The 55,313-nt window shown below is 61.0% G+C and carries 56 protein-coding genes (2 of these 56 only partly in view); 36 read left to right on the top strand and 20 right to left on the bottom strand.

Annotated features, from left to right (window positions below; genetic code table 11):
* The 3 genes from BG455_RS10220 to BG455_RS10210 all read right to left on the bottom strand — a co-directional run.
* Positions 1-591 carry the 5' portion of a competence/damage-inducible protein A gene (locus tag BG455_RS10220; RefSeq protein ID WP_071469881.1) on the bottom strand. Its footprint begins 141 nt before the window's first position, so 591 of the gene's 732 nt are visible here — the first part of the coding sequence; its start codon is at positions 589-591; the stop codon falls past the left edge of the window.
* Positions 592-684: 93 nt separating this feature from the next.
* Complete coding sequence (locus BG455_RS10215; RefSeq protein ID WP_071469880.1) at positions 685-1,467, bottom strand: DUF2189 domain-containing protein; 783 nt, start codon at positions 1,465-1,467, stop codon at positions 685-687.
* A 121-nt stretch (positions 1,468-1,588) separates the two neighbouring features.
* A complete protein-coding gene (locus BG455_RS10210; RefSeq protein WP_071469954.1) occupies positions 1,589-2,134 on the bottom strand; it encodes an NADPH-dependent FMN reductase in 546 nt (181 codons plus the stop codon).
* Between the two features lie 122 nt (positions 2,135-2,256).
* On the opposite strand from BG455_RS10210, the gene BG455_RS10205 reads away from it, so the two are divergent.
* On the top strand, positions 2,257-3,912 hold the full coding sequence (locus BG455_RS10205; RefSeq protein WP_071469879.1) for a thiamine pyrophosphate-binding protein: 1,656 nt from the start codon (positions 2,257-2,259) through the stop codon (positions 3,910-3,912).
* Between the two features lie 62 nt (positions 3,913-3,974).
* Here BG455_RS10205 and BG455_RS10200 read toward each other — a convergent pair whose 3' ends face one another.
* The 3 genes from BG455_RS10200 to BG455_RS10190 are packed head-to-tail and all read right to left on the bottom strand — an operon-like array spanning position 3,975 to position 6,387.
* Entirely contained in the window at positions 3,975-4,622 is a 648-nt protein-coding gene (locus BG455_RS10200) for an HAD family hydrolase (RefSeq protein WP_071469878.1), read from the bottom strand.
* Complete coding sequence (rsmD, locus tag BG455_RS10195) at positions 4,619-5,188, bottom strand: 16S rRNA (guanine(966)-N(2))-methyltransferase RsmD (RefSeq protein WP_071469877.1); 570 nt, start codon at positions 5,186-5,188, stop codon at positions 4,619-4,621. Before rsmD ends, BG455_RS10200 begins: the two co-directional genes overlap by 4 nt.
* Positions 5,185-6,387: an NAD(P)/FAD-dependent oxidoreductase gene (locus BG455_RS10190; RefSeq protein WP_071469876.1), complete on the bottom strand. Its 1,203-nt coding sequence runs from the start codon at positions 6,385-6,387 to the stop codon at positions 5,185-5,187. Before BG455_RS10190 ends, rsmD begins: the two co-directional genes overlap by 4 nt.
* An 83-nt stretch (positions 6,388-6,470) precedes the next feature.
* Here BG455_RS10190 and BG455_RS10185 point away from each other — a divergent pair, with 83 nt between their 5' ends.
* From BG455_RS10185 to BG455_RS10170, 4 genes are read left to right on the top strand one after another with little or no spacing between them, the layout of a single operon-like run.
* Positions 6,471-6,959 carry a peroxiredoxin gene (locus BG455_RS10185; protein WP_071469875.1) on the top strand — a complete coding sequence of 163 codons (489 nt, stop codon included), beginning with the start codon at positions 6,471-6,473 and terminating at the stop codon, positions 6,957-6,959.
* Positions 6,960-8,141, top strand: a complete 1,182-nt coding sequence (locus BG455_RS10180) for a GNAT family N-acetyltransferase (RefSeq protein WP_071469874.1) — start codon at positions 6,960-6,962, stop codon at positions 8,139-8,141.
* A complete protein-coding gene (locus tag BG455_RS10175; RefSeq protein WP_071469953.1) occupies positions 8,134-8,427 on the top strand; it encodes a 4a-hydroxytetrahydrobiopterin dehydratase in 294 nt (97 codons plus the stop codon). Before BG455_RS10180 ends, BG455_RS10175 begins: the two co-directional genes overlap by 8 nt.
* A 57-nt stretch (positions 8,428-8,484) precedes the next feature.
* Positions 8,485-9,588, top strand: coding sequence for a THUMP domain-containing class I SAM-dependent RNA methyltransferase (locus BG455_RS10170; RefSeq protein ID WP_071469952.1), 1,104 nt, complete (start codon positions 8,485-8,487; stop codon positions 9,586-9,588).
* Between the two features lie 321 nt (positions 9,589-9,909).
* On the opposite strand, the gene BG455_RS10165 is transcribed toward BG455_RS10170, so the two are convergent.
* Positions 9,910-10,137, bottom strand: a complete 228-nt coding sequence (locus tag BG455_RS10165) for a DUF2842 domain-containing protein (RefSeq protein WP_071469873.1) — start codon at positions 10,135-10,137, stop codon at positions 9,910-9,912.
* A complete protein-coding gene (locus tag BG455_RS10160) occupies positions 10,137-11,429 on the bottom strand; it encodes an adenylosuccinate synthase (RefSeq protein ID WP_071469872.1) in 1,293 nt (430 codons plus the stop codon). The genes BG455_RS10165 and BG455_RS10160 overlap by 1 nt, the downstream gene beginning before the upstream one ends.
* 169 nt (positions 11,430-11,598) lie before the next feature.
* Between BG455_RS10160 and secG the strand changes: the two genes are divergently transcribed.
* The 4 genes from secG to BG455_RS10140 all read left to right on the top strand — a co-directional run bounded on the left by secG (position 11,599) and on the right by BG455_RS10140 (position 15,063).
* Positions 11,599-11,961 carry a preprotein translocase subunit SecG gene (secG, locus tag BG455_RS10155; RefSeq protein WP_071469871.1) on the top strand — a complete coding sequence of 121 codons (363 nt, stop codon included), beginning with the start codon at positions 11,599-11,601 and terminating at the stop codon, positions 11,959-11,961.
* Positions 11,962-12,127: 166 nt separating this feature from the next.
* Positions 12,128-13,771 carry a CTP synthase gene (locus BG455_RS10150; RefSeq protein ID WP_071469870.1) on the top strand — a complete coding sequence of 548 codons (1,644 nt, stop codon included), beginning with the start codon at positions 12,128-12,130 and terminating at the stop codon, positions 13,769-13,771.
* A gap of 77 nt (positions 13,772-13,848) precedes the next feature.
* Entirely contained in the window at positions 13,849-14,532 is a 684-nt protein-coding gene (locus BG455_RS10145; RefSeq protein ID WP_071469869.1) for a dimethylsulfonioproprionate lyase family protein, read from the top strand.
* Between the two features lie 66 nt (positions 14,533-14,598).
* The gene (locus BG455_RS10140) at positions 14,599-15,063 is read left to right on the top strand and encodes a RidA family protein (protein WP_071469868.1); all 465 of its coding nucleotides are present in this window, start codon (positions 14,599-14,601) and stop codon (positions 15,061-15,063) included.
* 86 nt (positions 15,064-15,149) lie between these two features.
* Here BG455_RS10140 and BG455_RS10135 read toward each other — a convergent pair whose 3' ends face one another.
* Positions 15,150-15,764: a TetR/AcrR family transcriptional regulator gene (locus tag BG455_RS10135; protein WP_071469867.1), complete on the bottom strand. Its 615-nt coding sequence runs from the start codon at positions 15,762-15,764 to the stop codon at positions 15,150-15,152.
* Positions 15,765-15,862: 98 nt separating this feature from the next.
* On the opposite strand from BG455_RS10135, the gene BG455_RS10130 reads away from it, so the two are divergent.
* From BG455_RS10130 to BG455_RS10120, 3 genes are read left to right on the top strand one after another with little or no spacing between them, the layout of a single operon-like run.
* Positions 15,863-16,792, top strand: coding sequence for an AEC family transporter (locus BG455_RS10130; protein WP_071469866.1), 930 nt, complete (start codon positions 15,863-15,865; stop codon positions 16,790-16,792).
* 29 nt (positions 16,793-16,821) lie between these two features.
* The gene (gene fghA, locus BG455_RS10125) at positions 16,822-17,652 is read left to right on the top strand and encodes an S-formylglutathione hydrolase (RefSeq protein WP_071469951.1); all 831 of its coding nucleotides are present in this window, start codon (positions 16,822-16,824) and stop codon (positions 17,650-17,652) included.
* The gene (locus BG455_RS10120; RefSeq protein WP_071469865.1) at positions 17,649-18,572 is read left to right on the top strand and encodes an ornithine cyclodeaminase family protein; all 924 of its coding nucleotides are present in this window, start codon (positions 17,649-17,651) and stop codon (positions 18,570-18,572) included. Before fghA ends, BG455_RS10120 begins: the two co-directional genes overlap by 4 nt.
* Before the next feature lie 249 nt (positions 18,573-18,821).
* Here the strand turns inward: BG455_RS10120 and BG455_RS10115 are convergent, their stop codons facing one another.
* Entirely contained in the window at positions 18,822-20,201 is a 1,380-nt protein-coding gene (locus tag BG455_RS10115) for a GntP family permease (RefSeq protein ID WP_071469864.1), read from the bottom strand.
* Positions 20,202-20,360: 159 nt separating this feature from the next.
* Here BG455_RS10115 and murD point away from each other — a divergent pair, with 159 nt between their 5' ends.
* From murD to BG455_RS10090, 5 genes are all read left to right on the top strand, one after another.
* The gene (gene murD, locus BG455_RS10110) at positions 20,361-21,764 is read left to right on the top strand and encodes a UDP-N-acetylmuramoyl-L-alanine--D-glutamate ligase (RefSeq protein WP_071469863.1); all 1,404 of its coding nucleotides are present in this window, start codon (positions 20,361-20,363) and stop codon (positions 21,762-21,764) included.
* A complete protein-coding gene (gene rarD, locus BG455_RS10105; protein ID WP_071469862.1) occupies positions 21,757-22,674 on the top strand; it encodes an EamA family transporter RarD in 918 nt (305 codons plus the stop codon). The genes murD and rarD overlap by 8 nt, the downstream gene beginning before the upstream one ends.
* A 338-nt stretch (positions 22,675-23,012) precedes the next feature.
* A complete protein-coding gene (locus BG455_RS10100) occupies positions 23,013-23,459 on the top strand; it encodes a gamma-glutamylcyclotransferase family protein (protein WP_071469861.1) in 447 nt (148 codons plus the stop codon).
* 26 nt (positions 23,460-23,485) lie between these two features.
* Positions 23,486-24,478, top strand: a complete 993-nt coding sequence (locus BG455_RS10095) for an amidoligase family protein (protein WP_084386238.1) — start codon at positions 23,486-23,488, stop codon at positions 24,476-24,478.
* A 49-nt stretch (positions 24,479-24,527) separates the two neighbouring features.
* Positions 24,528-26,204 (top strand): cation:proton antiporter, encoded by a 1,677-nt coding sequence (locus BG455_RS10090; protein ID WP_071469860.1) that lies wholly within the window; start codon positions 24,528-24,530, stop codon positions 26,202-26,204.
* A 281-nt stretch (positions 26,205-26,485) separates the two neighbouring features.
* On the opposite strand, the gene BG455_RS10085 is transcribed toward BG455_RS10090, so the two are convergent.
* Positions 26,486-27,109 (bottom strand): helix-turn-helix domain-containing protein, encoded by a 624-nt coding sequence (locus BG455_RS10085; protein ID WP_071469859.1) that lies wholly within the window; start codon positions 27,107-27,109, stop codon positions 26,486-26,488.
* A gap of 66 nt (positions 27,110-27,175) precedes the next feature.
* Here BG455_RS10085 and BG455_RS10080 point away from each other — a divergent pair, with 66 nt between their 5' ends.
* The 5 genes from BG455_RS10080 (at position 27,176) to BG455_RS10060 (ending at position 31,802) form a co-directional block, all read left to right on the top strand.
* The gene (locus tag BG455_RS10080; RefSeq protein WP_071469949.1) at positions 27,176-28,687 is read left to right on the top strand and encodes a class I adenylate-forming enzyme family protein; all 1,512 of its coding nucleotides are present in this window, start codon (positions 27,176-27,178) and stop codon (positions 28,685-28,687) included.
* Entirely contained in the window at positions 28,684-29,319 is a 636-nt protein-coding gene (locus tag BG455_RS10075; RefSeq protein WP_071469858.1) for a DsbA family oxidoreductase, read from the top strand. The genes BG455_RS10080 and BG455_RS10075 overlap by 4 nt, the downstream gene beginning before the upstream one ends.
* Entirely contained in the window at positions 29,316-30,542 is a 1,227-nt protein-coding gene (locus tag BG455_RS10070) for a multidrug effflux MFS transporter (protein WP_071469857.1), read from the top strand. The genes BG455_RS10075 and BG455_RS10070 overlap by 4 nt, the downstream gene beginning before the upstream one ends.
* Before the next feature lie 66 nt (positions 30,543-30,608).
* Positions 30,609-31,463, top strand: coding sequence for an SPFH domain-containing protein (locus tag BG455_RS10065; protein ID WP_071469856.1), 855 nt, complete (start codon positions 30,609-30,611; stop codon positions 31,461-31,463).
* A gap of 3 nt (positions 31,464-31,466) precedes the next feature.
* Positions 31,467-31,802, top strand: coding sequence for an NfeD family protein (locus tag BG455_RS10060; protein WP_071469855.1), 336 nt, complete (start codon positions 31,467-31,469; stop codon positions 31,800-31,802).
* Between the two features lie 140 nt (positions 31,803-31,942).
* Here BG455_RS10060 and BG455_RS10055 read toward each other — a convergent pair whose 3' ends face one another.
* A complete protein-coding gene (locus BG455_RS10055) occupies positions 31,943-32,959 on the bottom strand; it encodes a ribose-phosphate pyrophosphokinase (RefSeq protein ID WP_071469854.1) in 1,017 nt (338 codons plus the stop codon).
* 90 nt (positions 32,960-33,049) lie between these two features.
* Between BG455_RS10055 and BG455_RS10050 the strand changes: the two genes are divergently transcribed.
* Positions 33,050-33,646, top strand: coding sequence for a 2-hydroxychromene-2-carboxylate isomerase (locus tag BG455_RS10050; protein ID WP_071469853.1), 597 nt, complete (start codon positions 33,050-33,052; stop codon positions 33,644-33,646).
* A 94-nt stretch (positions 33,647-33,740) separates the two neighbouring features.
* Here the strand turns inward: BG455_RS10050 and BG455_RS10045 are convergent, their stop codons facing one another.
* Positions 33,741-34,067 carry a DUF6280 family protein gene (locus BG455_RS10045; RefSeq protein WP_071469852.1) on the bottom strand — a complete coding sequence of 109 codons (327 nt, stop codon included), beginning with the start codon at positions 34,065-34,067 and terminating at the stop codon, positions 33,741-33,743.
* 208 nt (positions 34,068-34,275) lie between these two features.
* On the opposite strand from BG455_RS10045, the gene efp reads away from it, so the two are divergent.
* Together efp and BG455_RS10035 are read left to right on the top strand one after the other, a co-directional pair.
* Positions 34,276-34,839 (top strand): elongation factor P, encoded by a 564-nt coding sequence (efp, locus tag BG455_RS10040; RefSeq protein WP_071469851.1) that lies wholly within the window; start codon positions 34,276-34,278, stop codon positions 34,837-34,839.
* Between the two features lie 84 nt (positions 34,840-34,923).
* Positions 34,924-36,129: an META domain-containing protein gene (locus BG455_RS10035; RefSeq protein ID WP_071469850.1), complete on the top strand. Its 1,206-nt coding sequence runs from the start codon at positions 34,924-34,926 to the stop codon at positions 36,127-36,129.
* 17 nt (positions 36,130-36,146) lie between these two features.
* Here the strand turns inward: BG455_RS10035 and BG455_RS10030 are convergent, their stop codons facing one another.
* Entirely contained in the window at positions 36,147-36,617 is a 471-nt protein-coding gene (locus BG455_RS10030; protein WP_071469849.1) for an Lrp/AsnC family transcriptional regulator, read from the bottom strand.
* A 115-nt stretch (positions 36,618-36,732) separates the two neighbouring features.
* On the opposite strand from BG455_RS10030, the gene putA reads away from it, so the two are divergent.
* Positions 36,733-40,197, top strand: coding sequence for a bifunctional proline dehydrogenase/L-glutamate gamma-semialdehyde dehydrogenase PutA (gene putA, locus BG455_RS10025; protein WP_071469848.1), 3,465 nt, complete (start codon positions 36,733-36,735; stop codon positions 40,195-40,197).
* Between the two features lie 78 nt (positions 40,198-40,275).
* Here putA and ispG read toward each other — a convergent pair whose 3' ends face one another.
* The 4 genes from ispG to BG455_RS10005 all read right to left on the bottom strand — a co-directional run bounded on the left by ispG (position 40,276) and on the right by BG455_RS10005 (position 44,724).
* Positions 40,276-41,400: a flavodoxin-dependent (E)-4-hydroxy-3-methylbut-2-enyl-diphosphate synthase gene (ispG, locus tag BG455_RS10020; protein WP_071469847.1), complete on the bottom strand. Its 1,125-nt coding sequence runs from the start codon at positions 41,398-41,400 to the stop codon at positions 40,276-40,278.
* 166 nt (positions 41,401-41,566) lie between these two features.
* Complete coding sequence (locus BG455_RS10015) at positions 41,567-42,691, bottom strand: helix-turn-helix domain-containing protein (RefSeq protein WP_245735520.1); 1,125 nt, start codon at positions 42,689-42,691, stop codon at positions 41,567-41,569.
* Between the two features lie 228 nt (positions 42,692-42,919).
* On the bottom strand, positions 42,920-44,143 hold the full coding sequence (gene hemA, locus BG455_RS10010) for a 5-aminolevulinate synthase (RefSeq protein ID WP_071469846.1): 1,224 nt from the start codon (positions 44,141-44,143) through the stop codon (positions 42,920-42,922).
* A 179-nt stretch (positions 44,144-44,322) separates the two neighbouring features.
* On the bottom strand, positions 44,323-44,724 hold the full coding sequence (locus BG455_RS10005) for a hypothetical protein (protein WP_143079910.1): 402 nt from the start codon (positions 44,722-44,724) through the stop codon (positions 44,323-44,325).
* 122 nt (positions 44,725-44,846) lie between these two features.
* On the opposite strand from BG455_RS10005, the gene BG455_RS10000 reads away from it, so the two are divergent.
* From BG455_RS10000 to BG455_RS09985, 4 genes are all read left to right on the top strand, one after another.
* Positions 44,847-46,232 (top strand): dipeptidase, encoded by a 1,386-nt coding sequence (locus BG455_RS10000; RefSeq protein ID WP_071469844.1) that lies wholly within the window; start codon positions 44,847-44,849, stop codon positions 46,230-46,232.
* A 5-nt stretch (positions 46,233-46,237) separates the two neighbouring features.
* Positions 46,238-47,419 (top strand): cytochrome P450, encoded by a 1,182-nt coding sequence (locus BG455_RS09995; protein ID WP_071469843.1) that lies wholly within the window; start codon positions 46,238-46,240, stop codon positions 47,417-47,419.
* A gap of 96 nt (positions 47,420-47,515) precedes the next feature.
* On the top strand, positions 47,516-48,487 hold the full coding sequence (gene cobS / locus BG455_RS09990) for a cobaltochelatase subunit CobS (RefSeq protein WP_071469842.1): 972 nt from the start codon (positions 47,516-47,518) through the stop codon (positions 48,485-48,487).
* Between the two features lie 148 nt (positions 48,488-48,635).
* Positions 48,636-48,770 (top strand): entericidin A/B family lipoprotein, encoded by a 135-nt coding sequence (locus BG455_RS09985; protein WP_071469841.1) that lies wholly within the window; start codon positions 48,636-48,638, stop codon positions 48,768-48,770.
* Positions 48,771-48,853: 83 nt separating this feature from the next.
* Here the strand turns inward: BG455_RS09985 and BG455_RS09980 are convergent, their stop codons facing one another.
* On the bottom strand, positions 48,854-49,441 hold the full coding sequence (locus tag BG455_RS09980; RefSeq protein WP_071469840.1) for an NADPH-dependent FMN reductase: 588 nt from the start codon (positions 49,439-49,441) through the stop codon (positions 48,854-48,856).
* A 212-nt stretch (positions 49,442-49,653) separates the two neighbouring features.
* Between BG455_RS09980 and cobO the strand changes: the two genes are divergently transcribed.
* The 5 genes from cobO (at position 49,654) to kdsA (ending at position 54,012) form a co-directional block, all read left to right on the top strand.
* Positions 49,654-50,268 (top strand): cob(I)yrinic acid a,c-diamide adenosyltransferase, encoded by a 615-nt coding sequence (cobO, locus tag BG455_RS09975; RefSeq protein WP_071469947.1) that lies wholly within the window; start codon positions 49,654-49,656, stop codon positions 50,266-50,268.
* 91 nt (positions 50,269-50,359) lie between these two features.
* Complete coding sequence (locus BG455_RS09970; RefSeq protein ID WP_071469839.1) at positions 50,360-51,304, top strand: hypothetical protein; 945 nt, start codon at positions 50,360-50,362, stop codon at positions 51,302-51,304.
* 101 nt (positions 51,305-51,405) lie between these two features.
* Positions 51,406-52,386, top strand: coding sequence for a KpsF/GutQ family sugar-phosphate isomerase (locus tag BG455_RS09965; RefSeq protein ID WP_245735519.1), 981 nt, complete (start codon positions 51,406-51,408; stop codon positions 52,384-52,386).
* A 1-nt stretch (position 52,387) separates the two neighbouring features.
* Complete coding sequence (locus BG455_RS09960) at positions 52,388-53,188, top strand: 3-deoxy-manno-octulosonate cytidylyltransferase (RefSeq protein WP_071469838.1); 801 nt, start codon at positions 52,388-52,390, stop codon at positions 53,186-53,188.
* A complete protein-coding gene (kdsA, locus tag BG455_RS09955) occupies positions 53,185-54,012 on the top strand; it encodes a 3-deoxy-8-phosphooctulonate synthase (RefSeq protein ID WP_071469837.1) in 828 nt (275 codons plus the stop codon). The genes BG455_RS09960 and kdsA overlap by 4 nt, the downstream gene beginning before the upstream one ends.
* A 432-nt stretch (positions 54,013-54,444) precedes the next feature.
* On the opposite strand, the gene BG455_RS09950 is transcribed toward kdsA, so the two are convergent.
* Positions 54,445-54,627 carry a hypothetical protein gene (locus BG455_RS09950; protein WP_071469836.1) on the bottom strand — a complete coding sequence of 61 codons (183 nt, stop codon included), beginning with the start codon at positions 54,625-54,627 and terminating at the stop codon, positions 54,445-54,447.
* Positions 54,628-54,761: 134 nt separating this feature from the next.
* Between BG455_RS09950 and leuB the strand changes: the two genes are divergently transcribed.
* Positions 54,762-55,313, top strand: partial view of a 3-isopropylmalate dehydrogenase gene (leuB, locus tag BG455_RS09945; protein ID WP_071469835.1) — the 5' portion only. Its footprint extends 552 nt past the window's final position; 552 of the gene's 1,104 nt are visible here — the first part of the coding sequence; the start codon lies at positions 54,762-54,764; the stop codon falls past the right edge of the window.

Genomic DNA, 55,313 nt, shown 5'->3' with positions numbered 1-55,313 from the left:
AAACGCTTCTGACAGGGCGCGCAGATCGGCGGCAATCTCGCCCTCGCCGCGCGGGATGGTCAGGTTCTGGCTATAAAGCGCCGCCCCTGCAGCAAGGCCGGGCAGAACAGCGGCCACCATGGCCTGAAACACCGCCGGCACGCCCGCCATGACATGCACATTGCCAAGCGAAAACCCCGGCGCGCTGGATACGGGATTGTCGATCAGGCTGGCCCCGTCTGGAATGCGCGCCATGCGCAGGCGTGCCGCGTTCAACTCCAGCCCTGTGCGGGCATAATGTTCGGCCAGAATGGCGCGGGCATCCGCGCGAATGTCCAGCCCCACACCGAACGCGGCCGCAACCGCATCGGCAGTGATATCGTCATGTGTCGGACCAATCCCGCCAGATGTGAAAACATGGTCATGTGTCGCCCGCAGCGCATTCAGCGCGCCCACGATCCGGTCATGCTGGTCGGTGACGATGCGCACTTCGCACAGATCGATCCCGCGCGGGGCCAGTTGCCCTGCCAGGTAATACATATTCGCATCGCGCGTGCGGCCTGACAGGATTTCATCACCAATGACAAGCATTGCGGCGGTTGGGTTTGGCATTGGCCTTCTCCGGGAAAACGCATCTCGCAATGGTATAGGAGGGCGCGCGTCGGGTTCCAACCCCTGTCGCGCGCCCGCCCCCCCTCGCATCGCCTAGGCGGCAGGCGCACCGACCGCGCGGCGGTAGATATGCCATGTCGCGTGGCCCAGCACAGGCAGGGCGATGAACAGGCCCAGAAACAGCGGCAGCATGGCCACAAACAGGGTTGCCGCGATAATGGCCGCCCATTTCAGCATCACCTGCGGGTTTGCGCGCACGGATTCCAGACTGACGATCATCGCTGTCATGAAATCCACATCACGCTCCAGCAACATGGGCAGGCTGACCACGGTGATGGCAAACAGCGCTATCGCCACCAGCGCGCCCGCGACAGAGCCTACCAGCAGCATCAGGATACCCGGGGCAGAGGCCAGCAGCGCAAGCGATTCGGTGCCAATACCCGATTGCGCCATGAAAATTGCAAAAATGCCGCGTGCAAGGATAACCCAGAACCCGAAGATGATCAGCACGACCACCCCCATGACCAGCAACTGTTCATCCCCACGCCCGCGCATGGCCCCCAGAATCGCGCCCCAATCCATGGGCGCGCCCATTTCGCGGCGGCGGCTGACCTCATACAGGCCCACAGCCGCGAAAGGGGCAAATAGCGGGAAACCAGCGGCAATGGGGATAAACCACGCCGCCTCTCCGCGTGCGAAAAGGCCGAAATACAGCGCAATTCCGCCCGCCACATAGAAGGCCGCGAAAAACAGCCCGAAAGCCGGATATGCCTTGAAGTCACTCCACCCCGCCGCGAGTGCCGCGCGCAGGTCTTTCTCTGAAAGATCGCGCGCCATGTCGATGGGCGCGATTTGTGCGTGTTCGCTTATGCTCATCAGAAACCCTCCCTGAAAATCAGAAAGGTATGGTGCCGAAAATTCCCCTTTCGATCAAGTTTTTCGGGGGGTGGGCCGGACACGACGGGGTGATTCGTCCGTTATGCCCGGCGCATGGGCATCATCCCGCACGGGCCATGGCGGCGCGGCGCAAATCCTGCATCAATTCGTTCAGCAGTTTTGCCGCCATTTCGTCTGTCAGATTGCCGTCATCGTCAAACGCTTTGGCAGGGCTGGACAGCAGCATTTCCGGCCCCTGCAACAGATGGGGGCGAAAGGCGACCATCATCAGGCGCAGGGCAAATTGCGTCCGCTCGCCGCCCGCGCGCCCTGCGGCGGCAGAGACAATCGCCACAGGCTTGTCCTTCCACGGCGCGCCCCCGCGGCTAAGCCAGTCAAGCGCGTTTTTCAGCACACCGGGCGGGGCTTTGTTATATTCGGGGCAGGCGATGACCACGGCATCAGCCGTGGCGATCTGGTCTTTCAGGGCGGTCACCTCGGCGGGCATGCCTTGCGCTTCGAGATCTTCATCAAACAGCGGCAGACGCAGGCTGCCTTCGACAAATTCCGCCGGACCAAAGGCATCTTTTGCAGCATGCATCAATTTGCGGTTCCAAGAGTCCTTGCGCAGTGATCCGCACAGCCCCACCAGTTTCAACCCAGACATCATATCTCCTTAATTTGCTTTGTTTCCTTAGCTATGACTTGACGAACAAAAGGCAATCCTTGTGCTTGCGCAGGCGCGGCATATCTCTCACTCTGTATGGTGAACATGTGAAAGAGGGTGATATGACACAGCGACATGGCGGGCAAATTCTGGTGGACCAGCTGAAAGCGCAAGGGGTGACGCGGGTGTTCTCGGTGCCCGGTGAAAGCTTTTTGGCGGCATTGGACGGGCTGTACGAGTCTGGCATCACCAATATTGTCTGCCGCCACGAAGGTGGGGCCTGCATGATGGCCGAAGCCCATGCCAAACTGACAGGCCAGCCGGGGATTGTGTTTGTCACGCGCGGGCCGGGGGCCAGCAATGCCAGTGCCGGTATTCACATCGCACGGCAGGATTCGACGCCGCTGATCATGTTTGTGGGCCAGATCGACAACCGCCACCGCGACCGCGAGGCATTTCAGGAAGTCAATTACCGCGAATTCTTCAAGCCCATCGCCAAATGGGCGGCGGAGGTGGACCATACCGAACGGCTGCCCGAATATATCAGCCGCGCCTTTCATCAGGCGCGCTCTGGCCGCCCCGGCCCTGTGGTGCTGGCGCTGCCTGAAAACATCCTCTCCGCGCATGCGGATGTGGCGGATATTCCGCCAGTCGCGCCCACGCCGCCGTCAGTGTGCTCCGAGCAGTTAGATGCGGTGCAGGACATGCTGTGCCGGGCCAAACGCCCCTTGGTGATTGCGGGCGGGTCGGTCTGGTCGGCGGAAACAGCGCAGGCGCTGGGGCAATTTGCCGAAAACTTCGGCCTGCCTGTCTGTGTGACCTTCCGCCGGATGGACCGGATCGACAACCGCCACCCCAATTACGCGGGCGATCTGGCGGTGGGCATGAACCCGAAACTGGCGCAACGCCTGCGCGATGCCGATTGTCTGCTGGTTCTTGGCTCTCGTATGGGCGATATCGCCACGGGCGGGTATGAACTGGTGGACCCTGCCAAGCCCGGCAAGACCATCATCCACATCCACCCCGACCCCGATGAATTGGGCCGCGTGTTCCGCCCCGATCTGGCGCTGGCGGCACCTGCCGTCGATGTGATTGCGAAACTCAGCCAGCGCGCGGCCCCCGACCACCCCGACTGGGCCGACTGGACCCGCGCAGCGCACGACGATTATCTGGCATGGGTCACCCCTAAGGAAACCCCCGGCGCGGTCAAGCTGGAGCAGGTGATCCACCAACTGTCCGACATGCTGCCTGACACTGCCATTGTGACCAATGGTGCGGGCAATTATGCGGCGTTTCTGCACCGCTACCTGCGCGCGCGCGCCTTTCCGGGCCATCTTGCGCCCACATCGGGGTCGATGGGCTATGGCTTTCCGGCGGCGATTTCAGCCAAGCTGGAACACCCCGACCGCCCTGTGATCTGCTTTGCAGGCGATGGGTGTTTCCAGATGACGTTGAACGAGATGTCGACGGCGCGCCAATACGGGGCCAATATCGTGGTGATCGTGTGTAATAACGGCCAATACGGCACCATCCGCATGCATCAGGAAAAGACCTATCCGGGCCGCGTAAGTGGCACGCAGATGTTCAACCCCGATTACGCAGCCCTTGCGCGCGCTTATGGCGGGCATGGCGAACGGGTCGAGCGGACAGAGGATTTCGCCGCCGCCTATCAGCGCGCAACCGATGCGGGGCTGCCTGCGGTGATCGAACTGGTGCTGGACCCTGACGCGCTGGCACCTGCGCTGACAGTGGCGGGGGCGCGTGCGCTGGCCAAGTGACAGGGCGTGGGGGGGAGGGGCGATGGCGCTGACGCCCTTGGAGTATTTCTGGCAAGAAAATGCTAAAGGCGCAACAAGGCTGGCAGTTGGGTCATGTCTTGAAAGACTTGTGCCCCTTCCGCGCTGAGATGCGCGCCGGTATCATGGGGCGCATAGCCGAAGCAGCGCATGGCGGCGCTGCGTGCGGCGCGCGCGCCTGTTGCGCTGTCTTCGATCACCACGCAATCGGCAGGCGTGGCTCCAAGGGTTTGGGCCGCATACAGGAACAGGTCGGGCGCGGGTTTGGGGGCGGGGACGTGTTCGGCGGAAAACATGCGCCCTTGTACCCGCGCCCATAGCGCAGGGTGCTGGCCCATCGTGACGCGCATCTTGGCCATGCGCCCGTTGGAGGCGATGCAATAGGGGATGGCCGCATCGTCCAGCCGGTCGAGCAGCTGTTCAATTCCTGCAATCAGCGGCGTGTGCTGTGCAAGCTGCTGATATAGCTTTGCATAGAACCCATCCACCCAGTCGGTCGGCAGCGCTGCGCCCATCGCGCGCGCTTTTTGCGCCACGCCCGACATGGTGCCGCCGATGAATTGGGTGGTGACCTGTGCAACTGTCATATCCAGCCCATGCGCGGCCAGATCGTCGCGCAAGACCTGATGCGTCAGCGGCTCGCTGTCTACAATCACGCCGTCACAGTCGAAAATTACAAGCGCGGGTGTCATGGGGTTTCCTTGCGGCGCAACAGGGTGACATGGGTTTCGCCATAGCGGCGCTGGTCGAGGGTTTCAAACCCCGGCGGGGGCAGTTGCGGGCTGGCCTCTTCCCAGACAATCTGCGCATCCGGCGCGATCCAGCCGCCCGTTATGGCCGAGGCCAGTGCGGCCTCGCCCAGGCCCTTGCCATAGGGCGGGTCAAGAAAGACCAGCGTAAAGGCAGGGCCGCGATTTTCGCCCAAGCGGGTGGCGTCGCGGCGAAACACCTTCGTGCAACCCATGGCATGGGCCTTTTCGATATTGGCGCGCAGCAGCGCGCGCGCCGCCGCGCCGTCATCGACAAAGGTGCATTGCGCCGCCCCGCGTGACAGCGCTTCCAGCCCCAGCGCGCCGGTGCCTGCAAACAGGTCCAACACGCGCGCGCCGTCCAAAGGCTGCGCATGGCTGCCGTTGATCAGCAGGTTGAAAATCGCCTCTCGCACCCTGTCCGAGGTGGGGCGCAGATGGGCGTCCATGTCGCCCGCGCCGACATCGGCCAGTTTCAAGCCGCGATATGTGCCGCCGATGATCCTCATGCGCGCAACAGCGATTTAAGGTCGGTTTGCGGGTCTGCAAGGGCCTGCGCATCGGGGCTGCGTCCCATTTCCAGCAACCGCTTGCCCACCATGAAGGCGCGCGCATCCCCCAGCGCATCGACCGCCAGAAACTTCTCGCCTGCGAAATACCAGTGGCTGCGCGCATCCGTCTGCCGGACCACCACACGGTCATAGCCGGTATTCAGCCCCGCAATTTGCAGTTTCATGTCGTATTGATCGGACCAGAACCACGGCACGGGGTCATAGTCCTTGCCTGCGCCCAGCATGTTTTCGGCCACCAGTTCGGCCTGATCTATGGCGTTTTGCACGCTTTCCAGCCGCATGCTTGTGCCCCGATAGGGAAATGCCGCGCAATCGCCCGCCGCCCAGATATGCGCGTCCGAGGTGCGGCCCTGCGCATCGACCTTGATGCCGTTTTCCACCATCAGACCCGCGCGCTCTGCCAGCGCTGTGGCGGGGGTGACCCCAATGCCCGCAATGACGAAATCCGCGTCAAGAAGGGTGCCATCGTCAAGGCGCAGGCCGGTGACATGGGTCTCACCCTCGATGCGGTCTAGCCCTGTGGATACAAGGATTCGCACGCCATGCCCTTCATGCAGGGCATGGATGGCCGCCGATGTCTCGGGGGCGGCGACGCGTTGCAGGATGCGCGGGGCCATTTCCAGCACTGTGACATGCAGGCCCAATTTGGCGGCAACGGCAGCGGCTTCCAGCCCGATATAGCCGCCCCCCACAATGACCACGCGCCGCCCCGCGGTGAAATTCGGGGCCATTGCATCGACATCTGACAGGGTGCGCACAACATGGACGCCAGACAGCGCGCCGCCGATGGTGGCAGGCAGATGGCGCGGGATTGCGCCTGTGGTGAAGGCCAGCGCGTCATAGGCCAAGACTTTGCCACCAACGCGCAGGGTTTGTTCGCCACGGTCAATATGCTCGACCGGCGCGCCAAGCTGCAAGTCGATCTGGTGTTCGGCATAGAAGCTTTCGGGGCGCAGAAACAGCCGCTCTTGCGTCATGTCGCCCAGCAGATAGGCCTTTGACAAAGGCGGGCGCTGGTAGGGGGGCGCGGGTTCCTCGCCGATCAGCGTGATCTGCCCGCCAAAGCCCAGCACCCGCAATTTGGCAACAAGGGAGGCGCCGGCCTGACCGGCCCCAATAACCACTATTCTGTTCATTCTGCTCTCGCCCCTCTGGCCGCTGTGCAACGATACGCTATGTTCCTTGCACAAATAACCTTAACAATGACAGGAGCCAATCCATGACACTCGCAACCGGGGACAAATTGCCAGAGGCCAGCTTCATCCGTATGGGCGAAAACGGGCCAGAGCAGGTAGAGCTTGCCAGCCTGACCAAAGGCCGCAAAGTCGTGATCTTTGCGGTACCCGGCGCATTTACCCCCACCTGCAATTCGGCGCATGTGCCCAGCTTCATCCGCACGAAGGACGGGCTTGCGGCCAAGGGCGTGGATGAAATTCTGTGCCTGTCTGTGAATGACCCTTTCGTGATGAAAGCTTGGGGCGAGTCGACAGGGGCGGCAGAGGCCGGTTTGACATTGCTGGCCGATGGCGCAGGCGGGTTCACCAAGGCGATTGGCATGGATTTCGACGCGCCGCCTGTCGGCCTGATAGGCCGGTCCAAGCGCTATGCGATGGTGGTCGAGGATGGCGTCGTCAGCCTGCTGCATGTCGAGGAAAGCCCCGGCGTGTGTGAAGTCTCGGCCGGTGAGGCGCTTTTGGCGGCGATGTAAATGGATGATTGCGCGCTCTCGGTCACGCTGAACAGTGATCTGGGTCAGATTGACCCCGATCAGTGGGATGCATGTGCCAACCCGCAGGGCGCGCAGCCCCCGCTGGACCCGTTCACAACACACAGGTTTTTGCACGCACTGGAACGGTCCGGGTCTGTGGGCGAGGGCAGCGGCTGGGAGCCGCGCCATATACTGGTGCATCAGGGCGGCGAACTTATTGCCGTGGCCCCGCTTTATGTGAAATCGCATTCACAGGGCGAATATATTTTCGACCATGCTTTCGCACAGGCCTATGCCCGCGCGGGCGGGCGGTATTACCCCAAGCTGCAAGCGGCTGTCCCCTTTACGCCTGCAACGGGCAGGCGGTTTTTGTGTAAGGCAGGGTTCGAGCAACAGGGCATGGCCGCGATCTTGCAGGCAATGGCGCAGATTGCGCGCGACAACCGGCTGTCTTCGGCGCATGTGACCTTTTGCACCGAAGCAGAGGCCGCGCAGGGGGCCGAGCATGGCTTTTTGCACCGCGTGACCGAGCAGTTCCATTGGGAAAATGACGGCTATCAGGATTTCGACGGGTTTCTGGCGGCCCTGTCATCGCGCAAGCGCAAGACGATTCGCAAGGAACGCGCCACCGCGCAAGGCTTTGGTGGCACGATCCGCGCGCTGACCGGCGATGCGCTGGAGCCTGCGCATTGGGACGCGTTCTGGGCGTTTTATCAGGATACAGGCGCGCGCAAATGGGGCACGCCCTATCTGACGCGGGCCTTTTTCGATCTGGTGCAGGACCAGATGCGCGAAGATGTGGTGCTGGTGCTGGCCGAACGCGACGGGGAACCTGTTGCAGGGGCGCTGAATTTCATCGGGCAACAGACCTTGTTCGGGCGCTATTGGGGCTGTGTTGAAGACCACCCCTGCCTGCATTTCGAACTGTGTTATTACCAGGCGATGGATTTTGCGATTGCGCGCGGCATTGCCCGTGTCGAGGCGGGCGCGCAAGGAACCCATAAGCTTGCGCGGGGTTACATGCCCTCAAGGGTGCATTCGCTGCATTACTTCCCCGAAACGGGGTTTCACAAGGCAGTGGCCCGGTATCTCTCGGAAGAAGGGCGCGCGATAGAGTATGAAATGCAAGTGATGGCGGAATATGCGCCGTTTCGTAAAACGGATGGAGGCAGAAATGGTTGAAAAACTGACAGATCGCAGCACGCTGGACCCGCTGATGCAGGCGGGGTGGGCCATGGTGGACGGGCGCGATGCGATTGCCAAAGACTACGTTTTTGCCAATTTCATCGAGGCCTTTGGCTGGATGACACGTGCGGCGATTGTGGCGGAAAAAATGGGCCACCATCCCGAATGGTTCAATGTCTATAAAACGGTTTCGGTCACGCTGAGCACGCATGATGTGGGCGGGCTGTCGGATCTGGATGTGCAGCTGGCCAAGCGCATGGATGCGCTTGTAGGGGAAGGCTGAGGCAAAAGCGCGCTTTTGCGCTGGCGTCATGCGGCATTTCCCCGTATCGGCCCTTGCATGAGTGACCAGAATTTCCAGATATTCCTTTCCTGCCTTCCGGGGTTGGAGCCTGTCTTGGCCGAAGAGGCGCGCGCCTTGGGGCTGGCCGATCCTGTCGCGGTTGCGGGGGGCGTTGAAATCTCGGGCGGGTGGCGCGATGTGTGGCGCGCCAATCTGTGGCTGCGCGGGGCCAGTCGTGTTTTGGTGCGTATTGGCGAATTTCGTGCCATGCATCTGGCGCAGCTGGACAAGCGCGCGCGCAAATTCCCGTGGGGTGATTTTCTGCGTGCCGATGTTGCGATCAAGGTCGAGGCGGTTTGCGCGCGCTCCAAAATCTACCATCAGGGCGCTGCCGCACAACGGGTCGAGCGCGCGATTGCCGAGACGCTGGGCGCGCCAATTGACCCTGCTGCCACGCTGCGGCTGATGGTGCGGATCGAGGATGATCTGGTCACGCTGTCGCTGGACAGCTCTGGCGAAGGGCTGCACAAGCGCGGCCACAAGCTGGCCACCGGCAAAGCGCCCTTGCGCGAGACGATGGCGGCGCTGTTCTTGCGGCAGATGGGCTATGACGGCACCCAGCCGGTACTTGACCCGATGTGCGGGTCGGGGACATTTGTCATTGAGGCCGCCGAGATTGCCGCCGGACTGGCGCCGGGGCGTACGCGGGGCTTTGCGTTTGAGCAGTTTGCCAGTTTCAACGCGGGCGCATGGGACAAGATGCGCGCCTCCCCGTCGCGCCTGCCGCCCTTGCAGTTTTTCGGCTTTGACCGGGATCAGGGCGCTGTGCGCAACAGCCAGCAAAATGCCGAACGGGCAGGGGTGGCGGCTTGCACGCAGTTTATCTGTCAACCACTTGGCGCGCTGATGCGCCCCGACACGCCCCCCGGCTTGGTGATGGTCAATCCGCCATATGGCGCGCGGATCAGCAGCCCCAAGCTGCTATATGGCCTGTATGCCAGCCTTGGCGAGGTGTTGAAAACCCAGATGAAGGGCTGGCGTGTGGGGCTTGTCACCTCTGACCGCAAGCTTGCGCATGTAACAGGGCTGAACCTGACTCCTGGCCCGCTGCTGCCGCATGGCGGGCTTAAGGTGCAGTTGTTTCAAAGCGGGCCGCTGTAAGGTTTACTTATGTTGGGAAATTCGCCAGCCCCATGAGGGTAGCTTTGAGGGCTTGTGGGACATGCCCTGCGCGGAACAAAGGGCCGCAGGCACGGCGATTTGGCTTGGCCATGCGCAAGGCCTTGATCTTACGCGGATTTGGCCAGCATAAAGTGCTGTAGCAGGGCGTGAGGATCGCCGCGCCGCGGCCCGACGCTACGCGGCTTTGCACCAAAAAAGTCAGCGTCCGCAAAGACCCGCTCAGCGGCCTCTCATTACTTCATCGCGCGCGCGCAGTGTGCGACGAAAGCCGCCCAAGGACAATGTCCCAGGTGCTTGGCCCTAGTCCTTGTGCGGGGCGTCTGGGTCAGGTTTGCTGATGCCCTTGAAAATCGATTTCAGCGGAAAGGCCCACAGGATGCCTAGCGCGACATAGATCAGCAATTCGATCAGAAAATGCGGGCGCTCTATCGTCGAGACGACCGTAACCGCCACCACAATATACAGCGGCAAGGCCACCACCAGCGCAAACAGCGCCCAACGTCTTCGTGCTTTCCAGGATAAGGTCATCAGTCTGCAAACGGGTCCGTGACTAGGATTGTATCTTCGCGCTCAGGTGAGGTGGAAAGTAGGGCGACGGGGCAATCAATCAACTCTTCCACGCGGCGGACATATTTGATGGCGTTTGCGGGCAGGTCGGCCCAGCTGCGCGCGCCTTCTGTGGTTTCACTCCAACCCGGCAATTCCTCATAGATGGGGGTGCAGCGGGCCTGCGCATCGGCAGCGGTGGGCAGGTAATCCAGCCGCTGGCCGTCCAGATCATAGCCTACGCAGATTTTCAGCGTCTCGAACCCGTCCAGCACATCCAGCTTGGTCAGCGCAATGCCTGTGACGCCCGATGTGGCGCAGGTCTGGCGCAGCAGGCAGGCATCGAACCAGCCGCAGCGGCGCTTGCGGCCTGTGGTGGTGCCGAATTCATGGCCGCGTGTGCCAAGGCGCTCGCCATCTGCATCGTGCAATTCCGTAGGGAAAGGGCCTTCGCCCACGCGGGTGGTATAGGCTTTCACAATGCCAAGGACAAAATCTATCGCGCCGGGGCCAACGCCCACACCTGTGGCCGCTTGCCCTGCGATGACATTGGACGAGGTGACAAAGGGATATGTTCCAAAATCTACATCCAGCAGCGCGCCCTGCGCGCCTTCAAACAAGATGCGTTTGCCGGCTTTGCGCTTGTCATTCAGCACTTTCCACACGGGGGCCGCGAATTTCAGGATTTCGGGCGCAACCGCGCGCAACTGGGCCAGCAGCGCATCGCGGTCGATAGGGTCCAGCCCCAGCCCGTTGCGCAGCGCATTATGATGCACCAGCGCGCGGTCAACCCGCATCTGCAAGGTGGCGTCATCGGCCAGATCGGCCACGCGAATTACGCGGCGGCCCACTTTGTCTTCATAGCAGGGGCCAATGCCGCGCCCTGTGGTGCCAATCTTGGCGACCGAGTTCTGGTTTTCGCGTGCGCGGTCCAATTCGCCATGAAATGGCAAGATCAGCGGCGTATTCTCGGCGATCATCAGCGTCTCTGGCGTAATCTCGACGCCCTGCGCGCGGATCGTCTCGATTTCCTTAAGCAGGTGCCATGGGTCCAGCACCACGCCGTTGCCAATGACCGACAGTTTGCCGCCACGCACCACGCCAGATGGCAATGCATGCAGTTTGTAGACCTTGCCATCAATGACCAGCGTATGGCCTGCATTATGCCCGCCCTGAAACCGGGCCACGACATCGGCACGCTCGGACAGCCAGTCCACGATCTTGCCTTTTCCCTCGTCACCCCACTGAGCGCCGACAACGACGACATTGGCCATGAATGCTCTCCTGATAAGATATGCGACCCGACAGCCCTCATAGCGCTGTCGCGCGGGAACTGAAACCCGAAATAGCGCAACCAGCCACATGGGCTGTCGGTTAAACAGGGGTTGCGGGATAGCGCCTCAGGGCCTAAGTAGGCCGCGTAATGATAGACGGGTTGTCCTGATGCAAAATGTTGTGCTGATTGTCCATCTCTTGCTGGCGCTGACGCTGATCGGTGTTGTCTTGGTCCAGCGTTCGGAAGGTGGGGGGCTTGGCATTGGCGGGGGCGATGGCAGTGCCAATGCCGGACGCCCGCCGCTGACCGCGATGGCGAAGGTGACTTGGGTGCTTGCGGCGGCGTTCATCGCCACATCGCTGACCCTGACAGTGATCGCGGCGCAACAATCCGCGACCAGTTCGGTTCTGGACCGCCTTGGCACGCCAGCGGCGCCCAGTGCGCCTGCCGCACCAGCTTTACCGCTGAGCGACAGCTTGTTGCCGCCACCGGCCGCCGATGACAGCTTGGCCCCGCCCCCTGCCGACTAAGGGACAGGCCACAATCACTAGTGTGCGGCGCGTTTTTTTACCGCCCGATCTTGCGGCCGTCTTGCGGTTTGGGGGAAACTGGCCTATTCCTCGAACCCCGTGATGGTCGTTGCCTGATGATGGGCATTTGACCAGCAAAACGCAGTTCACGGGGGGTCGCAGGACCATGGCGCGCTATATTTTCATTACTGGCGGTGTTGTTTCCAGTCTGGGCAAAGGGCTGGCCTCTGCCGCTCTTGGGGCTTTGTTGCAGGCGCGGGGCTTTACAGTCCGCCTGCGCAAGCTGGACCCCTATCTGAATGTTGACCCCGGCACGATGTCGCCTTTTGAACATGGCGAAGTATTCGTCACTGATGATGGTGCCGAAACCGATCTGGACCTTGGCCATTACGAGCGATTCACCGGCGTTGCCGCGCGGCGGACTGATTCGGTGTCTTCGGGGCGTATCTATTCAAACGTGCTGGAGAAGGAACGCCGCGGTGATTATCTGGGCAAGACCATTCAGGTGATCCCGCATGTCACCAATGAGATCAAAGATTTTCTGGCCATAGGCGAGGATGAGGTTGATTTCATGCTATGTGAAATCGGCGGCACTGTGGGCGATATCGAAGGTCTGCCATTCTTTGAAGCCATTCGCCAGTTCAGCCATGAACGCCCGCGCGGGCAATGTATCTTCATGCATCTGACGCTTTTGCCCTATCTGGCCGCCTCGGGAGAGTTGAAGACCAAACCCACGCAACACTCTGTCAAGGAATTGCAAAGCATCGGCATTGCGCCTGATGTGCTGGTCTGCCGCTCTGAACACCCGATCCCCGAGAAAGAGCGCCAGAAAATTGCCCTGTTTTGCAATGTACGCCCCGATTCCGTGATCCCCGCTTATGACCTGCACTCCATCTATGAAGCGCCGCTGGCCTATCATGCGGCGGGGCTTGATCAGGCGGTGTTGGACGCGTTTGGCATTAACCCCGCGCCGCGCCCCAACCTGTCGGTGTGGGAAGATGTGGTAGATCGGCTTGCCAACCCCGAGGGCGAGGTGCGCATTGCGATTGTGGGCAAATATGTCCAGCTGGAAGACGCGTATAAATCCATCAAGGAAGCATTGGTGCATGGGGGCATGGCCAACCGCGTCAAGGTGCAGGTCGAATGGATCGATGCAAGCGTGTTTGACAGCGAAGACCCAAGCCCCGCCCTGGAGGCCTATCATGCGATTCTGGTGCCCGGCGGCTTTGGCGAGCGCGGGACAGAAGGCAAAATCCGCGCCGCCACCTATGCGCGCGAGAAGAAGATCCCCTATTTCGGCATCTGTCTGGGGATGCAGATGGCCTGTATCGAGGCCGCGCGCAGCCTTGCGGGCATTGCAGATGCAGGCTCGGAAGAATTTGACCATGAGGCCGGAAAGCGCCGCTTTACCCCTGTGGTCTATCACCTGAAAGAATGGGTGCAGGGCAACCACAAGGTGGAACGCAAGCTGGGTGATGACAAGGGCGGCACAATGCGACTGGGCGCCTATAGCGCCACGTTGAAAGAAGGGTCGCGGGTTGCGCAGATTTACGGCACCACGCGGATCGAGGAACGCCACCGCCACCGCTACGAGGTGGACACCAAGTTCCGCACAGAGTTGGAAGGCAAGGGGCTGACCTTCTCTGGCATGTCGCCCGATGGAAAATTGCCCGAGATTGTCGAGCATGAAGGCCACCCTTGGTTCATTGGTGTGCAGTTCCACCCCGAATTGAAATCAAAACCCTTCGATCCGCACCCGCTCTTTGCCGATTTCGTGCGCGCCGCGGTCGAGGTGTCGCGTCTGGTCTAAGGCGCGTTGTCGCGGACAGGCCAGCCCGTGTCGCGCGCAAGCGCGCGGGTGCGGTATGCATGCGCCAGTTTCGGCATATGGAGACCGCAGCACCACATCACGCGCCGCATTTGGCAGACCGCCCCGCTTGGGGCTATCTTCTGCGCGATTTTCTGGAAATGTACCGGATGTTGCCTGCGGGCGGCAGCGCCAAGATACGCTCGCACCAGCGGCTTGTGCGCGAACGCATAACTGCGGTTCTGCGCGCCAATCCGGCGCTGCGCGACACGGATGCGGCGCGAAAACCCGTGACATTGCACCTGCAACGCGCGCTGGATCAGGGGCGCGGGGGCGCAATGTCGCGGGTGATCCGCAGCATTGACGGGCTGTGTGATCAGTTGTCGTGGCAATACGGGTATGAAAAAGTGCCGCGCGGGCTGGACCAGAAATACGCCTATGCCGAACTTGTGGGGCCGACAGGGCCGGTGCAAAGCGACCAGATCATTCTGGGGTTGGTGCTGTTTGCGCCCGGGTGCATCTATCCCGCACATGCACATGACGGGATCACAGAAAGCTATATCTGCCTGTCAGGCGCTATGTCGCAAAATGATCAAGGCGTTTATGTGCCCGGCTCGATGATCTTCAACTTGCCGGGGCAGATGCACAGGATCACCGTGGCGGATCTGGAACCCTCGCTGCTGGCCTATGCATGGATCGGGCCGTCCGAGAAACTGGTGTCGCAAAAAATGGTTTTCAGCCGCAAACCCCGCAAGCCCGTCTAGGGCTGGCCTTTTGCCCCTGTTTTTGTGCATATTGCCGCTTACATGACACCAGACAGGAAAACCCCCATGAGCAATGCAATTGAACAGCGCCTGAGTGAACTTGGCCTTAGCCTGCCCGATGCCCCGGCACCTGCCGCCAATTATGTGCCTTTTGTGCAAAGCGGTTCTCTGGTTTTCGTATCGGGGCAGATCAGCGCGGGCGCGGATGGCCTGATTTGCGGCAAACTGGGCGATGGGCTGACCGTGGATGACGGCGTGGGCGCCGCGCAGGCCTGTGGACTGGCCCTGATTGCGCAGCTGCGCGCGGCCTGCGGGGGCGATCTGACGCGGCTGCGGCGTGTGGTCAAGCTGACAGGGTTTGTGAACTGCACCCCAGAATTTACCGACCAGCCCAAAGTGGTGAACGGGGCGTCCGATCTGATGGTCGCGGTGTTTGGCGAGGCAGGCCGCCATGCCCGCGCGGCAGTCGGTGCGCCATCGCTGCCATTGGGCGTCGCGGTCGAGGTCGAGGGCGTGTTCGAGATCAGTTGACCGCGCGGCCGCGCCGGGCTTGACCCGGCGCCTCTGGGCCAGCCGCGAGGTCCCGGGTCAAGCCCGGGACTGCGTCCCCGCCCTGATCACGCGCCGTAGCGCGCCATGAAGGTCTCGACTGCGCCATTGACGATGCGCGCCAATTCCGCTTCGGAGAAGTGTGTCTGCACCCCGCATAAAATCCGATCGCAGATCGTGCTTTGGCACAGTTGGAAAAACTGGTCTGCGGCCAGATCGATATCGTCAATCCGCACCTGCCCGCGCGCCTGCGCCCCGCGCAGATAGGCCCCCAGCCGCGCGCGCCCCAGTTCCGGCCCGCTTTCATAAAACGCCTGCCCGATTTCGGGAAAGCGCTGTGATTCGGCCACGCAGATGCGATACATGGCCAGCGCGAAATCCGATGTCAGATAGGCCAGTATCCGGCGCGCGGCCTCGCGCAGGGCAATGTCTGGCGGGTTCGCGCCCGATAATTCCACCGCCGCATCTGCCAGCCGCAAGATTTCGGTGCGGTAGACTTCGGTGAACAGCAGGCGTTTTTCGGGAAAATAGGCGTAAAGCGTGGCTTTCGACACGCCTGCCACGCGCGCGATTTCATCAACGCTGGCGCGCTCATAGCCCATGGCCACAAATACGGTCCTTGCCCCGTCAAGAACCTGCTCGTATTTGCGCCCTGGTCTGATCGCGGTGGCTGGTGCGGTCATGACACCCCCTTTTTCGGATGAAGATACGGCCTTGCGCGGCACAGGAAAAGCCGCCCTCTATGGCGCGGCACAGAATCGCATGTTAACACGTTCAGAGCATGATTGAGATATTCCTGAAAACCCTTCCGTTCTTCGGCCTGATCGGTCTGGGCTTTGGTGCCGGACGGGCCGGGTTTTTCCCGCCCGAGGCCACGGCCTATCTGACCAAATTCGTGTTCTATTTCGCCCTCTCCGCCATGTTGTTCGGCTTTGCGGCGAATCTGTCGCTGTCGGACCTGCTGGACCCGCGCGCTGCTGCCGCCTATCTGTGGGCCTGTGCGGCGCTGTATGTGCTGGTCATGGCGATTGCCTTTCTGCGCCGCGCCCGTATGGAAGAGGCGCTGATAGAAGCGCATTGCTCGATCATCGGCAATACAGGCTTTCTGGGGGTGCCGCTGCTGATTGTGTTGCTGGGGCCAAGCTCTGTGCCGATGGTGCTGCTGATCCTGACGATTGACATGATCGTGTTCTCGTCGCTGTTCACGGTTATCATCACCCTGTCACGCGACGGGCGGGTGGACAGCGCTTTGCCGCGCAAATTGCTGATTGCAGTGGCAAAGAACCCGATGGTTGTGGCGATGGTTCTGGGGCTGGCTTGGGCGGCGACAGGCTTTGCGATGCCTGTCATCGCCAATGACTTCCTGACGCTGCTGGGGGCCGCGGCCACCCCCTGCGCGCTATTTGCCATTGGCGCGTCGCTGGCCGATAAAAAAGTTGAACGGCTGGCGATCGTCAGCTGGCTTTCCTTCGGTAAACTGGTCTTGCACCCCGCGCTGACCGCCTTTGCCGCGCTTGTGCTGTTCAAGGTTGATCCGCAAGCAGCAGGTGTTCTGATTGCCGCTGCCGCCCTGCCGGTGGCGGGCAATGTCTTTATTCTGGCGCAGCATTACAATGCCGGGCCTGCGCGCGTTTCGGCCACGATCTTTGTCTCGACACTGGTCAGTATTGCAACCGTGCCGGTTGTCATTGCATGGGTCACCAGCTTCTGACAGGTTGGCCCAAAATCAGGGGAATGATGATGGAAACTCTTTCAGAGAATGCCTGTTTTGGTGGGGTGCAGGGCGTGTATCGGCATGCCTCCAGCGCCACCGGCTGCGATATGACCTTTGGCCTGTTCATGCCCGCCGAGGCGCGACTGCACCCTGTGCCTGTGCTGTGGTATCTCTCTGGACTGACCTGCACACATGAAAATGCCATGACCAAAGCGCATATGCAGGAACATGCCGCACGGCACGGGCTGGCCGTGGTGTTCCCCGACACCTCGCCGCGCGGCGAGGGGGTGGCGGATGATACCGCCTATGATCTGGGGCAGGGTGCGGGCTTCTATGTCAATGCCACGCAAGACCCGTGGGCCGCGCATTTCCGCATGTGGGACTATATTGCAGAAGAATTGCCCCGCGTGCTGATGGCCAATTTCGCGCTGGAAGAAGACCGGCAAGCCATTACCGGCCATTCGATGGGCGGGCATGGCGCACTGACTTTGGCCATGCGCCTGCCCGACCGTTTCGCCTCTGTCTCGGCCTTTGCGCCCATTGCCAACCCCACTGCCAGCGATTGGGGCCGCAAGCAGTTCACCGCCTATCTGGGCGCGGATGAAAGCCTGTGGGCCGCGCATGATTCCACGCTTTTAATGCGCGACGTGGGGCTGCGCAGTCAGCTGCTGATAGATCAGGGCAGCAAAGACCAGTTTCTGGACCTTTTGCGCCCCGAGGCGCTGGCCCATGCAATGGCCGCGCGCCGCCAGCCCGGCGTGTTCCGCATGCAGGCGGGCTATGACCACAGCTATTTCTTTGTTGCGAGTTTCATGGCCGATCATGTCGCCTTTCATGCGCAAGCGCTGGCGCAATGACCCTGCCCATTATCACTGCCGAGATTGATGCGCATCTGGACTGGCGCGGGCTGCTTGCAGCCTTTGAACGCGCCCATGCCCGCCCCCCGGCGGAACTGGACGACACATTCCTTTATCGCGGCGATGACACACTACTGTCGCGCGCGGCGTGGATCGATGGCATGGGCGCGCTGGTCAAGACCGCAACCATCTTTCCGCGCAATGCGCAAAAGGGGCTGGCGGCGGTGAATGGCGGGGTGGCGCTGTATTCCGACAGTGATGGCACGTTGCAGGCGTTGCTGGATTTCCACCTTGTCACAAAATGGAAAACCGCAGGCGACAGCCTGTTTGCGGCCAGTATGCTGGCGCGCCCTGACAGCCGCAAGATCACGATTGCGGGCGCGGGCACAGTCGCGCGCAGCATGTTAGAAGCTTACCGCGCCCTGTTTCCCAAGGCGCAGTTCACAGTTTGGGCGCGTAATTTTGAAAGTGCTGCGCAATTCGCCCGCGATGTCGCGGGCGTTCAGCCAGAGGCGGATTTGCAGCGCGCGGTAGAAGGCGCAGATATCATCTGCACCGCCACCATGAGCCGCGAGCCATTGATACAGGGCGCGTGGCTGCGCCCCGGCCAGCATCTGGACCTGATCGGCGCCTTCCGCCCCGACATGCGCGAGGTGGATGATACGGCCCTTCTGCGCGCCGCGCTGTTTGTGGACAATCGCCGGACCGTGCTGGACCATATCGGCGAGATGAAAGACCCGCTGGCGCGCGGGGTTATCACCCGCGACGACATCCGTGCCGATTTCTACGATATTGCCTCAGGCAGCTTCACCCGACCAGACGCAGAGGCAATCACCATCTGCAAGAATGGCGGCGGCGCGCATCTGGACCTGATGACCGCGCGCTATATCTTCGACGTCTGGCAGGGGGTGCAGGGGTAACCGACTGTCCTAGGACACGCGAAGGCAGAAATGATACAAAGTGTGCAACGGCTGCGTCGTCGCGCAGCGTCGGGCCGCGGTGCGGCGATACGCGGTCTGTGCTATATCACTTTATGCTGGCCAAATCCGCGAAAGATTAGAGCTTTGCGCTGGTGGTGGCCAAATCGCCGTGCCCGTGGGCGGCCCGGCAATGCGCGGCGGCGCGTTGCGCCTTGATTCCGCGCTTAGAAATTATCAAAACCCACAATCTCAAAAACTGCCCAGCAGCGTGCCCAATGTGATCAGCACCGCCAGCGCCACAAGCGGGATGATCACCGCCACCACGGCAATATCCTTATAGGCTTGCTGATGTGTCAGCCCGCAGATTGTCAGCAGTGTGATGACCGCGCCGTTATGGGGCAGCGCGTCCAGCCCGCCTGTGGCCACGGCTGTCACGCGGTGCAGCAATTGCGGCGAGATGCCTGCCGCCTGTCCCATTTCCAGATATGTCGCGCCCAAAGTGGACAGCGCAATCGACATCCCGCCAGAGGCAGAGCCGGTCATACCCGCCAGCAAGCTGGTGCCGATGGCAAGCGAGATCAGAGGGTTATCCCCGCCCGCTGTCACCACCCAGTCTCGGATCAGCGCAAAGGCAGAAAGCGAGGCAATCACCGCGCCGAACCCCACCAAGGATGCCGTGTTGAAAATTGGCTTCAGCGAATCTTTCGCGCCTGCGTCCAGCGTCTCTGACAGCTCTTTGGACAGGCGCGCCCAGTTCATGGCCACCAGCGCCAAGGATGAAAGCGTCAGCGCCGCGATGATCGACCACACACCACGCAACGCGCCAATATCCGTTTCCCCGAATTGCGGCTGTTCCAGATAGCTTGTGTCCATCATAGGGATCAGCACAAAGGTAAAGGCCAGATTCAGCACCAGAACCAGCACCAGCGGTGCTGCGGCAATGGGCAGGGATGGCGCGCTACCAGTGTTGCGCGCCTGTGCCGCGGCCTCTTCTTCGCCATAGCCCGGCCCAAGGGCACGCGCGCGGTATTCCAGCCAGCCCCAGCCAAGCGCCAGCATCAGCGCACCCGTAATCACGCCCAAGCCCGGCGCGGCAAAGGGGGTGGTGCCGAAATAGGGCATGGGAATCGCGTTCTGGATGGCCGGTGTGCCGGGCAGTGCGGTCATGGTAAAGGTGAACGCCCCCAGCGCAATGGTGGCGGGTATCAGGACTTTGGGCAACTCCGCCTCTCGGAACAGGGCCGAGGCGATGGGCCAGACTGCGAAAGCCACCACAAACAGCGACACCCCGCCATAGGTCATGATCGCGCAAGACAGGATCACTGCCAGAATCGCGCGCGCTGGCCCCAGCCGCCGAATAATGCCATCTGCCAGCACGCGGGCAGAGCCTGACGCCTCCATCAATTTGCCAAAGACCGCGCCCAGCAGAAACAGCGGGAAATACTGGATGATAAAGCCGCCCATAGCCTGCATGAAAATTTGCGTATAGCTGGCCAGCAGCGGCCCGCCTTCGCTGGCCAGAACGGCCAGAACAGCCAACGCCGGGGTGAGTAGCAGCAGGCTTAGCCCGCGATACGCAAGAAAGATCAGCGCGCCCAAAGCGGCGATAATGACAAAGATTCCCGACATGGCGCCCCTCATGCTGCGTTGCAGCAAGGGTAGCGCAGTTTGGCGCAGCCCTCAATGAAAACCACAACCCCAAGGGGCTGGGCCTTGCGTGTCGTATCAACTTGGCCCAGACAGGGCGCGCGAACAGGCCGCATTGGCCGGACATAAAAAGGGTGCATCATGATTGCTGTGCAGGGCTATGAGGGGCAGAATGTGGCTGTTCTGGGTCTGGGCCGGTCGGGGCTTGCGACATGCGCGGCCCTGCGCGCGGGCGGGGCCATTCCGCTGGCATGGGATGAAAGCCCGGAAGCACGCGCCAAGGCCGAGGAGGCGGGCATTGACCTGCATGATCTGGCCCGCGTGGACTGGTCTGGCGTGGCGGTGCTGATCACCAGTCCGGGCATTGCGCATCTCTACCCCGCGCCCAACCGCATCATTGCTGCCGCCTATGCCGCGGGCGTGCCGGTGGACAATGACATCGGCCTGTTTTTCCGCAGCTTCGCCACATCTGAAACGATAGAGTTTGAACAGCCGCCCAAAGTGGTGGCGGTCACGGGTTCCAACGGGAAATCGACAACCACGGCCCTGATCCACCATATCTTGCAAGAGGCGGGCCGCCCTGTGCAGATGGCGGGCAATATCGGCAAGGGTGTGCTGTCAATTGACCCTTTGCGCGACGGCGAAGTGGTGGTGCTGGAACTGTCCAGCTACCAGTTGGAACTTGCCCGTGCGCTGACCCCTGATGTTGCTGTCTTCACCAACCTGTCGCCCGACCATCTGGACCGCCACAATGGTATGGGGGGCTATTTCGCGGCCAAACGCCGCCTGTTTGCCGAAGGCGGGCCAGACCGTGCCGTTATCGGTGTGGATGAGTTGGAAGGGCAGTTTCTTGCGGGCCAAGTCGCACAAGCCCCAGAGGATGCGCGGGTCATCCGCATCTCTTCTGGGCAAAAGCTGGCGGGGCCGGGGTGGAATGTATTTGCCCGCAAAGGCTTCTTGTCGGAATACCGGCGCGGCAAGCAGATGGCCTCGATCGATCTGCGCGCAATCGCGGGCCTGCCCGGTGCGCATAACCACCAGAATGCCTGCGCCGCCTATGCGGTGGCGCGCAGCCTTGGCCTTGCGCCGCGCATGATCGAAGACGCGTTCCTGACCTTCAAGGGACTGCCCCATCGCAGCCAGCAAGTGGCCGAAGCGGGCGGGGTGCGCTACATCAACGATTCCAAGGCCACCAATGTGGAAAGTGCCGCGCAAGCTTTGCAGGCTTTCGACAAAATCCGCTGGATCGCGGGCGGTTTGGGCAAGGATGGCGGCATCGCAGCCCTTGCCCCCCATTTGGGCCGCGTGCGCAAAGCCTATCTGATCGGCCATTCCGCACGCGAGTTTGCGCTGCAACTGGGCCGCACCGAGCATGAAATTTGCGAAACGATGGAGGTTGCCGTAGCCCGCGCCATGGCCGAGGCAGAGGCGGGCGATGTCGTCCTGCTGGCCCCTGCGGCAGCCAGTTTCGACCAATACCCCGATTTCGAGAAGCGCGGCGCGGCGTTCATGGCCGCCGTGCAAGCGGGGCTTGGGCATGAGTGAAGATACCCCGCGCGGCTTTGCCTTTGCCGCTGCTGCGTTTCTGATCTGGGGCGGCTTGCCGTTCTATTTCAAGGCGCTGGAGCATGTCCCCACAATCGAGGTGATCGCGCATCGCGTCATCTGGGCGGTGCCGGTTGCGCTGGCATGGCTGATCTGGCTGGGGCGCACGGCAGATTTGCGCGCGGCCTTTCGCACCCCGCGCATGTTGGGCATGGCCTGCGTGACGGCGGCGCTGATCTCGGTCAACTGGGGCACTTATGTCTGGCTGATCCAGTCGGGGCAGGCGATGGAAGCTGCCCTTGGCTATTACATTAACCCGATTTTCAGCGTCTTTCTGGGTGCAACCCTGCTGGGCGAGAAACTGTCGCTGCGCCAATGGGGTGCGGTGGCCCTGGCCGCGCTGGCAGTGGTGGTGCTGACAGTTGAGGCAGGCAGCCTGCCCTTGGGCGCGCTTTTGATCGTGTTCAGTTGGGGCAGCTATGCGTTTTTCAAACGCGCCCTGCCCATTGGCCCCAATCAGGGCTTTGCGCTGGAGGCGCTGATCCTGCTGCCAGTGGCGCTGGCCTATCTGGCATGGGCGCAGACGCAAGGTGTGCTTTATGCAGCGCAAGCCAGCGCACTGGATTGGGCGCTGTTGCTGGGCTGCGGGGTGATTACGGCAGTGCCGCTGATCTTGTATGCCAATGGTGCAAAGGGGCTGAACCTGTCCACGATTGCGATTTCCAGCTATTCGATTCCCACCATGATCTTTCTGATTTCAGTGTTCATTTTCCGCGAACCGTTTGAAGGGGGGCGCGTGGTGGCCTTTCCGATGATCTGGGCAGCGATGGCGCTGTATATCTGGGAAGTGCTGCGCAAGCGGCGCGCGACACTGGCGGCGAAAGCCCTGCCGCAGCACGGGGCGGGGTGACGAAAGAAATTGGGTGGCAGTTTCGAGGGCTTGGCGGACATTGAAGACGTGACCCAAGCCGCGCAGCGTCGGGCCGTGGTGCGGCGATCCCCGATCTATGCTGGATAACTTTATGCCAGCCAAATCCGCGTAAGATCAGGGCTTTGCGCGTAGCCAAGCCAGATCGCCGTGCCGGGGGACGGCCCGGCGATGCGCGGCGGCGCTACGCGCCTCGACTCCGCGCGAATGGCTGAAAAGTCCCGCAAAACAGCCGCTTTCCGCATTCCCGATCGCGTCCTAGCTGCTATGGAAGAAACGCAGCCCCCTTTCCCCAGTTAGCGAACCGTATATGATAAGGCATGTTTGTGTTTGACTGGAAAATCATTCTTGCGGCGGCGCTGAGCGTGGTGGTTCTGCTGTCGTGGCTGATGGTTACCCGCGCGCCGGTCTATCTGCCGCGCCTTGACGCCAATGCCCCGCCCCCGCCACACGGGCACGCGTATGTCTTCGGCTTTGCCACCCTGACCAACCCTTTTGTGCGCTTTGTCGTGCTGGGCCGCCATCTTCCGGCGGAACCAGCCGCGCTGCGGGGCTGGCAGCGCCACCGCCGTGATTTGCGCGATGCGCCCGATATGGTGCTGCATGGCGTGCGCTTTCGCGTCACCCCGTCCGAGATGATCCGCCTTGACCGATACGAGCGCACAGGCCGACGCTACCGCCGCGATCTGCTAGAGCTGGAAGACGGCACTATGGCTTGGGTCTACCGCCTGATGGGCGAGGCTGGACTGGAAGCGGTGAAGGACTAAGACGCGCAAGCAAGGATGCGGCCCAAATGATTCATGATAATATTCCAACCGATCCCTTTCTGCCTTTGCCAAACCATGCAGGCCAGTCCAGCGCAGGGCGCAAGACTGGCATCGAGATCGAATTTGCAGGACTGTCTGTCGAGGGGGCCGCGCAGGTCGTCCAGCAGCTTTGGGGCGGCAGGCTTGTGCCGCTGAATGACCGTGACTTGAAACTCAGTGGTGGGCAGTTCGGGGATGTCAAAGTTGAACTCGACATCTCGTTGCAAAAGAAATGGGCCGAGGATCTGGCCGCGCAGGCATTGGGTGGGCTGGTTCCGGTCGAGATTGTGACGGCACCGCTGGCGCATGGTGATCTGCCACAGGCAGATCGGCTGGTGGCGGCGCTGCGCAAGGCCGGTGCGCTGGGGACGCGCGCGCGGCTGGCCTACGGTTTTGGCCTGCATCTGAACCCTGAACTGCCCGGCCCCGATGGGGCTGGGCTGGTCGAGGTGGCGCGCGCCTATGCCCTGCTAGAGCCGTGGTTGCGCCAGTCCGACCCGATAGACCCTGCCCGCCGTGTACTGCCCTTTGTGGACCCGTGGCCGCTGGATTTGACCGATGTACTGGCGCCGGCCAAAGGGTGGAGTGTGGAGCACTTCGCCCGCATATATGCCACGCACGCGCCCTCGCGTAATTACGGGCTGGATATGCTGCCTGCCTTGCAGTATTTGTGCCCCGATGCGCTTGGCGCTGTGCCAGATGCGCATCTGAAAGGCGCACGCCCGACTTTTCACTACCGCCTGCCCGAAGCGCGGCTGGACGAGGCAGGCTGGAGCATTGCCTATGAGTGGAACCGCTGGTGCCTGATCGAGGCTGTCGCCGCAAATGCGGCTATTTTGCAAGAGCTTGCACGCCGCTGGCAAGACCACCGCGCAGCACTGCTGCCACGCGGGCGCGATTGGGCGGCGCAGGTCGAGTCCGTGCTGGCGGCGGCTGATTTGCCGGTACACCACGGTGGGCAGACTGGCGCGACAGGCTGAATCGGGTTAGGAGTGGCAATTATCACAGGTTGATCGCAGCGAGGATGCCTTGGACACCAGTTTTGCCTCTGTCTTCTATGAAATCGCACTTCTTGTGTTGCTGGCCGCAGGTGTGGGCTTTGTGGGCCTTCTGTTGCGCCAACCGCTTGTTGTGGCGTTCATTGCAGTGGGTGTGCTGGCAGGGCCGGATGCGCTGGGGCTGGTCTCGTCAACCGAGTTTATCGAGACCCTCAGCCAGATTTCAATTGCAGTGCTGCTGTTTCTGGTCGGGCTGAAGCTGGATGTCAGCCTTGTGCGCAATCTGGGCCGCGTGGCCGTGGCGACAGGGCTGGGACAGGTCACCTTTACCGCGTTTTTCGGCTATCTGATCTGCCTTGCGTTGGGGCTTGATCCGGTAACGTCGCTGTATATTTCGATTGCGCTGACGTTTTCATCCACCATCATCATCGTCAAGCTGTTGTCCGACAAGCAGGAAATCGGCGCATTGCATGGCAAGATCGCGCTGGGATTCCTGATTGTGCAGGATATTTTCGTAGTGCTGGCCATGGTCACCCTGTCGGCTATCGGGGTTGGCATGGGCGAGGATGCAGGCGGTATTTGGGATGTCGCGCAGGTTTTCATCGGCGGTGCAGTCATGGTGGGCGCGGTGGTTGTGTTCATCCGCTATATCGCCAGCCCGCTGTTGGGCCAGATCGCGCGCTCGCCCGAATTGATGGTCATCTTTGCAGTGGGCTGGGCGGCCAGCCTTGCAGCACTTGGCGATGTGCTGGGCTTTGGCAAGGAATTGGGGGGCTTGCTGGCGGGTGTGTCACTGGCCTCGACCGAGTATCGAGAAGCGATTTCTTCGCGCCTTGCATCCTTGCGCGATTTCCTGCTTTTGTTCTTTTTCATCAATCTGGGCGCGTCTCTGCAACTCTCCACCCTCGGCGACCAGATCGGCCCTGCGATTGTGCTGTCGCTGTTCGTGCTGATCGGCAACCCGCTGATCGTTCTGGCGATCATGGGCTATATGGGCTACCGCAAGCGCACAGGCTTTCTGGCCGGTCTGACTGTGGCGCAGATCTCCGAATTCTCGCTGATCTTCATGGCGATGGGTATTACCATCGGCCATGTGGGCCAGCAAGCCATGGGGCTGGTTACGCTGGTGGGCCTCGTGACCATTGCGCTGTCGGTTTATATGATCACATGGTCGCACAAACTGTTCGAGATGTGCGAGCCGTATCTGGGCCTGTTCGAGCGCAAGCAACCCCACCGCGAACAAGACGACACCCAAAGTGTGGACGATGCGCGCAATGTGGATTTCATCATCTTCGGGCTGGGACGCTATGGCTGCCGCATTGGCAACAAGCTGCATGACAAAGGCTACCGCGTACTGGGCATCGATTTTGACCCTGAAGCGCTGGTCAACTGGCGGCGCATGGGGCTGGAAGCCAGCTATGGCGATGCGACTGACCCTGAATTCGTGGCGCATCTGGACCTGACAGGCGTACAGGCGGTTGTATCTGCCGTGCCGCGCGACCGTGGTGCCCTGACCGAGGCTGACCCGCAGCTTGCGCTGCTGCACGGGCTGAAGTCGGCGAATTACAAGGGCAAGGTGTTTTTGTCAGTGCAGCAAGTGGCCGAGGCAGAGGACCTGCTGGGCAAGGGCGCGAGTGTGGTGCTGAAACCCTTTGACGATGCGGCCGATTACGCGGTGCGGCAACTGACCGAAACCAGCGACAGTTAGTGTTTTATGGCCGACACAAGATGCCGCCCTGCATGACGAAAGTCAGTTTTGCGGACGCTGACTTTTTTGGTGCAAAGCCGTGTAGTGCCGTGGGTGCGGCCCTTTGAGGCGCGGCGGGCCTGCACCCCTTGTTCCGCGCAAGGTATGTCTGAAAAGCCCTCAAAGCCGCCATTGCATATATCTCGTAAATTGGTGGACACGCGTGTTTTGCGGCTATCGCTGAGCGGCAGGCCACCAGGGGGCGATGTGCTGCATGCGTCAAATCCAGCGCAGCGTGCCGTTCATTCCAGCGATGTGACCCATAATATCTGCGCATCCTCGCGCGACAGAGAGATGACGTTATGGCCCATGCTCGCGTCATAATAGGCGCTGTCACCGCGCCGCATGTCGATGGGCGCATAGAATTCGGTAAGCAGCCGAATTTCACCCGTCAGCACATATAGAAATTCCTCGCCGCCATGGCGCACCCAGCCGTCGAAATCGGCCATGTCGCGGGCGCGCACCTGCGCCTGATAGGGCAGCATTTTCTTCTGGCTCAATTGTCCGGCCAGCAACCTGTGGTCATAGGTGGGGGTGGGCTGCACCACGCCTTCATCGGCGCGCGTCAGTGTCATGCGCCCGCTGGCGGGTTGCTGTGCGGGGGGCGTGAACAGTTGGGGCACAGATATTTCCAAGCCCTGCGCCAGTTTCTTCAGCGCGTCATAGGTGGGCGACATCTGCCCATTCTCGATCTTTGACAGGGTCGAACGCGCCAGCCCTGCCGCAGTCGCGGCCTGTTCCAGCGTCCAGCCGCGCGCCTTGCGCAGGTCACGCACGCGCAGCGCAAGGTCGATGGGTTGCGCCGCCTCGGTCACGCCGGTGGTGCGCGCGATTTTCAGCAGCGTTGGGTCATCTGGTCTGGTCATGTTTTGTCCTTTACGCAAGGCGGCTTGGGCTTGCAACTGTCATGGCGCGCGCGTAGCTCTGGGCGCATGTTGTCCCTCACTGATCCGACCCGCCCCGAGCGATGCCCCGCGCCGTTTAACATGGCGCAATATGTGCTGTCCGCAGGTGCTGCCACCCCTGACAAAAGCGCGCTGCAAATCCTGCGCGCCAGCGGGGCCGAGCGGTGGTCTTATGCCCGCCTGATTGCCGCCGTGCGCGGCACGGGGCAGGGCTTGTTGGCCGCAGGCTTGCAGCCCGGTGACCGTGTGCTGATGCGGCTTGGCAATACAGTGGATTTTCCAGTGGCCTATCTGGGCGCGATTGCTGCCGGTCTGGTGCCGGTTCCCACCTCCACCCAACTGACAGTGCTAGAGATTACGCGCATTTCCCATGAGATCGCGCCCGCGCTGGTGCTGGGGGCTGAAGGCGTGGCCCTGCCAGACCATCCGGCCCCTGTTCTGGCGCAATCCGATTTGCACGCCATGCAGGATTTGCCCCCGTGTGACTGGCACATGGGCAGCCCTGATCGCGCGGGGTATATCATCTACACCTCTGGCAGCGGGGGCAGCCCGCGTGCGGTGGTGCATGCCCATCGCGCTGTCTGGGCGCGGCGGATGATGTGGGACGGCTGGTATGGCCTGACGCCGGACGACCGGATGCTGCATGCAGGCGCGTTCAACTGGACCTATACGCTGGGCACGGGCTTGATGGACCCTTGGGCCATCGGCGCGACAGCCCTGATTCCGGATGCGGGCGCGCCCCTTGCGCTGATGCTGAAACGCTTTGATGCGACCCTTTTTGCCGGTGTTCCCGGTGTGTACCGCCAGTTGCTGAAAGAGGGCCGCGCGCTGGACTTGCCGCGCCTGCGGCATGGGCTGTCGGCGGGCGAGAAACTGCCCGATGTCACCCGCGACGCATGGCGCGCAGCAACAGGGCGCGAGATTTACGAGGCGCTTGGCATGTCCGAATGCTCGACCTACATTTCCGCCAGCCCCGCGCGCCCCGCGCCCGCAGGTGTGGCAGGCTACCCGCAAGAGGGGCGCAAGATTGCCATTCTGGATGACGCGGGCGCCCCCCTTCCGCGCGAAAGCGAAGGGATGCTGGCCATCCATCGCAGCGATCCGGGGCTGATGCTGGGCTATCTGCAAGACGGCGCACCACAGCTGCCCTTGCTGGGCGAGTGGTTCGTGACGGGCGATCGCGGCCAGATGGCGCAGGACGGCGCGATTGCCTATCGGGGCCGCAATGATGACATGATGAATGCAGGCGGTTTTCGCGTCTCGCCGCTGGAAGTAGAACGCGCGCTGGCCAGCCATCCCGCGATCCATGACATTGCCTGCGCGGAAGTCAGCGTGCGCGAAGGGGTCAGCGTGATTGCCGCCTTCTACACTGCCGATGCGCCGCTGGATGAAGAAGCGCTGCAAGCCTATGCCGCCGAGAGGCTGGCGCGCTACAAGCAGCCGCGCCTGTATCGCCATTGCGACAGCTTGCCGCGCGGTGCGAATGGCAAATTGTCCCGCCGCGCGCTGCGCGACAGCTATCAGGGAGGGGGCGCATGATCACACTCGATATCTGGTCCGATCCCATCTGCCCGTGGTGCTATATTGCCAAGACGCGCCTTGGCCGCGCGCTGGAATCGCGCCCCGATCACCCGTTCGAGATACGCTGGCACCCGTTCCAGTTGAACCCCGACATGCCCGCGCAAGGCATGGCGCGGCAAGACTATCTGTCGCTGAAATTCGGCGGGGACCAAGGCGTTCTGGACGCCTATGCCCCTGTCCTTCACGCCGCCGAGGATGCGGGCCTGAAATTCGACCTGCCCGCCATCACCCGCACCCCAAACACACTGGATGCGCACCGTCTGATCCATTGGGCAGGGCTGGAAGGGCGGCAGGGCGCAATCGTCAGTGGTCTGTTCCGTGCCTATTTCTGCGAGGGGCGCGATATCGGTAGCCATGATGTGTTGCTGGATCTGGCAGCGCAGGCAGGGCTGGGGCGTGATCTGACCGCGCGCCTGCTGGGCACGGATGCCGATTGCGACATGATCCGCGAGGCAGACCGCGCGGCCCGCGCGCGGGGCATTCAGGCGGTGCCGTTTTTCATGCTGGACCAGCAATATGCCATCTCGGGCGCGCAACCGACCGAATTGTGGCAGGGTGTGATTGACGAATTGACCGGATCGTCCGAATGAGGGGCGCTTTCTCGCCCACGCGGCCCCTGCGCTTTGGCGAGTTTGTCGCGTTGATGGCGATGCTGACCTCGACCGTGGCATTCTCGATCGACGCGATGCTGCCTGCGCTGCCCGCCATCGGGCTGGAGTTGTCGCCAGATATGCCCGCGCGCGGCCAGTTGGTGATTGCAAGTTTCGTGTTCGGGCTGGGGCTGGGCACGCTGGTTTGCGGGCCTGTGTCAGATGCGTTCGGGCGCAAATCGGTGTTGCTGGTGGGGATTGCCGTCTATCTGACAGGTGCGTTGCTGGCGATGCAGGCATGGTCCATCGAATCGCTTCTGGCCGCGCGCTTCCTGCAAGGGCTGGGGGCGGCGGCCCCGCGCGTGGTGGCCACGGCAATGGTACGGGATTTGTATTCGGGCCGCGCAATGGCGCGTGTCACCTCGATCATCATGACGCTGTTCGTGCTGGTGCCTGCGATTGCCCCTTCGATCGGGGCGGGAATTATCTGGCTGTCGAACTGGCGGATGATCTTCTTTTCCTTTGTGGGCTTTGGCCTGATTTCTGGCCTGTGGCTTATGATCCGCCAGCCGGAATCGCTGGCGATTGAAAACCGTCGCGCCCTGCGGCCCCGCGCCATTGGGTCTGCGCTCGTCGAAATTGTCACCAATCCCGCGGTCATGGTCTATGTCGTGGCGCTGACCTTCGCCTTTGCGCCGCTGTTTGCATGGCTTTCGAACCTGCCGATGATCTTTGAAGATGTCTATGACCGCGCGGCCACCTTTCCTTTCTGGTTTGCCGCGACCGCGCTGGTGGCGGGAACGGCCAGTGTGGCCAATGCGAAACTGGTTATGCGCCTTGGCATGCGCAAAATCGCCACCTATGCGTTTTTCTGGCAAGCCAGTGTGTCGGTGGTGTTTTTGTTCCTGATCAACCTTGGCCTGCCTGCACCATGGGATTTCGCGCTGTTCTTTGCCTTTATGTGCACAGCGTTCTTTTCCATCGGGCTGACATTTGGCAATCTTAATGCGCTGGCCTTGCAGCCTTTGGGGCATATGGCGGGCATTGGGTCTTCGGTGGTCATGTCGCTGTCAACAGTTGGGTCGGTGCTGATCGCAGTGCCGATTTCGCTGGCCTATGACGGCACGCCGCTGCCGCTGATTTTCGGGATGATCCTGTGTTCGTGCACAGCTTTGGGACTGATGCTGCTGTCACGACGTGTTGCCAGCGAAGACAGCGTATGATTTGTCATTGTAGTTAGGCTGAACAGCCATATCTGTTTGAAATAGATTTTGTCCTTGGGGGATGTCATGGAACTTATTCTTGCGCTTGTTGTGGTGCTGGTGCTTATCGTCCTTCTGGGGCTGAAGATTGTGCCGCAGTCACAGAATTATGTCGTCACTCGCTTGGGCGCGTATCACCGCACGCTGGATGCGGGGGTGAATGTGATCGTGCCCTTCCTCGACCGCGTGCATTCCAAAGTGCCGGTCAATGATCAGGTGCTGAACGATATCGCGCTGGAAGTGGTGTCGGCAGATAACGTGGTGTTCGGGGCGCAGCTTTTGGTGGTGTACCGCATCGACAACCCCGAAGCGGCGGTGTTTCGCGTGAACAAGATTGACGAGTTGGTGATCGGGCTGGTTCAATCGCTCGTGCGCTCGGAACTGGGCAAGGTGGAACTGGATGCCGTGCAATCAGATCGCGGGTCGCTGAATGTGGCACTGCTTGAAGCGTTGGAAGATGCAGGCAAGACTTATGGCATTCGCATCTCACGCTCGGAAATCACCGATGTGCGGCTGAATGAAACAACCCAAAAAGCGATGGCCGAAGTGCTGGCAGCGGAACGCGAACGCCGCGCCGCCATTACCCGCGCCGAAGGTGTGCGCCGCGCGACCGAGTTGAACGCAGATGCTGAACTCTACGAGGCGCAGCGCCGCGCTGATGGTATTCGCGCCATCGCGCAGGCCAATGCCGAAGCCAACCGCGTGATCTCGGACTCGCTTGGTGGGGAAAACGCACGCGATGCCCTGACATTCCAGACCGCGCGGATGCAGGTTGAAGCGCTGGAAGGGCTGGCCAAATCCAGCAATGCCAAACTGATCATGCTGCCGGGGGGGCCGTCAAATTCCTTCCGCGAAGCCGCAGCCATTCTGAAAGAGATGTAAGCAATGGACTTGTTTGCCCTGCCTGACTGGATCATCTGGGGCCTGATCGCGGCAGGGCTGCTGGTGGTCGAGATGATGACGACAGCCTATGTCGCGCTGGGATTTGCCCTTGGTGCAGCGGTTGTCGCGCTGGTGAGTTATTTCGTGCCGGGGCTGCATATTTTTGTGCAGGGGCTGATCTGGGCCTCTGTCGGGCTTGCGGTCTGGCTTGGGCTGTCGCGCTGGAACAAATCACGCCATAAATCCCGCAAGGATATCAATGATTTCGATTCCTACGAGTCACTTCCCCGCGCAGACCGCGAGCGCCGCGATGCGCTGAGGCAGAAAGAGCGCGATTAAGGCCGCTCTTAGCTGGATAATGCCCTCTGGTTCCGTTGCAACGCCCGTCCCGGCCTTGCGCCGGGACCTCGCGGCTGGCCAAGAGGCCCCGGCGCAAGGCCGGGGCAGCGTGGCGATTTCCCTCACTGGCGCGCGCGGCCTTACTCGCTGTAAAGCCCTTCATAGATCGGCATCAGTGTTTCTGTATCAAACAGCGAAGAGACCGATGTCCCTTTCCATGTGTTCAGGATGCCTTGCGCAAACATCGGCGCAGTGGGGACGATGCGGATATTGGGCGCGGCTTTCACAGCCTCGGTGGGCGCAATCGAATCTGTGATCACCAGTGATTTCATGACAGATTTGGTAATCCGCTCTACCGCCGGGCCGGACAGCACGCCATGGGTGATATAGCTGTGCACCTCGGTGGCGCCCGCCTCGATCAACACTTCCGCCGCTTTGCACAAAGTGCCCGCTGTGTCGCAAATATCATCCACGATGATGCAGGTCTTGCCCTTTACGTCGCCGATCACGGTCATCTCGGCCACTTCGCCCGGTTTCTCGCGCCGTTTGTCCACGATCGCCAGCGCGCAGCCGACCCGCTTGGCCAGTTCGCGCGCGCGTGCCACGCCGCCCACATCGGGCGATACGATGGTCACATCTTGCAGCCGCCCACGGAAGTTATGCTTTACATCCAGTGCAAAAACAGGCGCTGCATAGAGGTTATCCACCGGAATGTCGAAAAAGCCCTGAATCTGCGCTGCATGCAGGTCCAGCGTCAAAATACGTTCAATCCCCGCCTGTGTGATCATATTCGCCACCAGCTTGGCGGAAATGGGCGTGCGCGCTTTGGTGCGCCGGTCCTGCCGCGCATATCCGAAATACGGGATCACTGCGGTAATCCGCGCGGCAGATGACCGTTTCAACGCATCCGCGATGATCAGCAACTCCATCAGATGGTCATTCGCCGGTTTCGAGGTGGATTGAATGATGAACATATCCTCGCCGCGGACATTCTCATACACTTCGACGAAAACCTCGCCATCATTGAACCGCTCGACCCGCGCATCGACAAGGGACACGGACATGCCCCTATGCAGCGACATTCTGCGCGCGATAGCATTCGCCAATGGTGCATTGGAGTTACCGGAAATCAGTTTGGGTTCCGAGCGATCGATCATCGTGCCATCCTTCAGGATTCGGAAAAGTTGACACCGCTTACCACCCCGTTACGGTCTTGCAAACTGCCTCGCAGCGCAAAAGGACGGACAATGACGCATATTGACTACTACCTCAGCCCGATTTCCCCGTGGACACATATGGCAGGCAAGCGCCCTGCGCAGATCGCGCAGGCCGCAGGGGCCACGCTGCGCTACAAGCCGCTAGACCCGACCGCGCTGTTTACGCGCACCGGCGGGCAAGTGCTGGCAGACCGGCATGACAGCCGCAAAGCCTATCGCCTGCAAGAGTTGCAACGCTGGGCCGACCGGCTTGATCTGCCGATCAAGCTGCGCCCCGCCTTCTTTCCCACCAATCCTGCGCCTGCCTCTTATGCGATTATTGCCGCGCAAGAAGCGGGCGGCGGCGATATGGCGGAACTTGTGACAGGGCTGACCCGCGCCTGCTGGGAAGAAGACCGCAACATTGCCGAGGATGATGTTATCCGCGCGTGCCTGTCCGCGGCAGGGTTCGACCCTGGCCTTGCCTTCAGCGGCATGTTGCAAGGCGCTGAAATCTATCCGCGCAATCTGGAAGATGCCGTGGCGGAAGGCGTGTTTGGTGTTCCGTTCTTCGTAAGCGGAGAGGCGCGCTTCTGGGGGCAGGACCGGCTGGATTTTCTGGCCGAAGCGCTGGGGGTGTCTGCCTGAGTGCGGGAATAGAGGCTTTCGTACGGGGCCACTGAAATGACAAACCCCGCACCAAAGGTGCGGGGTTTGTCATGCCGAAAAAGGCTGTACCAGATTACGCTGCTTCGGCTTCCGCCGCAGCCGCCGCGTTGCGACGTTCGCTTTCTTCGCGTGACAGTGCCACCGATGTGCGCACGCCTTTGGCGACGAATTCCATCAGACCAGCAACCACGCGCTCATTCGGGTCGATTCCTGCACAGCTCAGCACTTCGCGCCCATCGCGCGAGCGTGCCCAACGTGCGATCTGTTCTGGCCCGTTGCCATATTTCTTGTCATCTGCAATCGCATCATCCAGCGCGGCCAGTACGACAGCCGCAAAAAGTTTGCGAGCGCGCGCGCCTTGCTCATGCGTAAAGGCTGTTCCATCCGCCGCATCAAACATTCCAAGTTCCTTTATTCTTGCTCTTGCATTCACCGCGTGGGCCTGCATAGCCCTTTTATGCGTTGATTCGCTACATCGAAATCGCATAGCAGCCATGCTGTGGGCGCATGGGTGCGGTTCACACAAGACTAACGCTTCCTTGCGCGCCTTCTGTTACCGCGATATAGGGAAGGTCGAAAAAAGTTCAAGGTTTTGACAAGGTCCACGCATGCCCAAGATTAATGGTAACGAAATTCGCCCCGGTAATGTTCTGGAACATGATGGCGGGCTTTGGGCCGCTGTCAAAGTGAGCCATGTGAAACCCGGCAAAGGGGGCGCATTTGCACAGGTTGAAATGAAGAACCTGCGCGATGGCCGCAAGTTGAACGAGCGGTTTCGTTCGGATGACAAGGTCGAAAAGGTCCGGCTGGAACAAAAAGACCAGCAATTCCTGTATGAAACCGATGGCCGTCTTGTTGTGATGGACATGGAAACCTTCGAGCAGGTCGAGCTGGATGCAGAAATTCTGGGCGAGCGTCGCCCGTTCCTGCAAGACGGCATGACCGTGACGGTGGAATATTACGGCGAAGAGGCGCTGAATGTGGCATTGCCGCAAAAAGTGGTGTGCCGCATCGTCGAGACAGAGCCGGTTGTCAAAGGCCAGACAGCGGCCAACAGCTTCAAACCTGCGGTTTTGGACAATGGTGTTCGCGTTCTGGTGCCGCCTTTTGTCGGGCAGGATGAAGATATCGTCGTCAATACCGAGACATTCGAGTATTCCGAGCGCGCCTGAGGTCTAAGCCGTTCACGGAATTGTTGTTGCTGCAAGGCAGCGTCATGGCCTATCCCGAGTGTCATATGACTGACGGAGTCCCTGATGCGCCTTGCCTTTGCCTTTCTTTCCATCATCAGCCTTCTCGCCTCTCCTGCGCTGTCGCGCGAGGGGGCGGTCACGCTGACATGGGCAGAGGCTGTGGCCAAAGGGGCCGAGGCGCTGCTGCTGATCCGCACGGAAGATGGCGCGAGCAGCGTATCGCTGCGCAGCCCTGTTTCAGATGGCAGCACGACACTTGCGATGGATTTGCCGCCCCTGCCGCGCACTGCCCAGACCATGCAGGCCGGGTTGATCGTGGATGGATCGGTGGTTTTGCAAAGTGCGATTGCGCATATCGCAGACCGTACCGCGCCTGACCTGCGCCTTGCGCTGCATCCCAACCTTGCAATCGGATTTAGCGATCTTTGGGATTGCGATGATGGGCAAGTGTTGGGGGTTACGCGGCAGGGCTATACGCTAGATATGCTGCGTGCAGGGGTGACAACCACCTTGTCAGGGCAACCGGACGATGCGCGTGCATTTGTCGCCGATGACGGCAGCGCACTGCGCTTTGCGGGCAATCAGGCAGAACTGGCCCTGAGTGGCCAGCCGGCAACCCTGTGCCGCCCAACGCTGTTCCGGCCCGTCTTGCCCGTCACCGCAACAGGACCAGCGCGAGAGTGGCAGATAGAACTGGGGCTGGAAACAGCCATGATCGACCTGCCGGGGCTGGAAGATGAAACCCTGTCCAGCGCAGGGCTTAGCCTGTTCGCCCCGCGCAGCGGGTTTATAGATATTCGCGCCACATCGCTGTCATTGCGCCTGACGCAAGCGCGGTGCATTCTGTCGGAGAATGGTCTGATCTATCCGATCGCGGCAGAGTTGGCCTTGCTTACCAGCGACACCACCCTTGCAGGATGTGCAGGCTCGCCGCTGGACCTGCTGTCTGGCGGCAGTTGGTATGTCACCAGCATTTTTGGCATAAATCTGGTCACGAATAGGCAAGACCTGACACTCCAGATAAGTGACGGGCAAATTTCCGGGCGTGGCACCTGCAACCGCTATGTGGGGCGCGCGCAGATTGACAGCGGGCGGCTGGCCTTTCGGGAACTGGGAACCACACGTCTGGCCTGCGCCGCCAATCTGCGCAATCTGGAATTGCGGTTTCTCGATGCCTTGGAAGCTGCCGACGGGTTTGACCTTAGCCGCGATGGCATGCTGATCTTGCGCGCAGGGCATATGCCCATCCTGACCGCCATTCGCCGCTAAGCCTGCCGGGGCAGGGCTTAGAACGCCGGTTGCGCCCCTGTTTCCTTGACCGCTTCCATCACCACATGGGTCGAGGTTGAGGTGATATGCGGCAATGCAGAGATATGTTCGGCCAAAACCCTGCGATAAGATGCAATATCGCGGCTGCGCACCTTCAGCAGATAGTCGAACGCGCCTGCAATCAGGTGGCATTCCTCAATCTCGGGCACCTTGCGCGCGGCGTCGTTAAAGGCGCGAAGTGCGGCCTCTCGCGTGTCGGACAGTTTGATTTCCACAAAGGCGATATGGGCCGCGTCAATCTGCTGGGGGTCGATCATCGCGCGGTATCCGGTGATGACCTGATACTCTTCCAACCGGCGCAAACGGGCCTGAGTGGGGGATTTTGTCAGCCCGATATGCCCTGCCAGTTCGGTCACGCTCATGCGGCCTTGCACCGCCAGAAGCCGCAGAATGGCATGGTCAAAGCTGTCAAGTTTGATTTGGGTCATTTGGCTAAATTATCTCGCTTATGAAGTCTTATTCACTGAATTAATCGCCAAATAAGGCTGAAAGCAATAGTATTTTCTGCCATCATCAGGGTTAATTCCTGTGAGAGGTGCCGCCATGCCATCTAAAACAAGCGCTGAATTGCCCGCCGCCATCACGCATCAGCTGTTGCGCGACGAAGCGTCCCAGACGGCGCGCGCCATCCGTGCCGCAGGGCTGGATGATGCCGCGCGCGAAGCCATCGCGGCAGCCGCGGCCAAGCTGGTGCAAGATATCCGCGCCAGCGACTCGCCCGGCTTGATGGAGGTGTTTCTGGCGGAATACGGCCTGTCCACGGAAGAAGGCATCGCCCTTATGTGTCTGGCAGAGGCGCTTTTGCGCGTGCCCGATGCTGCAACCATTGATGACCTGATCGAAGACAAGATCGCCCCGTCAGATTGGGGGCGGCATTTGGGCAAGTCGTCTTCCAGTCTGGTCAATGCCTCGACCTGGGCCTTGATGCTGACAGGCCGCGTGCTGGACGAACGCAGCACAAGCGCTGCACAGGTCTTGCGCGGGGCCGTGAAACGGATGGGCGAGCCGGTGATCCGTACCGCCGTGGGACGCGCCATGAAGGAAATGGGCCGCCAGTTCGTGCTGGGCGAGACGATCGACACGGCGATGACACGCGCGAAGCAGCTGGAAAGCCGCGGTTACTCCTATTCCTATGACATGCTGGGCGAGGCGGCGCGCACGATGGCAGATGCCAAGCGCTATCAGGTTGCCTATGCCAAGGCCATTCGCGCCATCGGTGCGCGCGCCAGCGGCAATGACATTCGCACCAATCCCGGCATTTCGGTCAAGCTGTCGGCGTTGCATCCGCGCTACGAGGTGGCACAAGCCGACCGCGTTATGGCCGAATTGGTGCCGCGTGTGCGCGAGCTTGCGCGGCTTGCAGCCGCCCTTGGGCTGGGCTTCAATATAGACGCGGAAGAGGCAGACCGCCTTGCCCTGTCCCTTGATGTGATTGGGGCAGTCCTTGCCGACCCTGCGCTGGAAGGTTGGGATGGCTTCGGCGTTGTGGTGCAGGCTTATGGCCCGCGCGCTGCCGATGTGATCGACTGGTTGCACGCGCAGGCCGAACGGCTGGACCGCAAGCTGATGGTGCGGCTGGTCAAGGGTGCCTATTGGGACACCGAAATCAAACGCGCGCAGGTTTTCGGGCTGGACGGGTTTCCGGTGCTGACCCAGAAACAGGCCACCGATGTGAATTACATCGCCTGTGCGCGGCAGTTGCTGGGCCTGCATTCCCGCCTCTACCCGCAATTTGCCACGCATAACGCCCACACCGTCGCGGCCGTGCTGCATATGGCGGGTGACATGGGTGTCAGCGCGCTGGATTATGAGTTTCAGCGCCTGCATGGCATGGGCGAGAAGCTGCATGATCTGGTGCTGACCCAGCAGGGCACACGCTGCCGCATCTATGCCCCTGTGGGCGCACATAAGGATTTGCTGGCCTATCTGGTGCGCCGCTTGCTGGAGAACGGGGCGAATTCATCCTTCGTCAACCAGATCGTCGATGAAGATGTACCCCCTGTCGAGGTTGCGGCCTGCCCCTTCGCGGCGCTGGAAAGGGTGCCACAAGGGCTGAACCCCAAAATCGCCACTGGTCCCGCCCTGTTTGGCACGGGGCGGCGCAATGCGCGCGGCTGGGATTTGAGTGACCAGCGCGACCTTGACGGGATCGAGGCGGCGCGCGCGCCCTATCGCGGCACCTGCTTTCAGGCCGCGCCCCTGATTGCGGGCAAGGTGACAGGTGTTGCGCCCTATAAGGCGCTGAACCCCGCCGACCCTGCCGATCTGGTGGGCGAGGTGACTTTCTCTGCCGATGCCGATGTGGAAACCGCCCTTGCTGCCGCCAGGCCCTGGGGGGCAGAGGTGGCGCAGCGTGCTCAGGTTTTGAACCGCGCCGCAGACCTGTATGAGGAGAATTTCGGCCAGATCTTCGCCGTTCTGGGGCGCGAGGCAGGCAAAAGCCAGCTTGATGCCGTGGGCGAATTGCGCGAGGCGGTGGATTTCCTGCGCTACTACGCGCTTCAGGCGCAAGGGCTGACAGCGCCCGCACGCGGGGTATTTGCCTGTATCAGCCCGTGGAACTTCCCGCTGGCCATTTTTACCGGCCAGATTGCGGGGGCATTGGCGGCAGGCAATGGTGTGCTGGCCAAACCGGCGGAACAAACGCCGCTGATCGCGCATCTGGCAACGCGGCTGTTGCACCAAGCAGGTGTGCCGCGCGATGTACTGCAACTCTTGCCCGGGGACGGGGCGACAGTGGGCGCGGCGCTGACCTCCGATGCGCGGGTGAATGGCGTGGCTTTCACCGGCTCGACCGACACTGCGCTGGTGATCCGGCGCGCGATGGCCGATCACATGGCCCCCGGCACGCCGTTGATCGCGGAAACCGGCGGGCTGAATGCCATGATCGTCGATAGCACCGCATTGCCGGAACAGGCGGTGCGCGATGTGCTGGCATCGAGCTTTCAATCTGCGGGCCAGCGCTGCTCGGCGCTGCGGTGCCTCTATGTGCAGGAAGATATTGCAGAGGAATTTTGCGCCATGCTGTTTGGCGCGATGGATGAATTGCGCCTTGGCAACCCTTGGGCGCTGGCCACCGATGTTGGCCCTGTCATTGATCTGGACGCGCGCGACCAGATTGCGGCCTATGTCGAAGCTGCCCGTGCTGAAGGGCGTGTGCTGCATGAGCTGACAGCGCCCGATGCTGGGGTCTTTGTGCCGCCGGTTGTCCTGTCTGTATCAGGCATAAGGGCACTGAAGCGCGAGGTGTTCGGGCCTGTGCTGCATCTGGCCACGTTCAAGGCGCAAGATCTGGACCGGGTGATCGCGGATGTGAATGCCACAGGCTACGGGCTGACATTCGGGCTGCATACCCGGATCGACAGCCGCGTGCAGCATGTGGTGGAACGGATCACAGTGGGCAATACCTATGTCAACCGCAACCAGATCGGGGCGATTGTGGGCAGCCAGCCCTTTGGCGGCGAAGGACTGTCAGGCACAGGGCCAAAAGCGGGCGGGCCGCATTACCTGACACGGTTTACGCGGCACATGGCGCCGCGCGCGCCGGAACGCGTGGCACAGGCTTCATCCGGTGCATTGCGCAAGGCGCTTGCCAGTGCCACGCGGCCCAACCTGCCAGCGGTTCAGGAATTGCCCGGCCCAACGGGCGAGTCGAACCGCCTGCGCTTTGCGGCGCGCGCACCGATCCTGTGTCTGGGGCCGGGGAAGGACGCATTGGATGCACAGATCCGCGCCGTGCAGGCGCTGGGCGGGGCAGCGGCCATCCTCGATGGGTTGCCAGAGGGGCTGGATATGTTCGAGGGGTTTTCAGCAGTGCTGTTCTGGGGGCATGAAGATCAGGCGCGCGCGCTGGACCATATGCTGGCCCTGCGCGATGGGCCGATCCTGCCTTTGATCACGGATATGCCGGATGCGGGCCATGTGTTTTTGGAACGGCATTTATGTATCGACACGACCGCCTCGGGGGGGAATGCGCAGCTTCTGGCAGAGATTGGTAGCGCTGCGTGAGCGCTGTGCCGGACTTGATCCGGCACCTCTCGGCCAACCAAGAGATGCCGGATCAAGTCCGGCATTGCCGCGCGCGGATTATTCTGCCGCCTGTTCCTGACTGGCGTCAATCTCGGCTGCGCGCTTTTCCACCTGTTCGACAATATGCTCGACCATCTGCTCATTGCTGAGTTTGTGGCTTTGCTTGCCCGCCAGATACACCATGCCCGACCCCGCGCCACCGCCGGTAAAGCCCACATCGGTCATCAGCGCCTCGCCCGGACCATTGACCACACAGCCAATGATCGACAGGCTCATCGGTGTTTTGATATGCGCCAGACGCTCTTCCAGCAAGCTGACTGTCTTGATCACATCGAACCCCTGCCGCGCGCAGGACGGGCAGGAGATGATATTCACCCCGCGATGGCGCAGCCCCAGTGCCTTGAGGATTTCGTAGCCGATTTTCACTTCCTCGACCGGATCGGCGGAAAGGGACACGCGGATTGTGTCGCCAATGCCCATCCACAGCAGGTTTCCCAAACCGATGGCGGATTTCACTGTTCCCGACATCAGCCCGCCCGCCTCGGTAATGCCCAGATGGATCGGCGCATCGGTCGCCTCGGCCAGTCCCATATAGGCGGCAGCGGCAAGGAACACGTCCGAGGCTTTGACGCTGATCTTGAATTCGTGAAAGTCATTGTCTTGCAGGATGCGGATATGATCCAGACCGGATTCGATCATCGCATCGGGGCATGGCTCGCCATATTTCTCTAGCAGGTGCCGCTCCAGCGACCCGGCATTCACCCCGATGCGGATGGAACAGCCATGGTCGCGCGCGGCCTTGATGACCTCGCGCACGCGGCTTGCATCGCCAATATTGCCGGGGTTGATCCGCAGGCAGGCAGCACCCGCCTCGGCGGATTCAATCGCGCGTTTGTAATGGAAGTGAATATCGGCCACGATGGGCACAGGGCTTTCGCGGCACACTTCGCGCAACGCGCGGCTGGCATCGGTATCGGGGACCGAGACGCGCACGATATCCGCGCCCGCCTCTGCACAGGCCAGCACCTGCGCGATTGTGGCTTTCGCATCGCCCGAATCGGTGTTGGTCATGGTCTGCACCGAAATGGGCGCATCGCCGCCAACGGGAACAGAGCCAACCATAATCTGGCGCGACTTGCGCCGTGCAATATTGCGCCATGGGCGGATGTGGTTGTGATCCATCAGCGAATGATCCCTTGTCTGTGTCATCTGGAATGTAAGCCAAACCAGACACAGCGGCAATGGGGGCCGTGACCGGCGTTTTCACATCCGGCGGGACAGTGTGGCAGTGGGCGCATGAAAAAAGGCCACGCAACTGCGTGACCTTTCAAAGCGGTGCATCTGAATTTCAGTTTTCGACTTCGGCCACATTCACGAATTCGCGCAAGGCCTGATCATCGCTGAGGTCGGCCATGGTGAACCGCTCGGTCACTGCATCTGGTGACAGGGCGATCTGGTCTACCACCTGCGCGCCCGGCGCAGTTGGTCCAAAGGGCTGCCCATCGACCAACATATAGACCGACCCTGAATTTCCTGCCCGCAGGGTGGCAGGGCTTTCGGATTGCGGCACTTTAAACCGCTCGCCCGCGTCCAGCACTTTCTCAAACAGCACTGTGCCATTTGCGGCGCGCACGCGCACCCAGCTTGGGCGCACGGCCAGAATTTCTACTTCCGGCGGGCCGTCGCGTGTGACGCGGACAGCTTCGGGCGCAAGGCCTTCTGTTTGTGCATCGGCCAAGGCCAGTTCTATGGCAGATCTGATGCCAGTGTCATCTGTTGGCGCATCTTCCGCACGGGGGTTGATTGCGGCGATCGGCCCGTCACGCGACACGACAACAGGGGTGTCCAGCGCCTCTGGGCGGTAGTCACGGACAACGCCTTGCGCGTTGGAGGCTATGTTGGCGCGCGCTTCCCCCACACGCAGGGCGGGTTCTTCGGTCACGGCCATTCTGGGTGCTGCGCCAGACGTGACCGGATCGAGTTCCGACAAGACTGTTGGGGATTGATCCGCAGGCGCAAGATTTACCCGCTGCACTTCGCGCAGCACTGTCCAGCCCCCAAAGCCCAGCCCGATGATAAGAAACGCCATGACTGCGATTGACCCAAGCGCAACCGGATCAAGGCGTTGCCAGAACGGGTCTGGTTCCGCCGCCATTTTCGTTCTGGACAGCAACCCCTGCGAAAAATCGCCACTTGCAACCACAGGGTTGCCACCCCGGGGCAGTGTGGGCGCGCTGCGTTGAAGCTCGGACGAGATGGCAAAGCCGGTTTCGGCGCAGAATTTTGCATAGGACCAGTCAGGGTCCATCCCCAGATAGCGCGCATAGCTTCTGACATAACCCGCCACGAAGCTTGCCGCTTCGAAAGCGGACAGATCGCCTGCTTCGATGGCCGCTATATATGTGGCGCGTATGTGAAGCTCGCGCTGCACATCCAATAGAGATTTGCCCAGAGTTGCGCGTTCACCGCGCATCAAATCGCCTAGCCTAACTTCAAAATCATCAAATCCGACTGCCGCAGAATTATGTATGTGCGCGTCTTCTGATCTGGGTTTATTGCCAAACCATTTCATTGCCCGCCCCTTAGACCGCCTAGAGTTTCACCTGTACTCGAAAATAACAGCGGTGCGCAGCTTTTGAATCCGCTTCACCACACTTGGCACCATATAGGTTTTCACGACGATTTGAAGCTCTAAAGAAACTCAGGCAGAGATTTCGGCACGATTTAGCGCACAATGTGCCCAAAGGCCGTCCATAGCGCGCACAAGATCATCAATCATCGCCGGAGTGTGGACCGGCGAGGGGGTGAAGCGCAAGCGCTCGGTCCCGCGGGGCACTGTGGGGAAGTTGATGGGCTGCACATATATCCCGTGCCGTTCCAGCAACATGTCAGAGATCGCCTTGCAATGCACCGGATCACCCACATGCACAGGAACAATATGGCTGCCATGGTCGATAATTGGCAGGCCAAGCCCGCGCAGGCGCATTTTCAGAATGCGTGCGTGGTCTTGCTGCTTGTCGCGCAAATGTTGTGCGGTTTTCAGCAGGTCCACCGATGCCGCCGCGCCAGCCGCAATCGCAGGTGGCAGCGATGTGGTGAAAATGAACCCCGGCGCGTAAGAGCGGATGGCGTCGCACATTTTGGCAGATGCGGCGATATAGCCGCCCATGACGCCATAGGCTTTGGCCAGCGTTCCATTGATAATATCGATACGGTGCATCAGCCCGTCACGTTCGGCCACACCGGCCCCGCGTGGGCCATACATGCCTACGGCATGCACTTCGTCAATATAGGTCAGCGCGCCAAACTCATCCGCCGCATCGCAGATGTCCTTGATCGGACCAAAATCGCCATCCATCGAATAAATCGATTCGAATGCGATCAGCTTGGGGACGGCAGGGTCATCGGCGGCCAACAGCTCGCGCAGATGTGCGACATCGTTATGGCGGAATATCCGCTTGGCGCCGCCATTGCGGCGCACACCTTCGATCATCGAGGCGTGGTTAAGCGAATCGGAATAGATGATCAGGCCCGGAAACAGCTTTGGCAGCGTCGAGAGGGTGGCATCATTGGCGATATAGGCGGAGGTGAACACAAGCGCCGCTTCCTTGCCATGCAGATCAGCAAGCGAAGCTTCCAGCCGTTTGTGATACACAGTTGTGCCAGAGATGTTGCGCGTCCCGCCAGAGCCAGCGCCTGTGGCGTCTAACGCTTCATGCATCGCGGTCAGCACTGCGGGTTGCTGCCCCATGCCAAGGTAATCATTGCCACACCAAACCACGATGTCTTGTTTCGCACCATCAGGGCGCGTCCAGACGGCCTTTGGGAAATGGTCCTTGCGACGCTCGATATCAATGAAGGTGCGATAGCGGCCTTCTTCGTGCAGTCTGTTCAAAGCCGTGTCGAGCGCAGCAGTATATTCCAAAACCCTCTCCCTCGCAGATCAGCTGGGTATACATTCGTATTTATCGATCCATTGACCGAATGCAAAGCCTTTCGACCTCACAAACAAGACCTACTGTCGTCTGCCCTGTCTGACTTTGACTTAAATCAAACTGGCCCGACTGACAAAGGCCGCATTGCGTGGCCCTTCGTCGCATGTTCTCAGCGCGGCGCAACTTCCAGTGCGACCACGCAATCCGGCCCTGCCGCGCGTGCGGCATCGCAAGCTTCCAGTGCCGAGGCGCGCGCCGTCTCGATATCTTCCAAACCGGCAATCGCTATGGCCGAATCAACCGGAACGCCATCGCGCACGAACCCTTCGGCGGGGGCGATGGCAAGGGCGGCATAGCCAGCTCCCTCTGGCACGAACAGCGCCAGCGCATCCCGATTCTGCCCGACAAGGCGCAAGGTCATGATTTCTTCCTCGGACAGGAATGTATGTGCCAAGACGGTCACTTCGACCCCGTCCAGTTGGTACTGCTCTGTCTCTATGTCTTGCGCTGTGGCCAGAGATGCCGTTGCAAGCACCAGCCCCGCGGCCATTCCGATACTGTTAAATCGCATACATCCCACTCCCAAAAAGGCCAGTCCTGGCCCGCACTTGCATTGCGCCATAGCGTCAGGGCTGGACAGCCCCAAGCGCTCTGATACCTTCTGCGCCAAATCACTATAACCGGAGCGACAACATGACCGCAACCATCACGCCCGTGCTGGACCAGATTGATCAGGATTTACCCCAAGCGCTGGAGCGTCTTTCACAGTTGCTGCGTATCCCTTCCATCTCGACCGACCCTGCACATGCAGGCGATGTGGACCGCGCCGCCGATTGGCTGGTGACCGAACTGGGTAGCTTGGGATTCGTCGCGCGCAAGGACAAGACCAGCGGGCACCCGATGGTGGTGGCCGAAGGCGGCGCGGAAACTGGCCCGCACCTGTTGTTCTACGGCCATTACGATGTGCAACCCGTGGACCCGCTGGACCTGTGGGACACCGACCCGTTCGACCCGCAGATACAAGACACGCCAAAGGGCCGCGTCATCCGCGCACGCGGCGCGTCCGATGACAAGGGCCAGTTGATGACCTTTGTCGAGGCATGTCGCGCATGGCTGGCCGTGCATGGCAGCCTGCCGGTGAAACTGACCTTCTGTCTGGAAGGGGAAGAGGAAAGCGGCTCGCCCTCTCTCGTGCCCTATCTGGAAGCAAACCGCGACGCGCTGCGCGCCGATCTGGCGTTGATCTGCGACACCGGCCTGTTTGACGCGCAGACCCCCGGAATTACCACAATGCTGCGCGGGTTGCTGGGCGAGGAGATTGTCATTCACGGCCCCGCGCGCGATCTGCATTCGGGCAGCTTTGGCGGGGCGGCGATGAACCCCGCGCGGGTTCTGGCCCGCATTCTGGCCGATCTGCATGACGATGAGGGCCGCGTCACAGTGCCGGGCTTCTATGATGATGTGCCCGAAATCTCGGACGAGTTGCGCGCGCAATGGGACGGGCTGGGCTTTGACGCGGATGGGTTTCTGGGCGCTGTCGGGCTGAAACACCCCGCTGGCGAAAAGGGGCGCAGTGCGCTGGAAATGATCTGGGCGCGCCCGACATGCGAGATCAATGGCATGATTTCCGGCTATACCGGCGCAGGGTTCAAGACTGTGCTGCCCGCACGGGCTTCGGCCAAGGTCAGTTTCCGTCTGGTGGGCCAGCAAGACCCGCACACGCTGCGCGCCGCCTTCCGCGACTTCGTGCGCGCGCGGGTGCCTGCCGATTGTCGGGTCGAATTCCACGATCATGGCGCGTCGCCTGCATCTGTTATGGAAACCTCGCATCCCGCGTTCGAGGCGGCGCGCGCGGCGCTGACAGATGAATGGCCCAAACCCGCCGCCTTTGTGGGCGCGGGCGGGTCTATCCCCATTGCGGGATATTTCAAAACCATCCTTGGCATGGATTCCATGCTGATCGGCTTTGCAAAAGAAGATGACCAGATACATTCGCCAAATGAAAAGTATGATCTGGACAGCTTCCATCGCGGCATCCGGTCTTGGGCGCGGATTTTGGACGCAGTCTCAAAGGCGTGAGGGGGATGTCTCTGTCGCTGCCTGAATTCTCGCAAAACCCGCTTGATGCGGGTTTTGTGCAAGATCCGTACCCGGCCTATGACCGGATGCGCACGCTTGGGTCGTTGGTGTACTGGCAGGATTACAACATGCCCTGCGCGGTCAGCTATGCCGCTGCCAATGCCATTTTGCGCGACCGCCGCTTCGGGCGCATGCCGCTGGACCCGCCAGAAGTGCCTGCGCATCTGGCCCCGTTCTACGCGGTCGAGGCCCATTCCATGCTGGAGTTGGAACCACCGCGCCACACGCGGCTGCGCAGCCTTGTGCTGCGGGCATTCACCTCGCGCCGGATCGTGGCGCTGGCGCCCGAGATTTCGGCGCTGTCACATCAGTTGATCGACCAGTTCCCTGATGGCCCCTTCGATCTGCTGACCCGGTTTGCGCAGCCCTTGCCAGTCACGATCATCGCGCGGCTGTTGGGCGTGCCGGAAAATCTGGCCCCCGATCTGCTGCGCTGGTCGAATGCGATGGTGGGCATGTATCAGGCAGGCCGCACCCGCGCGGATGAGGACCGCGCCATCACCGCCACCACGGAATTTGTGGATTTCATGCGCGGCTATATTGCCGCCCGCCGCCAGACTCCGCGCGACGACCTGATCACCCATCTTATCGCCGCCGAGGAAGAGGGTGAGCGGTTAAGCACGGATGAGATGATTTCAACCTGCATCCTGCTGCTGAATGCAGGGCATGAGGCGACAGTCCACAGCATTGGCAATGCGGCCAAGACGCTGTTGCAGACCGGCCATTATGGACAAACGCCCATAACTGATGCGCTGGTCGAAGAGACTTTGCGTTATGACCCGCCGCTGCATCTGTTCACCCGCTGGGCCTATGAAGACATAGATGTGGTGGGCCATGTGATCCCGAAAGGCACCCGGATTGCCTGCCTTCTGGGGGCGGCAAATCGCTGCCCCAAACATTGGGACACGCCCCACCGCTTTGATGCGACACGCAGCGCCAAGGCGAATCTGGCCTTTGGGGCGGGGCTGCATTTCTGCCTTGGGGCACCCTTGGCGCGGCTGGAACTGGTGCATGCATTGGGCGCGCTTGCAGCGCGCCTGCCGGGGTTGAGTCTGGTACAGACCCCGCTTTATGCCGATATATACCATTTCCATGGGCTGAATTCTTTGATGGTTGAGGTCAAATAAGCCCTTTCCCTTGCACCTTGGCCGGATATGTTTCACATCTGGCACCACACAGCCCGACAGGGCACAGAGACATATTTTCAGGCGGGACGGGACAGTATGACGGCATCAGAAAAACCAACCGAAGAAATTTCGGTCCGGGATGTGTTCGGGGTAGATTCGGACATGAAGGTAAAGGGCTTTGCCGAAGCGACAGACCGCGTGCCGGCGCTTGACCCGACCTATAAGTTCGACCCTGACACCACACTCGCGATTCTGGCAGGCTTTGCCTATAATCGCCGCGTGATGATTCAGGGCTATCACGGCACAGGCAAATCCACCCATATCGAACAGGTTGCCGCACGGCTGAACTGGCCGTCAGTGCGGGTCAACCTTGACAGTCACATCAGCCGCATCGACATGATCGGCAAGGACGCGATCAAGCTGCGCGACGGCGCGCAGGTGACCGAGTTTCAGGAAGGCATTTTGCCTTGGGCGCTGCGCAACCCTGTGGCGATTGTGTTTGACGAATATGACGCGGGCCGCCCTGATGTGATGTTCGTCATCCAGCGCGTGCTGGAACATGACGGCAAGCTGACCCTGCTGGACCAGAACGAGATTATCACCCCGCACCCGTCCTTCCGCCTGTTTGCAACGGCAAACACTGTGGGCTTGGGGGACACCACGGGCCTGTATCACGGTGTGCAGCAGATCAACCAAGCGCAGATGGACCGCTGGTCGCTGGTGGCCACGCTGAATTACCTCAGCCATGATGCGGAAACCGCCATCGTTCTGTCAAAGAACCCAGCCTATAACACGGCCAAGGGGCGGCAAGAGATCAGCCAGATGGTAACTGTCGCGGATATGACGCGCACAGCCTTTATGAATGGGGACCTGTCCACAGTCATGTCGCCGCGCACGGTCATCAACTGGGCCGAGAATGCGCGCATCTTCCGGTCTGTCGGTTATGCGTTCCGGCTGTCTTTCCTGAACAAATGCGACGAATTGGAACGCCAGACCGTGGCCGAATTCTACCAGCGCTGCTTTGATGAGGAATTGCCGGAATCGGCTGTCAGCATGAGCCTTGGCTAAGATCGGCCGCTTGCCTGTAACCTGCCCTGCCGGTCATTTCCGGTGGGGCGGGGTGCGACTTGGCTGAATATTTGAAAACATTCCAGTTTTCATGCAACGAAATCAGCCCTGTCGCGTTGACTAGCGGTAGCAGACAGGAGCAACTGACATGACGATTTTTCGCAAAGCCTTGCCAATTCTGGGCGTGCTGGTCCTTGCCGCGTGCAACACCGTGGAAGGGGCAGGGCAGGATATGACGCGCGCAGGCGTTGCAATCCAGCAAGAAGCGCGCGCGGCGCAGTAATACTGTGGCACGGCCTTGGCCGTTGGCATGGCAAAAAGGGGCGCAAGAATTGCGCCCCTTTTCGTTTCAGGTATGCGGTTACATCAGGTGCGGGCGGCCATGGTCGCGCGTGTCCACCAATCCAGCTCTTCCAGCATCGAATCTGCCGAACCGCCGATGGACCCTTCCAGCGTCTCGATGGGCTTTGGATCGCCGCCCAGCGGGTGCACGCTGAAGAAATCGCTGCCCCCGATATGCACGGCAGAGCGGGTTGAAACCATCTGCAATTCAATCCCGATGCTGCGCAGATGTTCCGCCGCGCGTGTGCCCCCGACCGAGCCGTAGCTGACAATGCCAAAAGCCTTGCGGTTCCATTCGACATAGGCTTGGTCCAGCGCGTTTTTCAGCGCACCCGTGATCGAGCGGTTGTATTCCGGCGTCACGAAAATGAACCCGTCGAAGCGCGCGATTGCGGCTTGCCAGTTGCGCGCGGCAGTATCTTCCGAAGGGACCCACGCGTTCGAGGCAACTTCGTTGAACAAGGGCAGATTGAAGGATTTAAGATCAACCATCTCGACATCCCAGTCGGCGCGCGCGGTGGCGCGGTTGAAAATCCACTCTGCGGGGGCATCGCCAAAACGCGAGTCGCGTGTGGTGCCCAAGATAACGGCAATACGGGGTTTGGAAGACATGGTGCATACTCCTGTAATTTTCTGCCACCTATCTGCGCCTTGTCCGGCGGGTCCGAAACACCGATTGCTGCACAGGCCATGTGCGCGCATGTTGTGGGGCGGGTGCGCCCTTGATCTTGCGGACGGGTATTGCGAAACCTGCACAGGCCGATCAAGGTCTGCGCCGCTGCCCGCGCGGGCCACATGCTTTGGATTTCAACAAGGACAAACTTATGACCGAACCAGACGAGTCTGCCCGTCACCGCGAGAAAATGAAGAAGATCAAGGCCGCGCGCGACAAGATGATGGCCACCAAAACCGGCGAGAAGGGGCTGATCGTGGTCCATACCGGGCCGGGCAAGGGCAAATCTTCGTCCGGCTTTGGCATGATCATGCGCTGCATCGCCCATGACATGCCCTGTGCGGTGGTGCAGTTCATCAAGGGCAACTGGATCACCGGCGAGCGCGAGTTCCTGCGCCAGAATTTCGCCGAACAATGCACATTCGTCGTCTCGGGCGAGGGGTTTACATGGGACACGCAAGACCGCGACCGCGACATTGCGGCCGCCCGTGCGGGCTGGGAACAGGCCAAAGACCTGATCCGCAACCCCGAGATCCGCATGGTGCTGTTGGATGAAATCAACATCGCCCTGCGCTATGACTACCTGCCACTGGACGAGGTTATTGCATTTCTGCGCGATGAAAAACCGCCCATGACCCATGTCGTTCTGACAGGGCGCAACGCAAAGCCAGAACTGATCGAACTGGCCGATCTGGTCACCGAGATGACGCTGGTCAAACACCCGTTCCGCGATGGGATCAAGGCGCAAAAAGGGGTTGAATTCTAAGCATGCGCGGGCATCGGGCACGTCTGGGCTGCGACCAAGCTGCAAATCCTTTGGGCATGCTGCATGCTGCCATGTGCAAGGGGGGCAGGGGATGATCCAGGCGCTGGCCTATCTGGCGCGGCAGGGGCGGCAGGTGTTGCTGGCGGGGCTTGTGCTGGGGGTGCTGGCGGGCCTTGCCTTGCCCGATCTGGCCGGAACCTTGCAAAAGCTGGTCGCGCCGGTGGTGGTGATACTGCTGTTTCTTGCCGTTTTGCGGCTGGGGCCAGAGGGGGTGCGGGCAGGTTTGGCAGGGTGGCGCGCAGGTGTGTTGAGCGTGCTTGCGTTGCAGCTGCTTTTGCCCTGTCTGGCTGTTGGTGTGCTGCTTGTCTTGCAGGTTGAAGCGATCTGGGCCTTTGGGCTGGTGCTGGTCCTTGCGGCAGCGCCAATTTCTGGAAGCCCCAATCTTGCAATAATGTCCGGTGCATCCGCGCCGACTGCGCTGCGGCAACTGGTGATGGGCACGCTGCTGTTGCCAGCCACGGCACTGCCGGTGTTTTTGTTGATGCCCGGTCTGGGCGCACCGGCCGAGGTGTTTGTCATCGTGCTGCGTCTGCTTGCGGTCATCGCCGCGGTGGGGGCATTGGGGCTGTGGCTGCGTGCCAGCGGGCTTGTCACGGCGAGCGCGCGCAGCCTGTCAGTGATCGATGGCTGCGCGACCTTGCTGCTAGCGCTGATTGTGATTGCGCTGATGGGGGCAGTTGGTCCGGCATTGGTGCAGGGGGTGCAGGGCTGGGGCCTGCTGCTTGGTGTGCTGGTCCTTGGATTTGGGCTTCAGATGGTGACTTTGCTGGCGGCATATGGCCGAATGCCGGACGAACAGGCCGCTGCTTTGGGGCAGGTTGCGGGCAATCGCAATATCGCCTTTTTTCTGGGTGTGCTGCCACCCGCGCTGGCAAGCGATTTGATGCTGTTTATCGGGTTGTATCAGATACCCATGTATCTGACCCCCGCTGTGATGGGTTGGGTCTATGCGCGCAAAGGGCTAAGGCTGGGCTAGGCGGGTGCCTGCTGGCCAAAGCCGTGTGTAATATTGACTCTTTGTCTGCTGTTCCATTACCTGCCGCAGATGCAAACAGGTCACGAAAGGACCCTTGCACCGTGATATTGAAAACCCAACCCGACAAGCCGCAGCGCGACGCCATTGCCGATGGCAAGGCTGTGATCTGCGCCGAGGCTGCGGCCCTGCGCACCATGGCAGACACTTTGGACAGCCGGTTTGCTGATGCTGTCCAGATCATTCTTGGCACCAAGGGGCGGCTTGTTGTGGCCGGTATTGGCAAGTCAGGCCATATCGGGCGCAAGATTGCGGCGACCTTTGCCTCGACCGGCACGCCGTCTTATTTTGTGCACGCCGCCGAGGCCAGCCATGGCGATATGGGCATGATTGTGGGCGATGATACTTGCCTGCTCTTGTCAAAATCGGGCGAGACACCGGAACTGAGTGACCTGATCTCTTACACGCGGCGCTTCGGCATTCGCCTGATCTCGATTACCGGAAATGCCGAAAGCACGCTTGCACAGAAATCTGATATGGCGCTGATCCTGCCGGATGTTGCGGAAGTCTGCGCCATCGGCATGGCCCCCACAACCTCGACCACCCTTAGCCTTGCGCTGGGCGATGCGCTGGCGGTGGCGGTCATGCGGCAAAAGGGGTTTGATCCGGCGAATTTTCATCTGTTCCATCCGGGCGGCAAGCTGGGCGCGCAATTCCTGCGCGTGGGCGAGTTGATGTATCAGGGCGATGGCTTGCCGCTGGTGGCCGAAGATGACGCGATGTCTGATGTGCTGATGCAGATGACAGGGTCCGGCTTTGGGGTGTCCATTGTCGCATCCGACAACAGGTTGTGCGGTATCATCACCGATGGCGATTTGCGCCGCAACATGGATGGGTTGATGACGCGGCGCGCGGGCGATGTGGCAACACGCAACCCCAAGACAATCGGGCCGGATGCCTTGGTGTCCGAAGCGGTGCGCATGATGAATGGCAGCAAGATCACGGTGCTTTGCGTGGTGGATGAGGAGCAGCAGGTGCAAGGCCTAATCCGGCTGCATGATTGCCTGCGGGCAGGGGTGATCTGACATGGCGGCCGATACAATCATCATCATTCCCGCGCGCTACGCCTCTAGCCGATATCCGGGCAAGCCCTTGGTGGGGTTGCGCGGCGCTGGTGGAGAGAGCGCCAGCCTGATTGAGCGCAGCTGGCGCGCAGCGCGCGCAGTGGCAGGGGTGGATGCCGTCTATGTGGCCACAGATGACGACAGGATTGCAGATGCAGCGCACGGTTTTGGCGCAGAGGTGGTGATGACCGACGCGGCCTGCGCCAATGGAACAGAGCGCTGCGCCGACGCTTTGGCGCGGCTGGGTATTGCGCCGCGCGTGGTCGTCAATCTGCAAGGAGATGCGCCGCTGACGCCTGCGTGGTTTGTCAGTGCCCTGATTGCTGCCATGAAGGCAGGGGCCGAAGTGGCAACCCCCGTCCTGCGCCTGACACCCGAAACCCATGCCCGCTTTCTGGAAGACCGTCGCGCAGGCCGCGTGGGCGGCACAACTGCGGTGATGACAGCACAGGGCCAAGCGCTTTATTTCTCGAAAGAAGTGCTGCCATATACAGGGCGCCTTTATTCCGGCGCAGAACAAGTGCCTGCCTTTCACCATGTGGGCGTGTATGCCTATACCCCACAGGCGCTGGCCGCTTATATGCAGGCGGGGGCCTGTGATCTGGAAAACCTTGAGGGGCTGGAACAGTTGCGCTTTCTCTATAACGGTCTGCCTGTCACTTGCGTCGAGGTAGAGGCACAGGGGCGTGAATTCTGGGAATTGAACAACCCCGAAGACGTGGCACGCATTGAGGCTGTTTTGCACCGCGAGGGGATTTTATGACATTACGCATCGGCCAGATCGAGATTGGCAACGCCTTGCCCTTTGCCCTGATTTCGGGACCATGCCAGATGGAATCGCTGGACCATGCGCGCCTGATCGCGGGCAGTCTGGCCGAAACCTGCGCGCGGCTTGGCATTCCGTTCATTTTCAAGGCCAGCTATGACAAGGCCAACCGCTCCAGCCTGTCGGGGCAGCGGGGGCTTGGCATGGACAAGGGCCTTGAAATTCTGGCGCAGATTCGGGCTGAATTCGGCTGCCCGGTGCTGACCGATGTGCACGACGCCGCACAGTGCGCCCCTGCCGCCGAAATTTGTGACATTTTGCAAATTCCCGCCTTTCTGTGCCGCCAGACGGATTTGTTGCTGGCAGCAGGGGCGACAGGGCGGGTGATCAATGTGAAAAAGGGCCAGTTTCTGGCCCCGTGGGACATGGTGCATGTGGCGGCCAAAGTCGCATCAACCGGCAATGAGCAGATCATGCTGTGTGAACGGGGCACATCCTTTGGCTATAACACTTTGGTGTCCGATATGCGCGCGCTGCCGGTCATGGCGCAGACGGGCTATCCGGTGATTTTTGACGCCACACATTCCGTGCAGCAACCGGGCGGGCAGGGCACCAGCTCTGGTGGGCAGCGCGAATTCGTGGCCCCGCTGGCCCGCGCGGCGCTGGCGGTTGGCTGCGCGGGGCTGTTCATCGAGACGCATGAATCCCCCGACAGCGCCCCCTCGGATGGGCCGAATATGGTGCCGCTGGATCAGATGGCGGCACTTCTGGCGCAGTTGCAGGGCTATGACCAGCTGTCAAAAGCGGGCAAAGTCACCTAGTGCAGGGGCTTGCCATGTGAAGCCCGTGTGTTGTGCATGCCCGCACGACCGCTTTCTAGGGTTCAGCGTTTGACACTAGCTTCCTGTCTCTTTCGGCGGGGGTAAGCCGCGAGTGGCAATTTTGCGGGACTTTTCAGCTGTTCGCGCGGAATAGAGGGCCGCAGGCCCGCCGCCCCTCAAAGGGCCGTCCCCCGGCATGGCGATTTGGCTTGGCTACGCGCAAAGCCCTGATCTTTCCCGGATTTGGCTGGCATAAAGTGCTATAGCAAGGCGCGAAGATCGCCGCACCACGGCCCGACGCTACGTGGCTTGGGTCAGCTTTCCAATGTGCCCTAAGCCCTCCAAGCCGTCATTGGCTGAAGCGTGCCTGATGGCGCGCGTCGCATAAACAGCTGTCGCTTTGGAATGATGCGGATGAAGCGCAGCCTGCCTTCAAACCTCTCGCCCGCGTGCGATGCGCGTATAGGCCGCAAGCCGCTGGTCAGGATGCGCGCGCAGCCGCGCGATCAGGGTCTGTGTGGTTTGGTGCGGCGCTGTGCTGCGTGCGATCTTCAGGAACTGGCCCAGTCGCGTGCCTTGGTTGATGCGCGGTTTGTCGATCAGATGTTTGGACATATCTCGCTTCCCCTATGATAATCCGAAATCATAGCCTACCACATCCTTGCATTCCGGCCAAAGCCCGCGCGCCCTCTCTTGACGCCCCTGTGATCAGGCTCTAGCCAGTGCTGCGACAAGCGAGAGGAAAACCAATGACCAACCCTTCCCTGCTCATTCTGCCCGGCGACGGGATCGGCCCCGAGGTGATGGCCGAGGTGCGCAAAATTATTGACTGGTTCGGTGCCAAGCGCGGCCTGAATTTCGATGTCAGCGAAGATTTGGTGGGCGGCGCTGCCTATGATGCGCATGGCACGCCGCTGCATGATGACACGATGGCGCGCGCACACGCGGCGGATGCCGTGTTGCTGGGCGCTGTAGGTGGCCCGAAATATGACGTTCTGGATTTCAGCGTAAAGCCCGAACGCGGGCTGCTGCGTCTGCGCAAGGAAATGGACCTGTTCTCGAACCTGCGTCCCGCGCAATGCTTTGACGCGCTGGCCGATTTCTCGTCGCTGAAAAAAGATGTCGTCGCGGGACTGGACATCATGATCGTGCGCGAACTGACATCCGGCGTTTATTTCGGAGAGCCGCGCGGGATTTTCGAGGAAGGAAACGAGCGTGTGGGCATCAACACCCAGCGCTATACCGAATCCGAGATTGCGCGGGTCGCGCGTTCGGCGTTCGAGCTGGCGATGCGCCGGGGC

The organism is Roseinatronobacter thiooxidans (genome assembly GCF_001870675.1).
Classification (GTDB): domain Bacteria; phylum Pseudomonadota; class Alphaproteobacteria; order Rhodobacterales; family Rhodobacteraceae; genus Roseinatronobacter; species Roseinatronobacter thiooxidans.
This window is presented reverse-complemented; position numbering and strand designations above follow the sequence as displayed.

Excerpts from the sequence above, each read along its gene's own strand:
- BG455_RS10190 (WP_071469876.1), bottom strand. The coding sequence starts at position 6,387 with ATGAACAGAATAGTGGTTATTGGGGCCGGTCAGGCCGGCGCCTCCCTT.
- murD (WP_071469863.1), top strand. The coding sequence starts at position 20,361 with ATGATTGCTGTGCAGGGCTATGAGGGGCAGAATGTGGCTGTTCTGGGT.
- BG455_RS10085 (WP_071469859.1), bottom strand. The coding sequence starts at position 27,109 with ATGACCAGACCAGATGACCCAACGCTGCTGAAAATCGCGCGCACCACC.
- BG455_RS09960 (WP_071469838.1), top strand. The coding sequence starts at position 52,388 with ATGGCGGCCGATACAATCATCATCATTCCCGCGCGCTACGCCTCTAGC.
- BG455_RS10120 (WP_071469865.1), top strand. The coding sequence starts at position 17,649 with ATGACCCTGCCCATTATCACTGCCGAGATTGATGCGCATCTGGACTGG.
- BG455_RS10045 (WP_071469852.1), bottom strand. The coding sequence starts at position 34,067 with ATGTTTGATGCGGCGGATGGAACAGCCTTTACGCATGAGCAAGGCGCG.
- BG455_RS10060 (WP_071469855.1), top strand. The coding sequence starts at position 31,467 with ATGGACTTGTTTGCCCTGCCTGACTGGATCATCTGGGGCCTGATCGCG.
- BG455_RS10065 (WP_071469856.1), top strand. The coding sequence starts at position 30,609 with ATGGAACTTATTCTTGCGCTTGTTGTGGTGCTGGTGCTTATCGTCCTT.
- BG455_RS10215 (WP_071469880.1), bottom strand. The coding sequence starts at position 1,467 with ATGAGCATAAGCGAACACGCACAAATCGCGCCCATCGACATGGCGCGC.
- BG455_RS10170 (WP_071469952.1), top strand. The coding sequence starts at position 8,485 with ATGAGTGACCAGAATTTCCAGATATTCCTTTCCTGCCTTCCGGGGTTG.
- BG455_RS10150 (WP_071469870.1), top strand. The coding sequence starts at position 12,128 with ATGGCGCGCTATATTTTCATTACTGGCGGTGTTGTTTCCAGTCTGGGC.
- BG455_RS10175 (WP_071469953.1), top strand. The coding sequence starts at position 8,134 with ATGGTTGAAAAACTGACAGATCGCAGCACGCTGGACCCGCTGATGCAG.
- ispG (WP_071469847.1), bottom strand. The coding sequence starts at position 41,400 with ATGGATCACAACCACATCCGCCCATGGCGCAATATTGCACGGCGCAAG.
- BG455_RS10015 (WP_245735520.1), bottom strand. The coding sequence starts at position 42,691 with ATGCGCGGTGAACGCGCAACTCTGGGCAAATCTCTATTGGATGTGCAG.
- BG455_RS10095 (WP_084386238.1), top strand. The coding sequence starts at position 23,486 with ATGATTCATGATAATATTCCAACCGATCCCTTTCTGCCTTTGCCAAAC.
- BG455_RS10180 (WP_071469874.1), top strand. The coding sequence starts at position 6,960 with ATGGATGATTGCGCGCTCTCGGTCACGCTGAACAGTGATCTGGGTCAG.
- BG455_RS09950 (WP_071469836.1), bottom strand. The coding sequence starts at position 54,627 with ATGTCCAAACATCTGATCGACAAACCGCGCATCAACCAAGGCACGCGA.
- BG455_RS10000 (WP_071469844.1), top strand. The coding sequence starts at position 44,847 with ATGACCGCAACCATCACGCCCGTGCTGGACCAGATTGATCAGGATTTA.
- kdsA (WP_071469837.1), top strand. The coding sequence starts at position 53,185 with ATGACATTACGCATCGGCCAGATCGAGATTGGCAACGCCTTGCCCTTT.
- BG455_RS10135 (WP_071469867.1), bottom strand. The coding sequence starts at position 15,764 with ATGACCGCACCAGCCACCGCGATCAGACCAGGGCGCAAATACGAGCAG.
- BG455_RS09980 (WP_071469840.1), bottom strand. The coding sequence starts at position 49,441 with ATGTCTTCCAAACCCCGTATTGCCGTTATCTTGGGCACCACACGCGAC.
- BG455_RS10055 (WP_071469854.1), bottom strand. The coding sequence starts at position 32,959 with ATGATCGATCGCTCGGAACCCAAACTGATTTCCGGTAACTCCAATGCA.
- BG455_RS10100 (WP_071469861.1), top strand. The coding sequence starts at position 23,013 with ATGTTTGTGTTTGACTGGAAAATCATTCTTGCGGCGGCGCTGAGCGTG.
- BG455_RS09985 (WP_071469841.1), top strand. The coding sequence starts at position 48,636 with ATGACGATTTTTCGCAAAGCCTTGCCAATTCTGGGCGTGCTGGTCCTT.
- BG455_RS10080 (WP_071469949.1), top strand. The coding sequence starts at position 27,176 with ATGTTGTCCCTCACTGATCCGACCCGCCCCGAGCGATGCCCCGCGCCG.
- BG455_RS10205 (WP_071469879.1), top strand. The coding sequence starts at position 2,257 with ATGACACAGCGACATGGCGGGCAAATTCTGGTGGACCAGCTGAAAGCG.
- BG455_RS10140 (WP_071469868.1), top strand. The coding sequence starts at position 14,599 with ATGAGCAATGCAATTGAACAGCGCCTGAGTGAACTTGGCCTTAGCCTG.
- fghA (WP_071469951.1), top strand. The coding sequence starts at position 16,822 with ATGGAAACTCTTTCAGAGAATGCCTGTTTTGGTGGGGTGCAGGGCGTG.
- BG455_RS09970 (WP_071469839.1), top strand. The coding sequence starts at position 50,360 with ATGATCCAGGCGCTGGCCTATCTGGCGCGGCAGGGGCGGCAGGTGTTG.
- rarD (WP_071469862.1), top strand. The coding sequence starts at position 21,757 with ATGAGTGAAGATACCCCGCGCGGCTTTGCCTTTGCCGCTGCTGCGTTT.
- BG455_RS10210 (WP_071469954.1), bottom strand. The coding sequence starts at position 2,134 with ATGTCTGGGTTGAAACTGGTGGGGCTGTGCGGATCACTGCGCAAGGAC.
- cobS (WP_071469842.1), top strand. The coding sequence starts at position 47,516 with ATGACGGCATCAGAAAAACCAACCGAAGAAATTTCGGTCCGGGATGTG.
- BG455_RS10075 (WP_071469858.1), top strand. The coding sequence starts at position 28,684 with ATGATCACACTCGATATCTGGTCCGATCCCATCTGCCCGTGGTGCTAT.
- BG455_RS10165 (WP_071469873.1), bottom strand. The coding sequence starts at position 10,137 with ATGACCTTATCCTGGAAAGCACGAAGACGTTGGGCGCTGTTTGCGCTG.
- BG455_RS09995 (WP_071469843.1), top strand. The coding sequence starts at position 46,238 with ATGTCTCTGTCGCTGCCTGAATTCTCGCAAAACCCGCTTGATGCGGGT.
- BG455_RS10030 (WP_071469849.1), bottom strand. The coding sequence starts at position 36,617 with ATGACCCAAATCAAACTTGACAGCTTTGACCATGCCATTCTGCGGCTT.
- BG455_RS10185 (WP_071469875.1), top strand. The coding sequence starts at position 6,471 with ATGACACTCGCAACCGGGGACAAATTGCCAGAGGCCAGCTTCATCCGT.
- BG455_RS10070 (WP_071469857.1), top strand. The coding sequence starts at position 29,316 with ATGAGGGGCGCTTTCTCGCCCACGCGGCCCCTGCGCTTTGGCGAGTTT.
- BG455_RS10200 (WP_071469878.1), bottom strand. The coding sequence starts at position 4,622 with ATGACACCCGCGCTTGTAATTTTCGACTGTGACGGCGTGATTGTAGAC.
- BG455_RS10050 (WP_071469853.1), top strand. The coding sequence starts at position 33,050 with ATGACGCATATTGACTACTACCTCAGCCCGATTTCCCCGTGGACACAT.
- BG455_RS10115 (WP_071469864.1), bottom strand. The coding sequence starts at position 20,201 with ATGTCGGGAATCTTTGTCATTATCGCCGCTTTGGGCGCGCTGATCTTT.
- rsmD (WP_071469877.1), bottom strand. The coding sequence starts at position 5,188 with ATGAGGATCATCGGCGGCACATATCGCGGCTTGAAACTGGCCGATGTC.
- BG455_RS10145 (WP_071469869.1), top strand. The coding sequence starts at position 13,849 with ATGGAGACCGCAGCACCACATCACGCGCCGCATTTGGCAGACCGCCCC.
- BG455_RS10005 (WP_143079910.1), bottom strand. The coding sequence starts at position 44,724 with ATGCGATTTAACAGTATCGGAATGGCCGCGGGGCTGGTGCTTGCAACG.
- efp (WP_071469851.1), top strand. The coding sequence starts at position 34,276 with ATGCCCAAGATTAATGGTAACGAAATTCGCCCCGGTAATGTTCTGGAA.
- BG455_RS10160 (WP_071469872.1), bottom strand. The coding sequence starts at position 11,429 with ATGGCCAATGTCGTCGTTGTCGGCGCTCAGTGGGGTGACGAGGGAAAA.
- BG455_RS10035 (WP_071469850.1), top strand. The coding sequence starts at position 34,924 with ATGCGCCTTGCCTTTGCCTTTCTTTCCATCATCAGCCTTCTCGCCTCT.
- cobO (WP_071469947.1), top strand. The coding sequence starts at position 49,654 with ATGACCGAACCAGACGAGTCTGCCCGTCACCGCGAGAAAATGAAGAAG.
- BG455_RS10130 (WP_071469866.1), top strand. The coding sequence starts at position 15,863 with ATGATTGAGATATTCCTGAAAACCCTTCCGTTCTTCGGCCTGATCGGT.
- secG (WP_071469871.1), top strand. The coding sequence starts at position 11,599 with ATGCAAAATGTTGTGCTGATTGTCCATCTCTTGCTGGCGCTGACGCTG.
- putA (WP_071469848.1), top strand. The coding sequence starts at position 36,733 with ATGCCATCTAAAACAAGCGCTGAATTGCCCGCCGCCATCACGCATCAG.